This is a genomic window from Nocardia sp. NPDC056564 (genome assembly GCF_042793755.1).
GTDB lineage: Bacteria > Actinomycetota > Actinomycetes > Mycobacteriales > Mycobacteriaceae > Nocardia.
This window is the reverse complement of sequence record NZ_JBHTUR010000008.1, coordinates 226,209-283,879: the sequence shown is the minus strand read 5'-3', so window position 1 is coordinate 283,879 and position 57,671 is coordinate 226,209. Positions and strand designations below refer to the sequence as shown.

The window sequence follows — 57,671 nt, the reverse complement described above, 5'->3', positions numbered from 1 at the left end:
TCCGGCCCAGCCCCAGTGGATGCCGTCGGGGTTCGCGTCGCCGGAGAAGATGTTGTCGCGCACGGCTTCACCGAGGTCGACCAGCGGCACCGAGGTACGCGCTGACCACGCGCGCAGTGCCTGTACCGCGGGCTCACGTCCGGAATGCACGCGCCCGTAGGCCGCGCAGTCGTGCACGGACGGCAGGACCGCGACGAACGGCAGATCGGGTCGCAAGTGCGCCAACGCTTCCCGCGACTGCTCCAGGTAGTCCACGCTGACCTTCGGCGGAAGTGCCACGGGGCGGCCGAGTTTCGACAGCTTGGGCTGCAACCAGGTGTAGGTGGCGCGGACGCCGCGGCGCAGGGCAGGCGGACGCACGTAGCGGATCAGCTCACGCAGCGCGGTCGGCAGCGGGGAGGGCAGCGAATCCATGCCGCCCACCGCGAACACGACAGCGCCGGCGCGCGGCACCGCCGCCCACACCCGGGGGTCACCGATCAACGCCCAGTAGGCATCCCGGCAGGTCCAGCCGATCCGCCCGACCAGCTCGACGTCCCAATCCAGCTCGGCCCCAACCAGGTTCGGCCAGATCCGCGGATGATCCGCGGGCAACCCGCCTTCGGGCCCGAAGTAGGACAGCGAATCCGCGATCACCAGCAGCACGGGCCGGGCAACCGACGGAGAGCCAACGCCGACAGCAGATTCACCATCCGCATCAACGGCGGTGGTCGCACTCCGCCCAGACACCCCAGCCGCGGAGCCGCCTGCAATCCCGGTGGAATCGTGGGGTGCGGCAGAACCGGCGGCGGCAGCAGACGTCTCGCCGACAGCAGGAGCGGACGGCGCAGCAGCGGCAACGGGTTCGGCGGCCGAAGCACCGAAACCAGCCGCCGCGGAATCGGATTCGCCCACAACCGACGCAGACGCAACGCCAACAGCGGATTCGACGACTTCGGCCGACCCGGCACCCGGATCAGCCGAAACAATCACCGCAGCCGCTCGATCGCGCACACCGTCGACGGAACCCGCTGCGACACCGCCCGATTCATCGGGAGGAGGGTCGACCGAACTGGCGGGCACGGAACCCTCGGGTTCCGCCGGCGCCTCTTCCTCCCTCGACCCCGACTCAGCAGTTTCAGGCTCCGCCGCCGGGGGTGCCGGGGGCGGGCCGAACAGCGCGTCCGGGATGGAGCGTTCCGGTTTGGCCGAGGCCTTCCGGAACAGCTCGTCCGGCACCTGCCGAATCGGATCTTCAGAGGACATCCGGGGCCACCTTCGCCGATGCGTTCCACACGTCAAGGCGCCAGCCGGGCTGGTCGATGCTCGGACCGTGACTGCTGAGCTGCACCCAGCTGGTGTTGGCCAGTCCGCCGAGGACGGGCCAGTTCGCTGGAGGCAGGTCGAGCAGCGCGGCCGTGAGGCCGGCGATCAGCCCGCCGTGCGCCACCAGGATGATAGTCCGGCCGGGCCAGTCCTGCCGCTCGACGAGCAGTTCTTGCACCACCGGCAGCGATCGCGCGCCGACCTCGAGTTTGCTCTCCCCGTTGGGCGGCCGGTAGGTGGCGTCGAGCCGCCAGGCCTGGCGCGCGCCGGGGTAGTCGGCGTCGACCTCGAGATGGGTCAGCCCCTCCCAGTCGCCGAGATCGGTTTCGCGCAGCCGCGGATCGGGCACCACCTCGAGTGACGTGTGATCGGCCAGCGCGGAGGCGGTTTCGAAGGCGCGGCGCAGATCCGAGGAGATGATGGCGATCGCGTTACGCGAAACGAGTTCGCGCGCAGCCTCTTTAGCCTGCCGACGGCCGAGCTCGGTGAGATCGGTGTCGATCTGCCCCTGCATCCGGTCGGCGGCGTTCCACTCGGTCTGCCCGTGGCGCAACAGGATCAGGTTGCGCACGTGGGCGTACTTGCTCACGGCCGCGCCTTTCCGAAGCTCGGCTCGCCGATGAATCGCTCGTTCACTCGGTGTCGCTCTCCGCGTCGCCGTTCACCGCCGCGACCCGCGCGTCCGGCCCGCCGATGCCGTCGACCGGCACGACCGGACAGTCCTTCCACAACCGCTCCAGCGCGTAGAAGTTGCGCTCGTCGTTGTGCTGGACGTGCACCACGACGTCGACGTAGTCGAGCAGCGCCCAGCGCCCCTCGCGGGTGCCCTCGCGCCGGACCGGCTTGTGCCCGGCGTCGCGCAGCTTGTCCTCGATGTTGTCGACGATGGCATTGACCTGGCGCTCGTTCGGCGCCGAGGCGATCACGAAGCAGTCGGTGATCACCAGCTGCTCGGACACGTCGAGCACCACCACGTCGAGCGCCAGCTTCTCATCCGCCGCCCTGGCCGCAACCTGCGCCATCTCGACTGCCTCTACCGATGCACTCATGCTTGCCCCCCGCTACGCTCGCTCACTCAGCTACCTTCCGCTCCTGCGGGCACATAGAGGTGCCGCTTGGATATGTACTGCACCACGCCATCGGGGACGAGGTACCACACCGGCCGGTTCTCGGCGGCGCGGCGACGGCATTCGCTCGACGAGATCGCCAGCGCCGGGATTTCGACCATGGTCACCGCATCGGCCGGAAGATCGCGCAGATGTTCCTCGAGATGATCGGTATTCAGCTCGTACCCCGGACGGCTCACCCCGACAAACCTCGCCAGTTCGAACAGTTCGGCCCAATCCTGCCATGTCAGGATGTTGGCCAGCGCATCCGCTCCGGTGATGAAGTACAGCTCGGCGTCCGGATGCCGGTCGCGCATCTCCCGCAGCGTGTCGACGGTGTAGGTGACCTTTTCCCGGTCGATGTCCGCGCGGCTGACCGAGAAGCTGGGGTTGGAGGCGGTCGCGATCACGGTCATGAGGTAGCGATCCTCCGCCGGGCTGACCTGTTTATCGGCCTTCTGCCAGGGCTGACCGGTGGGAACGAAGATCACTTCATCGAGCGCGAACCGATTCGCGACCTCGCTGGCGGCGACCAGGTGACCGTGGTGGATGGGGTCGAAGGTGCCGCCCATCACGCCCAGTTTGCGGCCGCGCCGACCTGTCTCTTGCATGAGTGCCGAGCTTAACGGGTCGGGTTCGCACGGCCAGGAGCGGCAAGCCGGGATGTGGTCGGTGGATCAGGTCGTGGCCGCGGGCGCGCTCGACCGCGCGCACGCCCGCCGCCCGGCTACTCCCCGGCCAGTCCGTACCCGTCCTCCGCGTCCAGCATCTCGCCCAGTTCCCTGCGGGTCTGAGCGAGTTCCTCGGAGACCTCGACGGTCGGTGAGCCGCTCTCGATCAGCTCGGTGATCAACGATCGCATCGCGCTGAGCCATGGGCGGCCGGGCGCGACGTCCGGGCCCCACAGCTGGAGCCAGGCGGCCGACCGTACGCAGCGGGCACGCGACACCACGTTCCCGAGCGCACCGAACAGTTCGGCGGCCCGCTGATACGCCGCCACCGCTGCCGCGTCCTGATCGCAGTACTCGAGCGCGATGGCCGCCGACAGGGCGAGTTCGGCATGCGGTCCGCGCCGGTCGGGATCGTGCTCGATCAACTGGGCCGCCTCGGCGAACTGCCGGGCAGCGTCGTGGTATCGGTGCAGCGCGTTCAACGAGTCACCGAATTCACCCCGGACAGCGGCGAGTTCGGCGGGCGGATAAGGAATTCCGTCCGCCGCCAACGCCTCTTCGAACAGTGCCGCCGCCTCGCCGTGCCGCCGGCCGCGATGGAACGCGCGCGCCGCGATCACGGTGTGGTGCAGCAGATCCGGCTCCGACACCCCCTCCCACCTGGCCGCGGCACGCACCGCCGCGTCGGCCAGATCGAGCTCGCGATCCGGTTGCCCGGAAATCGCGATGACCAGCTGCGAACTGAGCCGCGCCAGATGCTCCGCGGGCAAGATGCCTGTCCCGACCGTCAACGCCTCCCGCAGCCGAGCCTCGGCCTGCTCCGGGGCATCCGCCAGCCGAGCGGCACCGACCTCGGCCAGCCGCTGCACCTCCGCCAGACGTTCATCGTCGGAGACCACACCGTCGGGCCATTCCTCGGGGAACGCGGCCGGCGGCCGAACAACGCCAGTGGTGAGCACCGCCCCGCCCGATGAACCGACACCTACGTCGGCAGCGAAACCCGCCATCGCAACGCCCTCACCTGTTCGAGCGCCACTGCCCAGCCGACCTGCGCCGCTAAATGTTGCCGCGCCACCTACCGAAGGGCTCCCACCAGCAGAACCCGAGCCACCCGCCGGAATGAAACCACCCGCAAGCACAGCCCCCTCCCCCGAGGCCACACCGCCAGACCCACCCGCCAGAGCAGCCCCGACACCCGAAACCGCGCCGCCCGCAGTGGCACCATCTGTTGGCGCGGCACCGCCCGTCGAGCGCGCGTTTCCCACAGGATTGGCACCGCCTGTCGAGCCGGCCGCTTCCACCGGAGCTACACCTCCGGCAAAACGTGTTCCACCTGCCAGCACGCCGACGCTCGCAGCGGAAGTATCCACACCCCCCGGAGAATCCGAGCCACCAGCAGCCGCCGCGCCGCCCTCAGTGCTAGTGCCGTCGGTCGGGGTAACACCGCCTGAGCTGGTCCCCTCTGCGGGAACCACCGGCCTTGTTCCGCCGGCCAGCGCGTCAACGCCTTTACCAGGAGCATCGGTGGAAGCCGCACGCCTAGGGGACACCGAACCACTGGCAGAAACCGGTTCCCCGGGTACGGCACCGCGCTTAGGGTCAGCGCCACTGGTTGAGCCCGAACCACCCGAAGAGATAGGCGCATCCACAGCATCGGCGCTGCCATCCGAACCAGCACCACCGGTCGAGAACCCGTCGCCGGTAAACGCATCGGGCCCGATCGAGACGCCACCGGAGAGAGCTGCATCGTTCGCTGGAGCGACGTCGCCGGCCGACGTAGAGGTTTCGCCCGTACGCGCGGCGGCATCCCCGGCAGAAATCACAACGTCCAAGGAAGTCGTACCGCCCGAGCGAGGTTCGCCAGTTGTCGCCGAAGAACCCGACGCAACTCCATCGGCGGCACCGCCCGCCGCGCCGGGAGCGGAGCTATCCCCAGGAGCTGTATTGCCACCGTCCACCGAGGTCGAACCGTTGGCGGCCGATACGTCTGCCACACCATCGCACGCGGTCGGCGCGCCCTTCCCCTCCGGCAGCCGGCTCCGCAGACCGAGCGGAAGGCGTTCCAGCAGTGGCTGTCTCGCGAGGCGGGTCGCGACGAACGTGCTGACCGCGGAATTTCCGTTGCGGAGGTCGTACCGAGCGCACAGACCGGCGATCTCCGTATCGAGTTCTGCCAGTAGGGAATCGACGGTTCCACCCGCCACCTGTACGTAGCCGAGGCCGAGTGTCACCAGTCTGCGCAACAGCACGCAGACGCCGGTGAGGAACGCGAGACGGGCGCCGGCGTCGGCGCCCGGGTCGGTCAGCCAGCGTGCGTGTTCGGCCAGTATCTCGAGCCCACGGCCCTCGTTGCCGGTCAGCGCGCAGAACTCGATGTGCAACGCGACCGAGGGGCGCAGGCTGTCGTTGTGCCGGACCAGCGGGTATCCGGTCAGATGCGCCCCACGCGCGTCGGCGATACGACCGGTCCGCATCAACGGAAGCAGCGCTTGCCCGAGCACCCGATGCGGCTCTTCCGCACAGGTGCGGTCACCATCGATGACGGCCTGCCAGTGCGCGAGCGCGCCGGCGTCATCCCCCAACGCCGCTCTGCCGGTCCCCCATTCGTTGCGCTCACACGCGTCGCAGTCCGACATCCCGTCGCGCGGCGCCGCCTGCGCCGCTTCGTGCAACCGCGCCCCCTCCTCGGCGTCCCCCAGCTTCCGCGCCAACTCCCCGCGCAGCGCGAGCACCGGCCGCAGGCTGTAACCTCGCTGCCGGTAACGGTTTTCGAGCTCGTCGAACCAGCGGTAGACCGTCGACACCGGTATCGCGGGATTATCGATCAACCCCCAGGTCATCCACTTGAGATACCAGTGCACCGAATGCGTCAGCGGACCGAGTTCGACCGGGTGCTCGTCGTAGATCCGCAGCAGCCTGCCGTAGGCGACCGGCGCCAGATCACGTTCACTCGCATAGGTATACGACTCGGCCAGCTCCAGCAGCACCCGGCCTTCCAGATGCCGGTCGGATTCCGACTTCGCCGCGGCGGCAAGCAGTTCCAGCCGCTCGACGCGTAGTCGTCCGTGCGGCAACGAATAGGCCTGCGCCAACGCCTCATTGATCTCGGCGGTGTCCACGTTCACTCCGTCTCTTCGCCGGTGCCCGCGGCGCGCTGCGTCGCCCAGCTGAGGAATTCGCCGAAGGCACGGTTGAGCAGCGCGGTGTCGGCGGCGCGCAGCGGTCGGTGGGTCATCAGCAGGGCCTGCCCGTACAGCGATTCGACGGCCGTCCCGAGGAAGTCCGGGTCGCCGATGCGGGCGAGCCTGCGCACGACCGGGCTGTGGTAGTTCAGCACGAGCTGCGCGCGCGGCGCGGCGGCGTCGAGCGCACCGAGTATCTCACTCCAGAGTTCGCCGGCGCCGAGTGCGGTTTCGGCCCTGGTGCGTTCATTGCGCGCGCCGCGTCCGTCCAGATACAGCGCGGGCACCGACACCGGGTGGAACGCACGCACGATCACGTCACAGGACAGCGGATCCAGCACCGCACGGGCGATGGACAGCACCGGCGTCAACGCCAGCTCCTCGGCCGGGTCGACCGGATCCAGTGCGGCCGTGATGGCGTCGGTGTCGAGATCGATCACCTCGACGCCGGGCAGCAGCCGCGGCAGCGACGCCACCAGTTCCCGGTCGTAGGCATAGCCGCCGTTGACGATGCCGATCCCCTGCGCCGACGCGGTCGACGCCACCTGACGGAACTCTTCGACCGACGAGGTCACCCGGATGACCGGGTGTTTACGCGCGAACTCGGTCAGCGACACCCGGCCATCGGTGGTCTCGAAGCTCAAGTGCGGCAGCATGATCCGGAACAGGTCCGGTGAATGGGTGGACATCGCCTTGACCCCGAGCGAGTGCACGGCGAGGAACGCGGCCAGTCGCTGCGGCTGCTCGGCGGCGATCTCGGTGAGCCAGTCGCGGACCCGGTCGCCGAGCACCTCGCGGATGATGGCGAGCCGCTCGTCCTCGTAGAGCCCCTCGCGCGAGGCGGTGGGCCGCAACGAGTCCGTGTCGATCACGCAGCGCACGAAGAACGCCCAGTCCGGCAGCAGCCCGCGCACGGCGTCGCCGAGCAGCATGCCCTTCAGGTACACCCGGTGCGCGCTGCTCTCGGCCGGATTGCCAGGCTGGGCGAGCACATACGCGACGCCGCTCACCCCGGCCAGGTCCGCGTCCAGGTCGATGACGTCGAGCGGATCGAATCCCAGTGTGCGCTCGCCGAATTCGAGCAGCGCCTCGCGACGTTCCAGGGCGGAGGGATAGTCGCGGTGCCACACGGGCGGGCCGTCGGTGACCGGCACGATGAGACCGTCGGATTCGACCGTCACGGCGTAGGGCAGCAATGAACCGTATTCGCGGGCGAGCTCGATCACCCGGCGCGGCCCGAACCACGACTCCGCACCGACCCGAGGGGTCAGGTGCACCGTGGTGCCGGGCTCCGGGTACTCCTCCGGCTGCAGCAGCCGCACCGAGTAGGTGCCGTCCGCGGCGGCCAGCCATTCGACCGGCGCGGCCGCCCGATCGTCGGCGGACCGGGTGACCACGCGGATCCGCTCGGCCACGGTGAAGCAGGCAAGCAGCCCGATACCGAACTGCCCGAGGAATTCTCGCCGCGCCCCCTCGATGTCGTCCCGCTTGGACGAGCGGCCGATGGTCGCCAGGAACCGATGCACGTCCGCCTCGGTCAGCCCCACCCCCGGGTCGCTGATCCGCAGGCCGGTCTCGTCGATGACGATCCGAATCGCGGTAGGCGCCAACCGATCTCGCTGCGCCCGCGCCGTGACGGCGTCGACCGCGTTCTGCAATAACTCGCGCAGATACACCCGTGGGCTGGAATACAGGTGGTGGGAGAGTAAGTCGACGATCCCCCGCAGATCCACCTGGAACGTAAAGCTGTCCTCCACCGCCGCCGCACCGTTGGGCGTTCTCTCCACCATGGTGGGCAATCCTTGCGGCATCGCCCAATGGTTCGCTTAACGAACGCTGATGATGCGCTTGCTAGGCACTCGGCCGCTTGGATTTCGGTAGCTTGGCGACAATCGCCGCATAGGACTGATCGACGAGTTCCCGCAACTCATCGTCCGGCACCGCGCCGTCGAGCCGGATCACATTCCACCCGTATCGCCCGATATACGCCGAGGGCGACACGTCGTCCGGGTAGACCTGGGTCAGCTCGTCGGCTTCCTCCCTGGTCCGGCCGCACTTGAGGCCGACCGAGGTTTCGCCGAGAAAGGCGAAGATCTTGTCGCCGACCTTCGCGACCACATCGCCCTCCCACGGCTCGTCCTCCCGGGCACCGGGTTTCGCCAGGCAGTACTTCAGCAGTCGCGGGTAATCCACGTCAGCTCCTCACACCGGCAGCAGCATCGATACGACGGCCGTCAGCTGGTTGGCCGAGCGGCATTCGTGCATCTCGATCACCTGCCGGTACTTGTCCGCGGCGGAATCGCCGGAACCCCAGTTGGTTTGCATCTCCGGGTTGAGCCAGTGCGCGTGCTTGGCGGTGCGGACCAGCCCGCGCAGCGTCTCCAGTTCGGGGTCACGGTAATTGGTGCGCGCGTCGCCGAGGATCAGCAGCGAGCTGCGCGCGGTCACGGCATCCGGGAAGTCCCTGGCGAATCCGGCCAGTGCGTTGCCGTAGTCGGAGTGCCCGTCCATCCCGACGACCCTGGCCTCGGTGAAGATCCGGTTCATCGCCTTGTCCAGCTGCGTGCGCGGATCGAAGAACTGGGTTACCTCGTCGGTCTGATCGACGAACGCGAAAATCCGTACCCGGGAGAACTGTTCGCGCAACGCGCTGACCAACAGCAGGGTGAAGTTGCTGAACCCGGCCACCGAGCCGGACACGTCGCACAGCAGCACCAGCTCCGGCCGGCCGGGTCGCGGCTTGCGGTTCACCAGGTCGATGGGTACCCCACCGGTCGACATCGACTTACGCAGCGTCTTGCGCAGATCGATCTCCCCGCGCCGAGAATGCCTGCGCCGCACCGCGAGTCGCGAAGCGAGAATGCGCGCGAGTCGCTGGGTGCTGCGGCGCATCTCGACCAGCTCGGATTCCGACGCGCGCAGGAAGTCCACGTCCTCGGATTGGCGCGGCACACCGTAGCTGGCGACCCGCTCGCGCCCGATCCGTTCGGCCACCCGCCGCCGCGTCTCCGCCTCCACGGCGGCGCGGAACGCGTCGATCCGTCCGCGCGCGGCCCGCCGGGCGATCTCGGTGTCGAACGCACTGGCATCCGGCCCGGCCGCCAGTCCGGCCAGGATCTTGGCCAGCAAGGTCTGCGGCTGAACATCTTTCAACGCTTGATAGGCCGAGAACGACGATCCGTTCGCGGACTGATACTGCCCGAGCTGCTCGACCAACTGCGCGGCCAGCGCATCCAGCCGCGGGTCGCCCGCCTCCTGGGCCAACATCTCCGCCAGCATTTCCCGCAGCGCCGCGATGTCCACCTCACCGGTCGGCGTCCGCGGAATCTCGACCTCGTCGCGGGCGCCGCTGCGCTCCCCGATCGCGATCGGGAACCACAGATCGAAGAGCCGGTCGAACGTCGCGCGATGCGTCGTCCGGCGCAGCAGCGAACAGGCCAGCCCCTCGCGCAACACATCCCGATCGAGCAGATCGAGCACGGTCACCACCCGGCCCGCGTCCACGGTCTCCGAGGGGCCCACCGGAATCCCGCGCTCCCGCAGCGCTTCGACGAATCCGACGAGATGACCGGGCAGCCCGTGCGGCGCGGTCAGTTCCGCATCGGGTGCGGGCTGCGATCGCGCGGACATCGGTTCAGGCCAGCTTCAGCTCGGCCAGCGCGCGCTGGTGATCGCTCTGATGCTTGAGCACGACGCCGAGCGTGGCTCGCACCGCCGAGTCGTCCAGATCGTGCATGCCGAGCGCGAGCAGCGTGCGACCCCAGTCGATCGACTCGGCCACCGACGGCAGCTTCTTCAGCTGCATGCCGCGCAACACGTGCACGATCCGCACCAGCTGGGCCGCCACCGCGGCGGACAGCTCCGGCACCCGGCTGGCCAGGATGCGCCGCTCGAGGTCCTCGTCCGGGAAGTCCAGGTGCAGGTAGAGGCAGCGCCGCTTGAGCGCCTCGGACAGCTCGCGGGTGGCATTGGAGGTCAGCACCACGAAGGGCTTGCGGGTGGCGACGATGGTGCCCAGCTCGGGCACGGTCACCGCGAAATCGCTGAGCACCTCGAGCAGCAGGCCCTCGATCTCGACGTCGGCCTTGTCCGTCTCGTCGATCAGCAGCACCGTCGGATCGCTGCGCCGGATCGCGGTCAGCAGCGGGCGGGAGAGCAGGAATTCCTCGGTGAAGACGTCGGCTTTCGTTTCTTCCCAGTCACTCTTCGACGTATCGCGGCCGCTGGAGGCCTGAATACGCAGGATCTGCTTGGCGTGGTTCCACTCGTAGAGCGCGCGGGCCTCGTCGACACCCTCGTAGCACTGCAACCGGACCAGCTCGGCGCCGGAGGTCTGCGCGACCGCCCTGGCCAGCTCGGTCTTGCCGACTCCGGCCGGACCCTCGATGAGCAGCGGCTTGCCGAGCCGGTCGGCCAGGAACACCGAGGTGGCGGTGGCCTTGTCGGCGAGGTAGCCGGTGGTCGCCAGCTGATCGATCACATCGTCGACCGAGCTGAAGATCGGCTCCTGGGTCGTCTCGGAGGTGGGGGCCACGTGCAGTCCTTCCTTGGGAACGAGCGACGCTCGCTCCCCTATACCTATACCGGCCGGATCTGGCCGTCGCCCCACACGATCCACTTGGTGGAGGTCAGCTCCGGTAGCGCCATGGGTCCGCGGGCGTGCAGCTTCTGCGTGGAAATGCCGATCTCGGCGCCGAAGCCGAATTGCTCACCGTCGGTGAACGCGGTTGAAGCATTCACCATGACGGCCGCGGCGTCGACCCGGCCGGTGAATTCGCGGGCCGCGGCCAGCTCACCGGTCACGATGGCCTCGGTGTGCCCGGTGCCCCAGGTGTTGATGTGTTCGATGGCGGCGTCCAGGCCGTCGACCACCTTGAGCGCGATGTCGAGGGTGAGGTACTCCTCGCCCCAGTCCTTGTCGTTCGCCGGCACCAGGCCGGGCAGGTCGCCGTGCACGGTGACGCCGTGCCGTTCCAGCGCCTCGATCAGCCTGGGCACCGCGACGGTGGCGATCGCGTCATCGATGAGCACCGTCTCGGCGGCGTTGCAGACGCTGGGACGGCGGGTCTTGGCATTGATCAGGATCTGCTCGGCCATGTCCAGATCGGCGGCCGCGTGCACGTAGACGTGGCAGTTGCCGGTGCCGGTCTCGATGGTCGGCACGGTGGCGTCGCGGACGACGGCGCTGATCAGGCCGGCGCCACCGCGCGGGATGACCACGTCGACCAGGCCGCGGGCCTGGATCAGGTGGGTGACGCTGGATCGGTCCGCGCTGGGCAGCAGCTGCCCCGCGTCGGCCGGAAGACCCTGCGCGACAAGGGATTCCCGCAGCACCGCGACCAGTGCGGCATTGGAGTTCGCGGCCGAGGAGGAGCCGCGCAGCAGCACGGCGTTGCCGGACTTCAAGGTGAGCCCGAACGCGTCGACGGTGACGTTCGGCCTGGCCTCGTAGACCATGCCGATGACCCCGAGCGGCACCCGGACCTGGCGGGTTTCCAGGCCGTTCGGCAGCACCGAGCCGCGCACGACCGCACCGATCGGGTCGGGCAGCGTGGCCACCTGGCGCAGGCCGGAGGCGATGCCGTCGATCCGGGACTTGGTCAGCCGCAACCGGTCGATCAGCGACTCCTCGACGTTCGCCGCTTGCGCCGCGCGGACGTCCTCGCCGTTGGCGTCGAGCACCGCGTCGGCCGCGGCCAGCAGGGCGTCGGCGGCGGCGTGCAAGGCCTCGTTCTTCTGCGCCGTGGTCAGCTGCGCCAGCACACGCGACGCGACCCGAGCCTTGCGTGCGGCCTCGTGCACCACCTCGCGGATATCCGGCTCGGTCGTCGTTCCTACCGTCATGGGTACAGCCTACTGACCCGGTCCAATGCCTTATCCACCGCTGCACCTCGCCCTACTAGCCTGTGACGCCATGGCCGAAAAGACGGATGTTGCCTCGATCGCGGTGCTCGGCAGTATCAACATGGACCTGGTCACGACCACCGATCGGCGGCCGGTGCCCGGCGAGACGGTGCTCGGCACCGGGTTCGCGATGGTGCCCGGCGGAAAGGGCTCGAATCAGGCGATCGCCGCGCAGCGGGCCGGTGGGGCGGTGCGGTTTCTCGGGGCGGTCGGCGACGACGTGTTCGCGGACGAACTGCGGCGAGTGCTGACCGATTCGGGGGTGAACGTGGAGCGCCTGCGGACCGTGGACGGGCCGAGCGGTGTGGCCGCGATCGTGGTGGACGGCGGCGGGGAGAACAGCATCATCGTGGTCGGCGGCGCGAACGCGCGGATGACCGAGCTCACCGACGCGGACCTCGAGGTGATCGCCGGCGCCGATATTCTGCTGTGCCAGTTGGAGATCCCGATCGATACGGTGGCGGCGGCCGCGCGGCACGCGCGCGCGAACGGCACGACGGTGGTGCTCAATCCGTCGCCCACCCAAGACCTTCCCGCCGCTCTGTGGGCGAATATCGATGTGGCGGTGGTTAATTCGGGTGAGGCCGAGCAGCTCGGCAGCGCGCTCGACCCGGTCGCGCACGTGGTCGTCACCCGGGGCGCGGACGGCGCGACCTATCGCGGCCCGGACGGCAGCGAACTGAGCCAGCCGAGCCCCCGGGTCGAGGTCATCGACACCACCGGCGCGGGCGACACCTTCACCGGCGCCCTGGCCGCCGCCTGGCACCACGGCCCCGAATACGCCTTGAACTGGGCCGGAACCGCGGGCGCCCTCGCCACCACCACCCTCGGCGCCAGCAGCTCCATCCCCACCGCAGACCAGATCCGCGCCGCCCTCCCCACACCCTGACCTCACGACCACGGACACCGACAGCCGCACCCTCGCCGAGGATCCGCATCGCGTCCAACGGCCGCTATCGGGTGCAGATCCCGAGTGAGAGTGCGGATCTCGACACGGCGGGGCCGACGAGGCCGGTGTCGTGTGGGCGGTTCGGCGGCTATCGTTGACGTTCATGCCCACCATGCCGGAGCGCATACCGTCCGATGACGACAACAACGCTGTGATCGGCAGGTTGGATGCCGACATGGTCGCGCTGACGTTCATCGACAATGCCGGGATCACGCGGGTGAAGACGGTGCCGATGCGGCGGCTGGCGCAGGCGGCGCGGCACGGGGTCGGGGTGTCACCGTGCTTCGAGACGTTCTCCTTCGACGACCTGATGACGACCGGCAAGTATCTCGGCGGTCCGGACGGCGATCTGCGGCTGGTCCCCGACCTGTCGGCACTGACCGAGCTCGCCTGCCAACCCGGCTGGGCGTGGGCGCCGACCAACAAGTACACGCAGGACGGAACGCCCTTCGCGGCCTGTCAGCGCGGCTTCGCGACCAGGCAGGCCGAGGCGGCGCGCCAGGCCGGGCTTCAACTCTCGATGACATTCGAGACCGAATGGTCTGTGGCGCAGGACGTCGCGGAGGACTTCACCCCGGCCGCGCACGGACCCGCCTACAGCCTGGTGCGATTGGGACAGGTCGCCGACTACGCGCGGGAACTGGTCGCGATATTGGACCGGCAAGGCATCCTGGTCGACCAGTTCCATCCGGAGTACTCGCCGGGTCAGCTGGAATTGTCCGTGCAACCATCCGATCCGGTCGGTGCCGCCGACGACGCGGTGCTGGTACGGCACACGATCCGGCAGGTGAGTCTGCAGTACGGCTGGCGCGCTGCGCTCGGCCCGTGCCTCGAACCCGGCGGCACCGGTTCCGGTGCGCACCTGCACTTCTCGGCCAAGGACGACCGAGGGCCGATCTTCGCCACCGGCGACGGTCCCTATGGGATGCGCACCACCGGCGAGGCCTTCCTGGCCGGAGTGCTGCGCGAGCTGCCCGCCCTCGTCGCGGTCGGGGCGGGCAATCCGGCGAGCTTCCTGCGGCTCGTACCTTCCCGATGGGCAGGCGTCTGGCAGTGCTGGGGCCGGGAAACCCGCGAATCGGCCATACGATTCATCACCGGAGTGCGCGGCACCGAGGAGTGGGCGGCCAACGCCGAGGTCAAATGCTTTGACGCGACCGGCAATCCGTACCTGATCGTGGGTTCGGTGATCGCCGCCGGACTGGCAGGCATCGCCGAAGAACTGCGCCTGCCCGCCGAAATCACCGGCGACCCGGTCACCTTCGATGCCGAACAGCTGATGTTCTCCGGCGTGCGCAGGCTGCCGACCACCCCGGCCGAGGCCGCCGACCGGCTCGCGGACTCCGCGGTGCTGGCCGAGGCGATGGGCCCCGAACTGCACGACGCCCTGCTCACCGTGCGCCGCGCCGAGTCCGACCGGTATCGGGATGCCTCCCCCGAAGAGCTTGTCGCGCTCACCCGTTGGCGGTTCTGACGTGCTGACGGACGGCCTGACCCTGACCGATCACCACTGCCACGGCGTCGTCCCCCACGATCTGGATCGTCCCGGCTTCGAGCGACTACTCAGCGAAGGCCCCACCGGCACCTTCGATTCCGCGATCGGGCTCGCGGTCCGCCGCTGGTGCGCACCGGCCCTCGACCTCCCGCCGCACGTCGGCCCGGATGCCTACCTGACCCATCGAGCCGAGCTCGGCTGGCGCGAGGTCGCGACCCGCCTACTGGACGCCACCGGAACGACCAGCTGGTTCATCGACACCGGATTCGGCGGCGGCACAGCGGAATTCGGCGAACTCACCGATGGTGAAGTGCGCGAGGTGGTGCGCATCGAACAGGTCGCCGAGCAGGTCATCGCCGAGGTGGGCGCGGGCAGGACGGTGTTCGACCGGATCGAGGCGCGGCTGCGCGAGCGCGTCCGCAACGCCGTCGGGCTCAAGACGATCGTCGCCTACCGCTGTGGCCTGGATTTCCCGCTGCGCGATCGACCGCCGAAAGCCGTGTTTCCCGAGCATCGCCTCACCGACCCGGATCTGCTCGGCTGGCTGGTCGGACTCGGTGCCCGCATCGGCGCCGAATTCGGGCTGCCGCTGCAATTCCACACCGGATTCGGCGATACCGACCTACGCCTGCATCGTGCGGATCCGTTGCTGCTCACCGACTTTCTCCGGAAAACCGCGAACACCGGCGTGACCGTAATGCTGCTGCACTGCTGGCCATTTCATCGCAATGCGGCCTACCTGGCCCACGCCTTCGCGCATGTCCGGATGGATATCGGGCTCACCGTCCCCTACGTCGGGCAGCGCACCCAGGCCGTCCTCGCCGAAACGCTGGAACTCGCCCCGTTCCGTTCGCTGTGCTACTCGTCGGACGGTTACGGCCTGCCGGAACTGCATTTTCTCGGCGCGTTCTGGTGGCGCCGCGGGCTCGGCCGATTGCTCGACGAATGGATCGCCGAGGACCTGATCACCACCGCCGACGCCGAACGGCTGGCCACCGGCATCGCCCACATCAACGCCGAGGACGCCTACCCCGGCGCCCGCTGATCCCACGGGCAAATACTCGAGCGGCCCGGGTAGTTATTCGAGTGCGCTTATTCGCGTCGATCTTTACCGTTGACCAGGAAAACCAACGAAAGGATCGAACAATGTTTCCCGTCGAGCTGCGCGGCACCCGCGCGCAGACGCTTATGTGGGCCGAAGAGCACGCGATCGAGCAGGCCGCGTTGCAGCAGCTGCGGAATATCGCCGCGCTGAAATGGGTCCACGGCGTCCGCGTGATGCCGGACGTGCACCTCGGCAAGGGTGCGACGGTCGGCTCCGTGATCGCGATGCGGGACGCGGTGTGCCCGGCCGCCGTCGGCGTGGACATCGGCTGCGGCATGGAGAGCGTCAAGACCGACCTCACCGCCGCGGACCTGCCCGACGACCTGCGCTCGCTGCGGTCCCGGATCGAGGCGGCGGTCCCGGTCGGTTTCTCCGCGCACGACAGCTCGGTCAACGTGACCAAGCTGGGCGGCGAGGTCTCCGCGCTGGGCGCGAGCACCGCGACGCTGCGGGCGGGCTGGGAGAACTTCTGGCGTTCGTTCGCCGCGCTCGACGAGGGTGTGCAGACGCGAGAGGCCAAGGCGCACAAGCAGATGGGCACCCTCGGCGGCGGTAACCACTTCATCGAGGTCTGCCTGGATCAGGACGACGCGGTGTGGATTCTGCTGCATTCGGGCAGCCGCAATATCGGCAAGGAACTCGCCGAGCGGCACATGGCCGTGGCACGGACGCTGCCGCACAATGCCGATGCGCCCGACCGCGATCTCGCCGTATTCCTCTCCGGGACAACGGAAATGGACGCCTACCGGCGCGACCTCAGCTGGGCGCAGGAGTACGCCGCGCGCAACCGCGCGGTGATGCTCGCCCTGGTGTGCCGGGCGGTGCGCGACGAATTCGCCGAGCGCACGGTGCGTTTCGAGCAGCCGATCTCGTGCCACCACAACTATGTGGCCGAGGAGCTCATCGACGGTATCCCGATGCTGGTGACTCGCAAGGGCGCGGTCCGGGCCGGCGCGGGCGATCTCGCGCTGATTCCGGGCTCGATGGGCACCCGGTCATATGTGGTGCGCGGCAAGGGAAATCCGGCCTCGTTCCAGTCGGCCTCACATGGCGCGGGACGGCGGATGAGCCGCAATGCGGCGAAGCGGCAGTTCACCGTCGCCGATCTGGTCGCACAGACCGAGGGCGTCGAGTCGCGCAAGGACGCGGGCGTGGTCGACGAGATCCCGGCCGCGTACAAGGACATCGACGAGGTCATCGCCGCGCAGCGCGACCTGGTCGACGTCGTCGCGACGCTGCGCCAGGTGCTCTGCGTCAAGGGCTGAATTCGGGCCGCGCCCACCGCACGTGGGCGCGGCCCCGATTCACTTGCGCCGCAACGTGGCCGCGAACGCCGCGCCGATCAGGAACACCCCGGTGAGCAGCGCGAAGCCGTTCAATATCCAATTGTGCAGCGCCAGATGGAAATCGTCGGACAGCGCGGGCAGCTTCTCCACCTGCCGGTAGGTGTCGTCCGGGAAGAGAATGTGCAGGATCCCGGGGATCAGGCCCCACACCAGACCCGCGATCGCGGTACCCACCGGGGAGAACGCGGCCAGCGCCGCGACCAGGAACAGCAGCACCGCGCCACCGATGATCTGGAAGTTCGAACCCCAGCGATCCGCCGAGCTGCCCAGGATCACCCACTGCCTGGTGTCCAGCGCGCCGTGCGCGGATAGCCCGATCCCGATCGGCGTGATCACCAACGAGATCAGCGTGCCGGCCAGGGTCCGGCCGAAGCCGCTGCGACTCTGGAACTGGGTGCCCGGCGGTGACCAGCCCGCCGGCGGCTGGTATTGGCTCGACATGGTTGCCCTCCTGCGTGGACCCCGGTGGCGGGGGACCTCTGCGCCTTATTCTCCGCCGATCATGGTCATTTCGCGCCGAATGCCGCGCCGTCACCCGGCTGGTTACCATCGGGTATGCGCCAGCAGCAACGGGATTCCGGTCCGGCCTTCGCGGCGGCGGAAGCTCCCCCGGCGATTCCAGGGGTTCGCCGATCCTTCGTCACCGCACGCGGTGTGCGGTTCCATGTGACCGAGGGCGGGCCGACGGACGGTCGGCCGGTGCTGCTGCTGCACGGGTGGCCGCAACATCATTACGCGTACCGCCACCTACTGGCCGATCCGCCCGCAGGCTTGCGGATCATCGTGCCGGATCTGCCGGGTTACGGCTGGTCCGGACCGGCGCCGCACCGGTGGGCCAAAGAAGATGTGGCCTCCGATGTGCTGGCGCTGATCGACGAACTCGGGCTCGATCGGGTCCTGCTCGTCGGTCACGACTGGGGCGGCTACATCGGCCACCTCATGGTGTTGCGGGAGCCCGCGCGCTTCGACGGCTACCTGCCGCTGAACATCGCGCATCCATGGCAGACGACGCGCGGTTTCCTGCCGCATCTGTGGCGGTTCCTGCTCTACCAACCGGTCGTCGCCGCGTTCGGGAAAGTCCTGCACACGCGCACCAGGGTGCTCGACTGGATGCTGAGCAAAGCCGCCGAGAATCCCGCGGAGTTCGGGCCGGAAGTCATTCGCGTCTATACCGATCGGTTCCGCGATCCGCTGGTCGCCGATGCCGCGGTCGACACCTATCGCACGTTCCTGCTGCGTGAGCTGCCCCGCGCCGCCCGGCACGGGGAAACCCGCCGCGCCACCGTTCCGATCCGGGCCCTGTTCGGCATCGACGATGGCGCCGTGCATCATTCGCTGGCCGCCGCCGAGACCGCGCGGGCCGACGACTACACCCTCGAGCGGGTGGCGAACTGCGGGCACTTCATCGCCGAGGAGCGACCCGAACTGGTTCGCGCCCGCTTGATCGCCCTCGCCGAGGAAACCGCGCGCGGCTGAACGCTGGTGCGGCAGCGCCTGTTCCTCACGCCGACCGGGTCACATCGTGCGTGTCGATGCCCTGCAACGCCGTGATGTGCTCGACCACAATGGTATTGCCGCCCCGCTGTTTCGCCTGGTACATCGCACTGTCGGCACACCGGATCAGATCCTGCACCAGCTCCCGGCTGCGGCGGTAACCGTCGGCGCCCGCGTCGGCGACGGCGATGCCGATGCTGGCAGTAACCGAAATCGAGCCGACGGGTTCGGCGACCGCGCCGCGCAATCGCTCGGCGGCATCGATCGCGGTCGGCACGGGCAGGCGCGCGACGATCGCGAACTCCTCGCCGCCGAGCCGGGCGACGATGCTGTGCGCGGGCGCGGCGTGCTGCAGCCGATCGGCGGTGCGCACCAGCACCTTGTCGCCCGCGTGGTGCCCGAAGGTGTCGTTGACGGCTTTGAACCGATCCAGGTCGACCATCATGACGCACACCGGGATCGGACCGGAGCCGCCGACCATCATCGCGGAGTGGTACTCGAATCCGCGCCTGCTCAGCAATGTGGTCAACGGATCGCAGAGCATGTCCGACCGCAGCACCCAATAACAGAATTGCAGCCCTGGCGGCACCACCGTGGCCGCGACCATGCCGAGGATCATGATCACCGCCGAGGCGGCGTCGCCGACCCCGAACAGCGGAATCGACAGCACCACCGCCGAAGCCAGCGACCATCCCGTATGCGCGGCGAGCACCTGCGGGCTGTGGAAGGCGCTGACATAGATGCCGACGATCAACAGCAGCATCATGCCGACCGATCGGACCACATTGCCCGGACTCAGCACGCAGACCACCGTGATGCACACGTCGCCGATCACGAGCAGGCTCAGCGATTCCACCCGGCTCGGCCACGGCAACGCCCACCAGCGCACCACCCACACCACCGACAGTCCCACGATGCACCACAGCACCGTCCGGCCGAGCACGCTCTGCGGACCCGCCGACGACGTCACGGTCAGCACGCTGATCAGCGGCGTCGCCAGCCCGCACAGGCCGATCGCGAACTTCACCACGCCGAGTGCGGAGCGGTCGGCCAGCGCGTTCACCACCCAGCGGTAGTCGACGCCGTCGCGCCACCAGTCCCGCAGCAGCCGCAGGTAGTCGTTCATGACCGCGCCTCGCCGACGCTCGGCGCGGTCCCGCGCGGGGCACGCTGTGACCTGACTCGCTCGCTCATTCGACTCGTCCTCGGCGTCTACGGAAGCCTCGTATCGTCTCGAACCGCACTCACTCGTGGTGAACACCGCCGTGGCCGGGGATTTCGGCCACTCAGCAGCGATGCACGCAGTGTAAGACACCACGCGGCGCTTACCGAGAGTCCGACCGGTATCAATGCACAACATGCACGGCCGGGGCGGGCGCGCGCGACGAGCACGGTTCCTGTCGGTACCGTCGGGCACGATGGAGCGCATGACCACGGCGACCGATGTCCCGGCGATCGACCTCACCGCACCCGACCTTCGCGAGCGCGCGGAACAGCTGCTGCGCGAACTGGCCGGACCCGGCGCTCGGCTACGGGAGGACCAGTGGACCGCGATCGAGGCGCTGGTGGTGCAGCGGCGTCGCGCGCTGGTGGTGCAGCGCACCGGCTGGGGTAAATCGGCCGTCTACTTCATCGCCGCGAAACTACTGCGCGGGGCCGGCCGCGGGCCCACGGTGATCGTCTCGCCGTTGCTCGCGCTGATGCGCAACCAGGTCGCCGCCGCGCAACGGGCGGGTGTGGTTGCCGCGACGATCAATTCGGGCAATGTCACCGAATGGGACGAAATCCACACCCAGGTCGCCTCCGGCGAGGTCGACGTGCTGCTGGTCAGCCCGGAGCGGCTGAACAACCCGGACTTCCGCGATCAGGTGCTGCCGAAACTCGCGGCCGACGCCGGCCTGGTGGTGATCGACGAAGCGCACTGCGTGTCCGACTGGGGTCACGACTTCCGCCCCGACTACCGGCGGATCCGCACGTTGATCGCCGACCTCGGCTCGGATGTGCCGGTGCTGGCCACCACCGCTACCGCGAACGATCGGGTGGTCACCGATGTCGCCACCCAGATCGGCACCGACACCCTGGTGTTGCGCGGCACGCTGGATCGCGAATCACTGCACCTGTCGGTGGTGCGCTTCGACGACGCGGTGGAACGCACCGCCTGGCTCAGCGGGCACCTGCACAACCTCACCGGTTCCGGGATCGTCTACACGCTCACCGTCGCCGCCGCGCACGACCTGGCCGACGTGCTGAACTCGCACGGACACAATGTCGCGGCCTACACCGGGCAGACCGATCCGGCCGAACGGGAGGCGCTGGAGTCGGCGCTGTTGAACAACGAGGTGAAGGCGCTCATCGCCACCTCGGCGCTCGGAATGGGTTTCGACAAGCCCGATCTCGGGTTCGTCGTGCACGTCGGTGCGCCGTCGTCGCCCATCGCCTACTACCAGCAGGTGGGCCGCGCGGGCCGCGCGACCGAGCGCGCCGAGGTGGTGCTGCTGCCCGGACCCGAGGACGCGCGGATCTGGAGTTACTTCGCCTCCGTGGCGTTTCCGCGCGAGCACATCGTGCGCTCGGTGCTCGACGCGCTCGACCCGGACCGGGCGCTGTCCACGGCCGCGCTGGAACCGCTGGTCGAGTTGAACCGCTCGCGGTTGGAGATGGTGCTCAAGGTGCTCGACGTGGACGGGGCGGTGCGCCGGGTGCGCGGCGGCTGGATCTCCACCGGGCAGCCGTGGACCTACGACACCGAGCGGTATGCGCGGCTGTCCGAGGCGCGCGAGGTCGAGCAGCAGGCGATGGTCGATTATCAGTCGACCGGCGAGTGCCGGATGGAGTTCCTGCGGCGACAGCTGGATGACCCGGGTTTGACCGCGGGACAGTCGGATTCGGCCGGTTGCGGCCGGTGCGACAACTGCACGGGCACTCGGCCCGATGTGTCGGTGAACGCCGAGGCGGTCGCGGCCACCCGAGCTCGCCTCGACCGTCCGGGGCTGGACCTGAGTCCGCGCAAGCAGTGGCCGACCGGTATGGCGAAGCTCGGAATTCCGTTGTCCGGCAAGATCACCGGCGGGGCCGAGACCGGTCGCGTGCTCGGCCGGCTGACGGATCTCGGCTGGGGTCAGCGGCTGCGCGCCCTGCTCGACGGCCCCGACGATCCGATCCCCGAGAAGGTTTTCGAGGCCTGCGTCGCGGTGCTGCGCGACTGGAACTGGACCACGCGCCCGACATCGGTGATGGCCCTCGAGTCACACCGCTATCCGGTGCTGACCGCCACGCTCGCAGCGGGTCTCGCCGAGATCGGCCGCCTGCACGACCTGGGCACGCTGCCGACCCGCCCGGACCGCGCTCCGGTGTCCGCCGCGAACTCGGCACATCGTGTCGCCGGCCTGTACGACTCCTGGGACGTCCCCGACCTCACCGACGTCGAGGGCCCGATCCTGCTGGTAGACACCCTCTCCGACACCGGCTGGACCCTCACCCTCGCCGCCCACGCTTTGCGCACCGCAGGCGCCGACGCAGTACTCCCCTTCGCCCTCGCCTCGGTCACATAGGCCGGACCGTCCCCATCGAATCGAGTCAAAGGGTCGCTAGATGATCTTCAACAACGACCTTTTGACTCGACTCGATACGCGAACGACCATCCCCTCTCTTCCCAAGCCTCTCTGAACCGGACCACAAGCCGATGACCACGCTGGAACTCTCGCGTTGCCCATGCCAACTGGGTAAGTAGGTCGGGGACCCCGCCTGACGTGCTCAGCACTATCGATCATCTCTGGGAGCAGGCGCACCTGATTGCCAGGTAGACCCCCGGCATGTCCCAACGCGACCTGACGAGGGAAAGCTGAAGACCTACCCAGGTTTTCACTGGAGTAGTGCTGGGCACGTCGCCTGCCGTACCCGGCTTTAGGCGCATGTCGAGCACGCGGTGTCGAGTTCCAGCGTGGTCATCTGGCTGTGGTTGCGTCACAAACGCTTCGGACAAGAGCGGTCGGTCAGCGGCGGTTTCCGTGGTGGCTCGTAGTGGCACCCGCGGGCGGGCGCAGCTCAGGTGCGGGGGTCGGGGAAGGTGATTGTTTTGGGGTCGGGCTCGATTCGGCGGGTTGCGCTCAGGTGGTCGTCCGGGGGCAGGGGGCGTCGGGGTTCGCGGACGCCTGCGGTGCCGCCACCGCCTTCGCGCCCCGGCGGGCCACCGCCGGTGGTCACCTTGCCGCCCAACCATCTTCGAATCGCTCGCAATAGTTTTCTCATGAGTCCAGTGTGCGCGCCGGACCACCGGTGACAACGGTGTTCGCGGGCGGCGAAGCCGCTGGTTACAGGCTGAGGGTCGCGCGCAATCTGGCGTCGAGCGATTCCGATTCGCTGGTCGTCAGTTCGCCGAGTTGCTCGGTGAGCCACGGGCGGTAGGCGCGGTGTAGTTCGAGGGTGTCGGCCCAGCCGTGTTCGGTGTGCGTGGCCAGCACGTGGCCGGGGTCGGCGTCGCGCAGCGGGACCACGTGCAGCCAGCGATAGGGCGAGGTGATCACCGCGGAGTCGGAGACCAGCACCACCGACATGCGCCTGGGCAGCGGGGTGCCGTCGCGCAGTGCCGGGGAGTAACGCCAGACCTCACCCCGTCTCATGCGGCGCCGCGGGCGTCGGTCTCGGCGGCCTCCGTGACGTTCAAGTCGTCGTACGCGGCGGCCTGTTCGGCGGCGTCGTCGACGGACAGCTTGGCCAGGCTGTCGTGCACGAGCGCGGTGCGCAGGGAGGCGTTGATCACCGAGGACAGGCTGCGATTCTGCTGGTCGGCCGCCTGCTTTGCCCATTCGGCCACCTGCGGATCCAGCGTGACGGTCACCCGCGTCGCTTTGCCCATGCCTCCACCTCGCCACCGCTCGGCTCCGGAGCGAGCGAAGCACACCGGGCCGTGATTCGCTCGCGCATACCCTCATGCATACCCGTACGCAGCATATCGCGATGCGCGTTGTCGGACGGCGAACGGTCGGCCGGTTCGGCTATCGTCGGACCCGTGGCCAGTAAGGCTGCGGCGTCGGCGATCGAACTGGATGTCGGCGACCGCACGATCCGCATTTCGAATCCGGACCGGGTGTACTTCCCGGAGACCGGCGCGACGAAGCTCGACCTGGTGCAGTACTACCTGAGCGTCGGCGACGGCATCGTCCGCGCGCTGCGCGACCGGCCGTGCATGCTGCACCGCTTCCCGAAGGGCCTGGCCGGGGACAAGGTGCACCAGAAGCGGCTGCCCGCGGGCGCACCGGACTGGATCAACACGGTGCGCGTCTACTTCCCCCGCTACGGCAGGCATGCCGACGAGCTCTGCGTGCACGAACTGGCGGACGTCATCTGGGCCGTGCAGATGTCCACGGTCGAGTTCCATCCGTGGAACTCCCGCGCGGCCGACACCGAGCGCCCCGACGAGTGGCGCATCGATCTCGATCCGATGCCGGACTGCCCGTGGTCACGGGTGCAGCGGGTGGCCGGGGTCGCACACGAGGTGCTCGACGAGCTCGGCGCGGTCGGCTGGCCGAAGACCTCCGGTGGCAACGGTTTACACATCTACGTCCGCATCGCACCGAACTGGGGGTTCAAGGAGGTACGCCGGGCCGCGCTCGCCTTCGCCCGCGAGGTGGAGCGCCGCGCACCCGAGGACGTGACCACCACCTGGTGGCGCAAGGACCGCGACCCCAGGATGCTGTTCGTCGACTACAACCAGAACGCCCGCGACCACACCATCGCCGCCGCCTATTCGGTCCGCGGCGTCCCAACGGCCACCGTCTCCACCCCGATCCGCTGGGACGAGATCCCCGACGTCGACCCGCGCGACTTCACCATCAAGACCGTCCCCGCCCGCTTCGCCGACCTCGGCGACCTGCACGAGGGCATAGACGACACGGTCTTCGAGATCGACCAGCTGCTGGAATGGGCCGACCGCGACAAGGTCGACACCGACCTCGGCGCGGAAACCGATCTCGACGCCGACTGACCCGTAAACCCCACCGGCCGCGGTGCTAACGTCGCTGCGGCGCTGTCACCAGCGCACCCGCTGTACTGCTCTGAAGGAGGTCTGTCCATGAGCCGATCGGCAGTAGCGATAGCGATCGGGCCGGCCGACCCGCCGCCCGCGTTGCTGGTGAAGGCGGTCGAGGACGGCGGGGCGACGATCGCCGATCTGACCGAGGCGCGCGGGTTGATCTGGGCGGGGACGCCAGGGCAGTTCCCGGATGAGCTGCCGGACACGATCGAGTGGGTGCAGTTGCCCGCCGCCGGTGTCGAGGACTGGTTCACCGCGGGCGTGATCGCCGCCCACCCGAAGGTCCAGTTCACTTCTGCCGCAGGCGCTTTCGCCGCGAGCGTGGCCGAGCACGCGCTGATGCTGTTACTGGCCGGGGTGCGTTATCTGCCCGAGCAGCTGCGCGCGGGCAGCTGGCGGCAGCAGGATTTCTTCCCGCATATCGGTTCGCTGCGCGGCAAGACGGTCACCATCGTCGGCGCGGGCGGCATCGGACGGGCACTGATCCCGATGCTCACCCCGCTCGGCGCGCACGTGATCGCGGTCAACCGGTCCGGCCGTCCGATCACCGGCCCGGGCATCCCCGACACGATCGAGACGATCTCCACCGACCACCTCTCCCGGGTGTGGCCGCGCACCGACCATGTGGTCGTCGCCGCCCCGGCCACCGCGGCGACCCACCATCTCATCGACGCGGACGTGCTCGCCCGGCTGAAGCCGTCGTCCTGGGTCATCAATGTCGCCCGCGGCAGCCTGATCGACACCGATGCCCTGGTCACCGCGCTCGCCTCCGGCGCGATCGCCGGCGCGGGGCTGGACGTCACCGAGCCGGAACCGCTGCCCGACGGTCACCCACTCTGGGTACTGCCGAATGCCATTGTGACACCGCATGATTCGAACCCGCCCCAATTGCGTCTGGCCGCCTTCGCCGACCACGCGGGCGCGAACGTCGAACGCTTCGTCACCGGCAAAGACCTCCTGGCACCGATAGATCCCGACCGAGGCTACTAACCTCCCGCGCCGACGGGACATGGCCGCGGCAAGGTGCGAGTGAGCACGCCACCATGTCCCGTTGACCACGGTCGACCGGCGATGTACGTATACCTCGCCGAAAAGTACTTATAGATGACTGATTCGGGGCATCCCCCTGCGGCCATAACGTAGTTCCTGTCAGCGGGAACGACAACGAAACCGCAGCTCAGAGCCCCGAAGGAGCCATCATGAACACCATCGTCGCCCAGTACCTGGAAGCCTGGAACACCACCGACGCCGCCGACCGCAAGGCCGCCGTCGCCCGGGTCTTCACCGAGAACGCCGGCTACACCGATCCGCTGATGGCGGTCGCCGGCCACGACGCCATCGACGCCGGAATCGCCGCCGCGCAAGCACAATTCCCCGGCTGGACGTTCCGCCTGGCCGGCCCGGTGGACGCGCACCACGACCAGGTCCGCTTCACCTGGGAGCTCGGCCCGGCCGATGCCCCCGCGGTGGTCGTCGGCTTCGACGTCGCCGTGCTCGAGGACGGCCGCATCGCCAACGTGTACGGCTTCCTGGACAAGGTGCCCGCCGCAGCCTGAACCCGTTCCGCCCCAGCTTGATTCACTGAAGGAAACGCAACCATGACCACCACCGCCCCGTCCTACCTGTCCTCCGTCCTGGCCCCCGGCCCGCAGTTGCTCCGCCTCTCGCTCCGCCTGGATGCCGTGGTCACCGGCGTCAACGGCCTGGCCTACCTCGCCCTGGCCAAGCCACTGGAGTCACTGCTCGGCCTGGACACCGAGATCGGCATTCCGATCGGGATCTTCCTGACGCTGTACGGCGTGGCGGTGGCGATCATCGGCGCCAGGCAGACGATCAGCACCAATGCCACCCGCGTGGTGATCGCCGGCAACGCCGCCTGGGTCGTGGTCAGCCTCGCCGCCCTGATCGAAGGCGCGCTCGACCTGAATACGGTTGGTTCCCTCTGGACGGTCATGCAGGCGGCCACCGTCGGTGGCTTCGCCGCCCTGCAATCCCTGGGCCTGCGCAAAGCGCGCTGACCGCCGAACCGACCGACGACCGCGGTACCAGCAGACCTGCTGGTACCGCGGTCGTTTTCGCAGGTCAACACCGATCGCGATCAGCCTGCAATGAATGTGCCATTGACAACTGGCACATCCATGGATGATTCTGAGCGCATGACAAGGTCAACGAAGACCTCGATCCCCAGGGTGCCCGCTAGAGCCTCTGCGCGGGCCACGCTGGCCGCGACGGCCACCCAGATCGGGTTACGCCCGCTGAACAACGCGGTGCCGATGAATGCCCCCGGCGTCTGGTTCGCCCGCAAGCTGGTCGCCACCTTCATGGCGATCGGCGGCCCGGTCCCCCGCGGCACCACCATCACCCCGGTGCGCTCCGGGCCGGTGCGCGGCGAATGGGTCCGTGCGGCCGGAGTCTCCTTCGGCCGGCGCGCCGTCTATTACATCCACGGCAGCGCCTATGTCATCTGCTCGGCGCGCACCCATCGCGGGCTGGCCGCGCAGTTGTCGCGCAAGACCGGACTCCCGGTCTTCGTCGTCGACTACCGCCTCGCCCCGGAATATCGCTTCCCGGCAGCCGCCGACGATATCGAGGCTGGTTACCGCTGGTTGCTCGACCGCGGCTATGCCGCGAACGACCTGGTGATCGCCGGCGATTCGGCCGGCGGGCACCTGGCGCTCGACCTGCTCATCGAGAACAACCGGCAGCACATCCCCCAGCCGGCGGCGGTGGCGATGTTCTCGCCGCTGTTCGATCTCACCCTGAGGCTGGCCGCCGAACAGGAACGGCAGCAACGAGATCCGCTCATTTCCGCCGCGGCGGCAAGCCGGATGCCGCGCGAGTACACGAAGGGTCTGCCCGACGACCTGCCCCGGCTGCGGCTGACCGTGCCGGAGGGTATGCCCCTGCCGCCCATGCTCGTTCAGGTCGGCGGCGCGGAAATGCTCAGGGCCGACGCGCGCGCACTGTGCGCGACGGTGCGCGGCGCGGGCGGTAGCTGCGAACTAGAGATCTGGCCGGGTCAGGTGCACGTCTTCCAGGCGCTGCCGACGCTGGTGCCCGAAGCCGATCAGGCCCTGACCCGCGCGGCCGAGTTCCTGCGCGCGGCGCTGGCCGACCGCACTGTCTCCGAGAAGGTGAGCTGACTATGTTCGGACTGGAAAAGCTGCTGCCGCTTGGCAATCGGCCACGGCGCACGTACGGCGCGCGAGCGGTGGTGACCGGCGCGGGCAGCGGTATCGGCCGGGCCTTCGCACTGGAGCTCGCCGACCGCGGCGGGCAGGTGATCTGCGCCGACATCGACGAGGCCCGCGCCGATCAGACCGTCGCGCTGATCGAGCGCAAGCATCCCGGCACCGCGCACGCGTTCCGCTGCGATGTGGCCCAGCGCGAGGACGTGGAAAATCTTGCGCGCTTCGCCGAATCGCTGTTCGAACGCCCGGTCAGCCTGGTGATCAACAACGCGGGCGTCGGCATCGGCGGAAAGCGGGTCGGCCAGGTCGGTTTCACGGACTGGGAGTGGGCGCTCGGCATCAACCTGTGGGGTGTGGTGCACGGGTGTGAGGTATTCACGCCGCAGCTGCGCGCCGCGCGCCGGGGCGGGATCATCAATGTCGCCTCGGCCGCCGGGTTCGCCGCCGCGCCGTCGATGGCCGTCTACAACGTGTCCAAGGCGGGCGTGATGTCGCTGTCGGAGACGATGGCGGCCGAGCTGAGCGGCACCGGCGTCGCGGTCACCGTGCTGTGCCCCACGTTCGTGAAAACCAATGTGGCCAAGGACGGCCGGATCACCCAGCAGTCGGCCGGCCTGGCCGACACCCTCATGCGCTGGACCGGCTTCTCCCCCGAATACGTCGCCCGCAGCACCCTCGACGCGCACGACCGCGGGCAGCTGTATGTGCTGCCGCAGCTGGACGCCCACGTCGTCTGGCGGCTCAAGCGCTACTTCCCCGCCCAGTACACCTATGTCCTCGGCCTCCTGGACCGGGTTCTGCCCCAGGACAACTCGCCTTCCACCGACCGCACGTCGGTCACCGACAAGACAGGAGTCTGACATGGCCATCACGATGGACTTCGACGACATGCTCGCCAAGATCAAAGACCGGCAGTGGGCGCTGGCCGACATCGATTGGGACGCACCGGGTGCCGAGACGATCACGCCCGAGCTGCACGCCAAGCTCAAGCCGTTCATGGCCGATCTGATGTGGATCGAGAACGTCGGCGCGCGCGGCTTCGCCGCCATGGCGAAGAAGGCGCCCACCGAGACGCTGCGCGAGATCTACCGCTACTTCCACGCCGAAGAGCAGCGGCACGCCAATGCCGAACTGGCACTGATGCGGCGCTGGGGCATGCTCGACGGCGACGAGATCCCGCAGCCGAACGTGAACGTCAAGCTGGTGATCGACTTCCTGGACAAGTACGCCGACGGCATGTCGCTGTCGTTCCTTGGCACCGTCATCCCGATGCTCGAGGTCGCGCTGGACGGCGCGCTGGTCAAGTTCATCATGGACGAGATCCACGACCCGGTCTGCCAGGACGTCTTCAAGAAGATCAACAACGACGAATCCCGGCACCTGGCCGTCGATTTCGCGGTGATGGACGTGCTCGGTCACGCACAGATCCGCAAGCTCGCCACCGATCTCATCGGCGGCTGGCTGAAGCCGTCGCTGATCATCGGCGTGCTGAGCTATGTGCCGCTGCTGAACAAGATGCGCGACAACATCGTCGAAATGGGCGTCGACGAGGAGAAGCTGTACTCGGCGCTCAAGCGCTACGCCAACGTCGGTGAGCGCAGCGAGTTCGCGCGCAGGCTGCCGATGTATCAGCTGGTGAAGCTGCAGGGCGGCTGGGTGATCGACCGCGGGCACCCGTACCACCTGTTCGCCGACGCGCTGGTGAAGATCACCGCCAGGGTGCCGAAGGCACTGCTGCGCAGGGACCCGACCTGGGTCAAGGAAGTCACCTACGAGCCGGCGGCATAGGGCAGATGAGTAATCAGACATTGGACATCGCCATCATCGGCGGCGGGTTCGCCGGTATCGGCGCCGCGATTCGCCTGAAACAGAAGGGAATCGACGGGTTCGCCATCTTCGAACGCGGCGACGCGATCGGCGGCACCTGGCGCGACAACACCTATCCCGGTGCGGCGTGTGACATTCCGTCGCGGCTGTACTCCTACAGCTTCGCGCCGAATCCGGACTGGTCGCACACCTACTCGGGCAGCAACGAGATCCTCGGCTACATCGAGTCGATGGCCGCCGAGTTCGGGCTCGGACCGCATTTCCGGTTCGGCAGCAACGTGTCCGGCCTCGTCTTCGACGAGGAGGCCGGGCAGTGGGAGATCAGCATCGACGGCCAGGACACGGTGCGGGCCCGCGCGGTCGTGCTCGCCTCGGGACCGTTGGCCAATGCCAGCTTTCCGAACATCCGCGGGATAGACGACTACGCGGGGCACAAGATCCACAGTGCCCGTTGGGATCACGACTACGACTTCACCGGTAAGAAGGTCGCCGTCGTCGGCACCGGTGCGAGCGCGGTGCAGATCATTCCCGAGCTGGTCGACAAAGCGGCCTCGGTCAAGGTCTTTCAGCGGACACCGGGTTGGGTGCTGCCCCGGGTCAACCGGCGCACCAACGCGGTGACCAAGGAGATCTATCGCCGAGTGCCCGCCGCCGAGCAGCTGGCGCGGCAGGCCTGGTTCTACGGGCACGAGTCGGTCGCCCTGGGCGTCGTCTGGAACACGCCGCTGACCAGGGTCGTCGAACTGGTCGGCAAGGCCCAATTGCGCAGGCAGGTCAAGGATCCCTGGCTGCGCCGCCAGCTGACGCCGGACTTCCGGGCGGGCTGCAAGCGGCTGCTGATGACCGACGACTACTACCCGGCGCTGCAACGGGACAACTGCAAGCTGATCACCTGGCCCATCGCCAAGCTCTCCGAGCGCGGCATCCGGACCGCGGAAGGCGTTGAGCACCAGGCCGATTGCATCGTCTTCGCGACCGGCTTCGATGTGTCCAAGACCGGCACCCCGGTTCCGGTCGTCGGCCGCGACGGCCGGGTGCTGGCCGACGAATGGTCGGGCGGCGCGTACGCCTACAAGAGCGTCGCGGTGTCGGGTTACCCGAACCTGTTCCTCACCTTCGGGCCGAACTCGGGGCCGGGTCACAACTCCGCGCTGGTGTACATGGAGGCGCAGATCGACTACCTGGTGAGTGCCATCGGCACCATCCTGGAGCAGGATCTGCGCGTCCTCGACGTCCGCAAGGACCGGCAGGACCGCTACAACGCGGGCATGCAGCGCAGGCTGACCGCCACCACCTGGAACTCGGGCTGCCGCAGCTGGTACCTGACCGAGGACGGGTTCAACGCGACCATGTATCCGGGGTTCGCCACGCAGTACGTCAACCAGCTGCGGACCGTGGACCTCGCCGACTACACGGTGGTCGCCGCGGATCGCAGTTCACGCAGGCCCCGGATCGCGGCGGTTTCCTAGATGACGGGCGCCGGCGACCTTGGCGATAGACTCGGTCGATCACGCGGCGTGAGCGACGGCCCCGGAGGCGGTGGCTCGCGTGCCCACGGAGGTTCCGTGGACCCCGCGATCGAATATTGACCGGGCTGTTCGGTCGCCGGCACACCGGCGTCGTGGTGGGCGAGGAGGTGGAATCGATGGAGTACCGGATCGATGACCTCGCGCGCGCCGCGGGCACCACCACCCGCAATGTGCGTGCGTATCAGGAACGTGGACTGCTGCCCCCGCCGGTCGGCAAGGACGGCCGGGCCAGCATCTACGACAACTCACACCTGGAACGACTGCGGCTGATCGACGCGCTGCTCCAGCGCGGCTTCACCACCTCGCACATCGGCGACTTCATCACCAGCTGGGAAACCGGCAAGGACCTCACCGAGGTGCTCGGCCTGCAACACGCGGTGACCGCGTCCTGGGCCAAGGACGAGACATTCGAGGTGCCGCGCGAGCTGATCGGCACCATCCTCGGCGCCGAGGCCGACGAGCTGGTCGACCGGCTGCGCGAGATGAAGCTGGTCCGGCTGGAGGGTGACACCGTCGTGTTCACCGAAACCCAGCTGCTCACCTCGTTCGCCGAGTTGCACGAGTACGGCCTGGAACTGCGCACGCTCATCGAGATCTACGCCAAGGTCGCCGACCGCATCGACGACATCACGCACATCATGATCACCGCCGCCAAGCAGCACATCATCGATGAGCACGGCCCCGGCTGGCTCCCCGACACCAGCAGCGAGATCGCCGACACCACAACAATGTTGAGCAAGATGCGCGAACTCGCCGTCGCCTCGGTGCACTCCACCCTGGCCCGCTCGCTCGACGTCACCCTGCGCCACGAGCTCGGCGACTACCTCGCCACCGCCGCCGAACGCGAACGCGCGCGATCGGATTCGCGCCCCGACACTTCGGCCTAGCGATCTCAGTTCCGTGACTTACGGGCGAAGATCATTGCGGCGCAGATATATCCGATGATCGCCAGACCGACCGACCAGAGCACGGCCAGTAGCGCGCTGCCCGCCACACCACCGGTGAGCAAATTTCGGAGCGTATCGATCACCGGGGTCGCGGGCTGGTTTTCGGCGAACCCGCGGAGCCAGGTCGGCATGGAGCCGGTGGGCACGAAGGCGCTGCTGATGTACGGGATGAACATGATCGCGTAGGTGAACCCGCCTGCCGCCTCGGGGTTTTGCGCCAGCAGGCCCAATGCCACCGCGATCCAGGTGATCGCGTGCACGAAGAGCAGGATTATCGCGAGTGCGCCCAGCCACGCGAAAAAGCCGGTGTCCGAGCGGAATCCCAGGATCGTGCCGACCACCAGCACGATGACGACGGCGATCAGGTTGCGCACGACGCCTTCGCCCACGTGCCCGGCGAGCAGTGCCTGCCGGAAGATGGGCAAGGTCCGGAATCGGTCCACCGCGCCGGTGCGCAGATCGGTGGCCACCGCGGTCGCGGTGATCGAGGCGCCGAATCCGGTGCACAGCAGGATGATTCCGGGGATCACGTAATCGATGTACGGGCCGTCCACCTGGATCGCGCCGCCGAACACATAGACGAACAGCAGCATGATCAGCACCGGCAGCAGCAGCGAGATCAGCAGCGTGTCCCGGCTGCGCAGGGTATGCCGCACCGCGCGCCGGAACATGACGGCGGAATCGGTGACGGCCGTTACCGGCGCGCTCATGCCGCCGCCGCGGTCCTGCTCACCCGGCGGCCGCTTCGACGATATCGGCGGTTCGGGGAGTCGCATCGGCGTGCGATTGCAGCTCACCGGCGAGGGCTTTCGCCCGCTGCGCGGTGCCCTGTTCCAGCAGCGTCCGCACCCCCGCCGCCAGCCGATCGCGGTCGAGTTTGCGGAAACTCAGGTGGGCGCCGACGCCGAGCCGTTCGACCTGCCCACCCCACATCGGCTGGTCGAACGACACCGAACAGACCAGCGTCGGCAGCCCGGCCCGCAGGCTCTCGAAGGTGGTGCCGATGCCGCCGTGATGCACCGCGGCGGCGCACACCGGAAAGATGATGTCGTGCGCGACCGGGCCGACCACCTTGACCCGGGCACTGGTCTGCGCGTCGGCGGCGGCCAGATCGCTCCAGCCCGCACTCACCAGGCCACGGATGCCGAGGCTGGCGCACACCTCCTCGACCAGGGCCAGCACGGCGTGGGTGTCGCGGATGGGCATGCTGCCGAAGCCGAAGTACACCGGCGGCTCGCCCTCGGCGATCCAGGCGATCACCTCGCCGTGATCGGCGGCGAGCTCGCCGAGTGCTTCGCGCGCGGTCCGCTCCAGCGGCAGGAAGCCGACCAGCGGCCTGCGCGCGCCCCACTCCTCGGCCAGGCCGGGGACCAGCGCGGGGTCGTAGATCTGGACCTCGGGCACCCCGTCGCGTTCGAGCACGGCCGCCGGACTGGCGGTCGAGCGCGGCAGGCCGAGTTCCCGGCGCAGCTGGTTCAGGTACTTCATGAAGACGACGCGGCGCAGATTCTCGGCGAGCAGCCAGGTGGCTCGGTTGACCACCCCCGGCGGCTGCCAGTCCGCCGGCAGCGCACCGGGGAACGGGTACGCGGCGTTCGTGCGGCACGGGAAGCCGTGCAGCGAGACCAGCGGCACCCGCATCGCCTCGGCGACCGACGCGGCGCGGTCCTCGGTGAGCATCGTGGCGACGATGATGTCCGCGCCGGCGCAGACGTCGATCACCTCGCGGTTCATCTGCTCGGCGTAGTCGGCCATCTGCTTGCCGACGAGTTGCATGAGCCGGAAGCTGCTGCCCGCGGCGAGCGCCTTCTGGCCTTCGTCGGAGGCGTAGAGCTGCTGCACGTCCGGCCCGCAGCTGACCGCGGACAGGCCGGTGCGGGTGGCGAAGTCGACCAGGTTGGGCGGCGCGCCGAGCAGCACGTCGTGGCCGCGTCTGCGCAGCTCGAGACCGAGCGCCACCGCGGGTTGGACATCGCCGCGGGTGCCCGTCAACGGAATCGCCACTCTCATGCCAGCTCCTGTACTCGGCGGGCGCCCCCGCAGTCGTCGGGCCGCGGGTCGGCGACTCGTCGTTCATCCAGCATGCGCATGGTGCACATGTCCGTACCGTGGTCGCATGCACGTCGCGCTGTTCACGGACTTTCATCCCGCGACCCTCGGCGGGATCCAGACCTCGGTACACGCCCAGCGTCGCGGGCTCGAGCGGCTCGGCCACCGCGTCACCGTGTTCACCGCGCCCACGCCGGAATCTACCGAATCGGAGCAGGACATTGTGGTCCTTTCCGCACTCGGCGGGGTTGTGGTCAACGGTTTCGCCATGGTGTTGCCCACTCCGGCGAACAACCGGTTGATCGACGCGGTCTTCGCCGAACGCGGGCCGATCGACGTCGTGCACACCCAGACCACCTATGGCGTGGCCATCGCCGGGCTGCGGGCGGCGCGGCGGCACGGGATTCCGGTGGTGCACACGGTGCACAGTCGCGATGATGTGTTCATCGCCAACACCTCCCCCGTGCCGTACCTGTCCGCGCTCACCATGCGCGCGCTGCACGGGCGTTTCGTCTCGCATCGCGGGAAGATGCCGCGCAACAACGAGTCCCGCGCGGCGCGGCATGCCTGGCGGACGATGGTCGCGCAGGCGCAGGCCGCCGATCGGGTGATCGTGCCGACCGCGCATTTCGCCACGCGCATTCTGGCGCACGGGCTCGATCGGCCGATTCGGGTGATCTCCAACGGAATCGATGACGAGTTGCTCGACGAGGCACGGACTCTCGAGCCCGAAGCCGGGAACGGTCCACTGCGAATCCTGTGGTGTGCCAGGCTGTCCGGGGAGAAGCGGCTACTCGAAGCCATCGAGGCGGTGCGGCGCGTCGAGAACTGCACGTTCGACATCTACGGCTCGGGCGAGCTGTACGCGCGGGCGCGGGCGGCGATCGAGAGCGGCGGCCTGGACCACCGCGTGCGGCTGCACGGCGGGGTCAGCCAGGCGGACTGCCTGGCCGCCATGGCGGCGCACGACGTATTGCTCTTTCCCTCATCGGGTTTCGATACCCAGGGCATGGCCCTGCTGGAGGCGGTGACGATGCGGCTGCCCGTCGTCTACTGCGATCCGGATCTGGCCGAGACGGTGCCCGAGGGCGGCGGGGTCTGCACGCGCGACCCATCCGTGGCGGCGCTCGCCGATTCGCTGCGCGAACTCGCCGAGCACCCGGAACACTTGGCGCCGATGCGCAAGGTCCTCACCGATCACGCCGACGACGCCCGGCAGTCCCGTCTCACCGAGGCCGTCCTGTCGATCTACACCGACCTGGCCAGAGGTACGAAAACCGCTATGCCACAGATCATTCCGAATGTGCCCACCGCCCCTGGCCGACTCCCCCTGCTCGGCCACAGCGTAGCGGCATTGCGCGACGGGCTGAAGTTCGTCACGTCGCTGGCCGGCGTCGGCCCGATCGTCCGGATCTATCTCGGGCCGCGACCCGCCTACGTGCTCACCACCCCCAAGCTCATTCGCGAGGTGAGCTTCGGTGCGGCGGGCGAATTCCACCGCGAGGAGCTGCGGGACGCGATCCAGGAGGTGATCCGCGGCGCGTCCAATGTGCTCAGCGGCAAGCCGCACGAGCTGCGCCGCCGGATGATCGCGCCCGCGCTGCGGCAGCGCCGGCTGGCCGAATATGCCGTGGTCGTCGCCGATTTGGCGAACACCTGGTCGGCATCGTTACGGCCGGGCCGGCAACTGAATCTGGTCGACGAGGCACACCGGCTCGTCCTCGACACCATCTCCTCGACCCTGTTCACCGCCGAGTTCGGCGCGGACGCGAAACGGGAAGTGCAGCAGACCATTCCGTGGCTGCTCGGCCAGGTGATCCAGCGCGCGGCGTTGCCGCCGCCGGTGCGCCGCCTGCGCGTCGTGGCCAACCGCCGGTTCACCGCCAAGTCGCATCGGCTGCGCGCCGAGATCGGCGCCGTGGTCGCCGAATACCGCCGCGCCGACCGGGATTTCCACGATGTGCTGTCCGCGCTGGTGCGGCACAGCGACCCGGAGACCGGTACCCGGCTGTCGGACGAGGAGATCATCGACGAGCTGCTGCTCATGCTCGCGGCCGGCGTCGGCTCGACCGCGTCCATCCTCGGCTGGGTCTGGCACGAGGTCATGCGCAATCCGGACATCGCCGCCGAATTGCGCCGCGAGCTGGACGATTTCGTCGGCGACGGGCCGGTCCCGCCCGACCGCGTCGCCGAGCTGCCCTACCTGCGGCTGGTGGTGCTGGAGACCCTGCGGTTCTGGGGGCCGTGGGTCAGCACGCACACCGCGGACGGTCCGGTCACGCTCGGCGGCACCACGCTGCCCGACGGCGCCATGGTGGTGTACAGCCCGTACATGATCCATCACAACGCGCACTACTACCCGGACCCGGAAACCTTCGACCCCGATCGCTGGTTCCCCGGCCGGGTCGAGGAGATCGACAAGCAGGCGATCCTGCCGTTCGGGGTGGGCAACCGGCACTGCCCGGGCAACAACTTCGCGCTGATGACGATCACGCTCGCGACCGCCGCCCTGTTCGCTCGGTGGGAGCCGGTCGCCGACCCCGGCTACCAGGTGAAGCCGTCGAATCGTGACTTCGTCGCCGCCCCGTCCCGGCTGCCGGTGGTGCTGCGGGCCCGCCCATGACCGGCCGCGGGTGCGTCCGGCGCCGATGAGTTCCGCGCCGTCGTATCGTCAGCACAGTATGGACACCACCAACCTCGCCGACCTCTACTCGTTGCCGGAGCTGGACTGGGCGAACATCGAATCGAAGCTCGACGCGAACATCCCGCAGGCCCCGGACACCGGCGGCCCGAACCGGCACACCTACTGGTTGAGCACGATCAACCCGGACGGCAGCCCACACGTGACCGCGCTCGGCGCGCTCTGGCTCGACGGCGCGTTCTGGTTCACCACCGGCACGCGAACCCGCAAGGGGCGCAACCTCGCCCGCGATCCGCGCTGCACGATCAGCATCGCCCTGCACGACTTCGACCTCACCGTCGACGGCACGGCCGCGCTGGTCACCGACCCGGCGGCGGTCGCCGAGATCGCCGCGCGCTATGCCGCGGACGGCTGGCCGGCCACGGTCGACGAGAGCGGCCAGGCGCTCACCGCCGAGTACAGCGCGCCGTCGGCCGGCCCGCCGCCCTGGCACGTCTACCGCATCACCGCGACCACGGCGACGGCGCTCGGCACGGTCGAGCCCGGCGGCGCGACGCGCTGGCGTTTCTGAGCGGTTCCGCTTTCATCGACCGGTGTCCGGCGCACGGCGCCGCGGCGGCCCGTACCCTGCTGGTTGGCGCAAAGCGCTGACCGTCGAGCGGATGGGAGTCGCCCCGTGGCATCCGACCAGCCGAGAATGCCGCCGCCAGGGCTGGTTCGCGCGGTCGAGTTGGTGCGCAACGGACTTTCGGTCGCCTACCGCAAGCTGGTGCCCGGTCAGGTCGCCGTGATGGAGATGCTGGCCGCCGGGTGGTTGACGCAGGCGATTCATGCCGCCGCCGAGCTCGGGGTCGCCGACGCGCTGGCCGACGGGCCGCGCGACGGCGCCGAGCTGGCGAAGCTGGTCGGGGCCGATGAGGATGCGCTGCACCGGTTGCTGCGGCTGCTGATCGGTCACGGGATCTTCACCCGGCGACGGGACGGCCGGTACGCGCTGACGCCGATGGCGCGGGCACTGCGCCGGGATGCCGGCGTTTCGTTGCGAGACGCCGCACTGTTCTTCGGCTGCTCGATCCATCGGGAGAACTGGTCGCACCTCGTCGACGCGGTGCGCACCGGGCAGCCGGTCGGCCGGGCGCTGCACGGCATGTCGTTCTTCGAGCACGTGCGCGCCGATCGGGAGCTGGGCGCGCTGTTCGACAACGCGATGACCAGCATCGGCAGCCTGGGGCTTGCTCCGCTGCTCGCGGCCTACGACTTCGCGCAGTTCGAGACGCTGGTCGACGTCGCCGGTGGCGAGGGCACGATGCTCGCCGAAATCCTGTGCCGGGCGCCACGATCCAGGGGTGTTCTGTTCGAGCTGCCGGAGGTGGCCGAGTCGGCGAGCAGGCGGCTGGACGAACTCGGGCTGGCCGACCGGTGCACGGTCGAGCGCGGATCGTTCTTCGACGCGGTTCCGCAGGGCGGTGATGCCTACATCCTCAAGCACATCCTGCACGACTGGCCCGAGGACGACGCGGGACGGATCCTGAAGACCGTTCGTGCGGCGATGAAACCCGATGCGCGCCTGTTGATCATCGAGCTGGTGGTTCCGGAGAACACTCGACCGCATCCGGGTAAGTACATCGATCTCGAAATGCTGGTGCACACGGGCGGTCGTGAGCGCAGCGCCGAGGAGTATCGGAAGTTCTTGGCGCGCTTCGGATTCACGCTCAGCCGGATCGTGCCGACGGTTTCGCCGGACAACGTGCTCGAGGCCGTGCCCGGCTAGGGGGTGAGCACGCCGGCGATGACCGTGTTCACCACCCGGCCAACTGCTTCAGGCTCCGGCGGGGCGCCCTTGCGGTCGGCGAACAGGAGATGCCCGGCGCCGATCAGCGTGGGGGCCAGTACTTCTACGTCGGCCGTCACCGCGATGCGGCCCTGGTCGCGCTCCGCCCCCAGGTAGTCCGCGATCATCGCCGTCGCCTCCGCCAGCAGCGGAACGCCTGTCGGCCTGGTCCGGCGGAGCCTGGCGCGCAACTCGTCCCGGAAGGTGACCAGGCTGACGATGGCCACCGCGACCGTTCCGAAGACCTCGGTCAACGCGTCGCCGAGATTGCCGACCACCGTGCCGGTGCCCGCGGCCGCGCGCAACGCGGCGCTCTGCTGGTCGATGCGTGCGATGCGGTCGAGCACGAGTTCGGCGAGGAAGTCGTCGAAGTCGGCGAAGTGCCGGTGCAGCACGCCCTTGGCGCAGGCCGCCTCGGTGGTGACCGCGCGGCTGGTCAGCGCGCTCGGGCCGGCCTGAATCAGGATGCGTTCGGCGGCGTCGAACAGTTGCTCGCGCACGTCGCGCATGGCCACTCCGGTCGGCACTGTGTGCTTCTCCTTTCGTCGAACGGTTGAAGAGTGGGCATGTGCCCACTTATAGTGGGCGCATGCCCACTATACCTTCGGGGGCGTCGCCCCTTCCCCAGCAAGAATCGCATCAGGCTCGCGAGATCGCCGAGTCGTTCGGCATCGACGCCGAGCGCTACGACCGCTCCCGGCCCCGGTATCCCGACGCGATGGTGCAGGCGATCATCGCCGCAGGCCCGGGACGCGACGTACTGGACGTCGGCATCGGCACCGGCATCGTCGCGCGGCAGTTCCGCGCGGCGGGCTGTCACGTCTTCGGCGTCGAACCCGACGAGCGCATGGCCGAATTCGCGCGCCGCGGCGGGACCGAGGTCGAGGTGTCCACCTTCGAGGCCTGGGATCCCGCGGGCCGGACCTTCGACCTCGTCGTCGCCGGCCAGGCCTGGCACTGGGTGGACACCGTCGCCGGCGCGGCCAAAGCGGCCGAGGTGCTGCGACCGGGCGGAGTGCTGGCCCCGTTCTGGAACGTGAGCCAGCCGCCGCCGGACCTCGAGCGCGACTTCGCCGATGTCTTCCGCCGACTGGTCCCCGACTCCCCGGTCGGCCAGGTCCCCACCGGCTCCGCGTTGCAGCTCTACGCGTCGATGTGCGACAAAACCTCCGACGGCATCCGCCGATCGGGAGCCTTCGGCGAGCCGCAGCAACAGCAATTCGAGTGGGAACAGCGGTACACCCGCGACGAATGGCTCGAATACTCCGCCACCACCGGCGCCACCACCCGCCTCCCCCAACCGCTGCTCGACCAGGTACTGGCCGGCCTCGGCGCGGTCATCGACGCCGCCGGCGGCAGCTTCACCGTGCACTACACGGCGGCAATGGTCACCGCCGTCCGAAAAGTCGGCTGACCCGCCACCGCCGACCTACACCCTCCCCGCAGTCGACCCCATCCAAGACTTCATCCGCCTCTACGGCTAACCGCGCTCAGCGACCTGCGTCGATCTCAGTTGTCGGTGCTGGAGGCTAAAGTCCGCGGCATGGATGCAGTCGACGCAGGCAGCAGCACCATCGAAGGTCCCGCGCAGATCCTGAAGCCGCACCGCCATCGTGCCGAGAACAGCGACGGCACGGTGCTCAACGCCGAATTCTCTGTGGGCGCCGACGGCGACGCGTTCTCGTTGATCATCGAAAGCGCCGGCGGCAAAGTGGTCGGCAGCCCGCTGCCTCGCAACAGCGACTATGTTCCGTTACTGGAACTGCTGCTCGCCCGGCTGCGTGAACTCGACGCGACAATCGTTGGGGCCGAGGTCGTCTCGGCAAACGCAACGAGACTTGCCGCCAATGACCGACAGCTGCTGACCGACCCGATCACGATGTCGACCATCTCCGATATTCCCCAATGCCGTCTCGATCTGACCCGGGCACAGGGGCGCGTCGGCCTGTCATCGACATCGCAGAAAGAAGGCAACAACCGCAAGCGGCTGCTCCTGCGAATCATCGTTCCCGATTACGAGCCCGCGGACGCCGAGCAACTGGCACAAGACCTCTCCCGCAGCGCAGTCACGATCGAGGCCGGAGATCCGATCGTCGGTGAGACGGACGGCCTGCGCCCAGCCAAGATCCGGCGTGAGCAATCACGACTACGTCGAATCCTGGTCGGATCAGGTGCGACCGGTACCTGTGCAGTATGTGGAAACGAGTTCCCCGTAAGTCTGCTCGTTGCTGCCCACATCAAGAGGCGCGAGCATTGCACCGAGGACGAGCGCCGCGACCTGTTCAACGTGGCCATGCTGGCCTGCACCTTCGGCTGTGACGCCTTGTACGAGGACGGCTGGATCTCCGTCGATCACACCGGCCGACTCTGTATCGCCGATGAAACAGCCACACCCGCGGTCCAGGACCGCCTCGCTGCTCTCGCGGGCCGGAGGTGTGAGGCGCACAAGCCCGGTTCAGCGGCCTACTTTGATTGGCATTACACCGCCGCCTTTCGGGGCAGATCGTCAGCGGTGGTCGGAGAGCGGTTGATCGGGTTCCATCGACCTGGGGTCTGCTGAGTTGAGTGGGCGGTGGGGGAACTGTGGCTCAGGCGGGTGAGACGAAGGCGCGGGTGGTGATGCCGAGGGCGGTGGGGGTCACGCAGGAGGCGCGCATCGACTGGCCGGCGGCGGCCGCGGGGGAATCGGCGCCGGGGTAGGGGCCGAAGATGGGGCTGTCGGGGGTGGCGGGGACGCTGATGCCGAGGCATTCGACCTCGAGCACGGTGGACCCATACCCCTCGTGGCAGAGGGCGACGGCGTCGGTGAGGCCGCGGTCGACGTAGCAACCGCCGGGGTCGGCGGCCGCCCGGTCGGCTCTGGCAATCACGGTGCCGCAGACGAGCACGAACAAGCAGCCACCTCCGACGATTCGTCGCACGGTGCTCACAGTGAATCCCTTTCTCGGCGCGATGGTGCACTCCAGCCGGAATCGGTCCGGTCACCGCATCTTGATCAAGCGTTCCCCCTTGATCAACCCCCGGCCATTCCACCAGACCCGAGCCTCGCCGGTGCGGGACACGACGGAGCACCGGCGGCGAGATCCGCTACGGCAGGGTCAGGGCTTGGGCGATCAGGGTGAGGTAGAGAGCGAGGATGAAGAGGACGGCGGGGGCGGGTGGGTAGTCCGTGCGGTCGCCGCGCAGGAACTTCAGTGCGCCGAGGGCGGGGATCAGTAGCAACAGGATGGGCAGCCAGGCGACGAGGGACGACGGCGGCGGATAGTCCCACGGGCGGACGAGCAGCAGGTCGACCAGGACCGCGGCCGCCGCGCAGAGCAGCGACGCCGCGGTACTTCCCTTGGCGCCCAGCGCATTCGAATACCACAGCGCACCCGGACGACGCTCGCGCGAGGTCTTTCTGGCGAACTCGAATTGAAGGAACGCGCCGGCGAAGACACCGGCAACCGCCGCGGCCTGCCAGTGCGCGCGCACCGCACCGGTGTCGATCGCCGAGACCACGATGTAGCCCGTGACGAGCAGCTGCACCGGATAGGTCACGATCAGGTTCAACAAGATATCGGCGCGCACGGTAGCGAACAGCCGCTCCAGTCCCCACAGCACCAATCCGTAAGCCATTGCGACAGCGATCATCACGGCGGAGCCGACGGACAGCGCGAGACTGCCGGAGATGGCGCCGACCGCGATGAGCCCCATGGCGACTCGCAGTTCGACCGCGCTCACCGCCCCGGTCACCAGCGGCCGGTCCGGGTTGTGCACGCGGTCGTATTCGAGATCCTTCTGTTCGTCGACCATTCGCAGATACAGCAGCACGAACGCGACCACGACGATCCGGACCACGGTCGCCCCGGTCGGCCGCCATGCCGAATCCGGCTGCGTCACCAGCGAAGCGGTGCCCTCCAGGGCGAGCACCCACAGCACCCCGTACAGCAAGTAGTGCGGTTTGTACATCACCGCGGTGAACCGGGCGATACGCACCACGGACACCAGCGGATTCGTCACGCGGACTCCGGTTCCCCGGCGTCGAAACCCAGTTCGTCGTCGGCGAATTCGAGATCGAGTTCGGCGGCGACCGCGTCGGCCTGCCGGATCTCGCAGTGGATCACGGTCCGGTCGGCCTGCTGGCCGGTGATCTCCGCGACGCACTCGGCGGGGCGATCCAGCTCCACGAATCGCTCGAAAGCGCTTCCGACGCATTCCAATCGGGGCGCCCGGTGCAGCACCATGGCCAACGCGGTCTGCCTGCACGCCTCGATCAGCAGGCTGCCCGGAACGTGGTCGAGTTGATGATCGAACAGGAACGGATGACCCAGGTCGGGAACCAGCGCCGCCCGCGCGGTGTTCCCCGCCAACTCCGGCGCGGCGATCACGACATTGCGCCAGTTCTCCCGCCCCACCTCGGCCGCGACCGCGCGATCGGCGAGCGCCGAAGCGCCGACGAACGCCCCGAGGCCGAGGCTCTTCCGGAACGCCCCGCGCAGCCCGGCCCATTGCCGCGGCGTCATCCAGGAGAACGAGCCGTCGACGGTCATCATCGACTCGTCGCCGCAATCGATTTCGAGCACCATGTCCAGGCCCTGCACCGTCTCACCGCGCACGTGCCGCCGGGGCACCCGTGCGCGCATCACCAGATCGGCCGGGGCGGAGCCGACCTCCCAGGCCGGGGTGTCCGCGCCGGTGCCGTTGAAGGTGCGCACGATGAACGCCATGTCCGAAGGCACACCGTAGAACTCGTGACTGAGCGCGATCGCGGCCTGCCGGGCGGCCTCCATCACCAGCAGCGGGTCGTGGCGCAGGCCGAGCGAGCCGAGATGGTCACCGTAATAGGCGTGCATCCTGGGTAACTGGGCGCCGACCACGAACTCGTCCTCGGTCACGGCGTCCATCGAGGTGACGAACACCTCCGACACCGCGCACCGGTGCGCCAGCTCGCGCGAGATGGTGCGTAGATGGGTCGCGGTCTTCACCGTTTCCACGTTTGCCGTCACGGTCGTTCCTCCAGCCAGTCTTTCGCGGTCACCGGGCGCAGCGTTTGCGGCCGCGTCCCGACCCGCATCGGGAGTACATAGGACCCGAGCACGATCACCGACCACGGATCGAGTTCCCGCCCCTCGGCCCACGCGGAATACAGCAGCTGCGCGCAGTCCGCGTCCGTCCGATCCGCGAAAGCCGGTGCGGCACCGGCTTTCTCCAGGTCACGCAGAATCCGGCCGAGCGCGTCGGCACGGTCGAAGCTGCGCGCGGGCGCCTGCGTGTAGAGGTCGTGCGCGATCGCGATGGCCTCGGACGAGCGGTCGGCCCCGTCACCGGCCTGCGCGATCACCTTCGCCCGGCGGTCCTCGTCCAGATAGATGGCGAGCTCCCGCAGCACGTCGGCGGGATCGTCGGGCGAATGCACCAGATTCAGCAGATAGCTGTGCCGGCCGAGCAGGTGGCGCAGCTCGCCGGGTTGACGCTTACCCGGATCGGTCGGCCCCTTGGCCTCGGTAAGGCGTACGGGGACAGGCAGTTCCGCGTCCTCGCCGCGGACGACGAGCACCAGGACATCCGAGATGCCGACCAGGAGATCGGCCAGGCGCCTGCGTTCGGGCGAGGCGATGTTCCAGGCGAAGTACCACAGCGCCCGCGCGAAGTGCCGGTCGACCGCGACACGGAAGGCGGAGACAACTCGGAAGCCGTTGTCCGTCAACCAGTTCAGCGTCGGCTCGACCGATCTGGCGACGATGGCGTCCGGCTTGAGCAGCAGCATCGAGTGCGCTCTGGCGAACTTCGCGGCGTCGACGCCGAGGCGGTCGAGTTGCTCGACGGTCTCTTGCAGGTAGGTGTCGTCGGCGTAGGCCGTCACCTTCTCCGGCTGCGGGGTCAGCGCGGCGAGCAGCTCGCGCAGCGGCGCGGTCACCGGCCCGCCCCACCGGAGTCATTGCCTGCCAATATGTCTTCGATCGACGGCAACGGCACACCGAGATAGCCGGATTCCAGGCAGTGATCCAGCAGCACGCGCAGGTACTCCTTGCCGGTGGATGGTGCTGGTTTGCCGAGCAGCACTTCGGCATTCGCGGTGGCGAAGCTCAGTCGCCGCTCGAAGTAGCTGGTGTAGAGCGAGCCGATGCGCCGGTAGTACTCGCGTTCGACGGCGCCGAGGTCGTCTTCGCGGAAGGTGGCCGCGGGCACGAACGTCGCAACCTCGAACGACGGGTATTCGGCGAGCACATCGGATACCTCGCGCAGCGACAGCGTGTCCCGGCCGACCGCATGGAAGGTGCGCCGATGGGCCGAGTCGAAATCCAATACGGCGGCGGCGATCACCTCGGCGACATGATCGACCGGTGCCAGCGAGAGCGTCGCGTCGTAGCGGCCGGGCAGCGAGCGCAGCTTGCCCTCGACCATCAGCTTGACCACGGTGTAGAGATTCTTGTATTCGCGGATGGCACCGGTGCCGAGGGCGCCGGTGACGATGCCGGGCCGCACGATCGCCCAGCGCAGGCCGTGTCCGCCCGCCGCGCGGACCAGGTGCTCGGCATGAAACTTGCTTTCCTCGTATCGGTTTCCGAAGGTCTGGCCCGCGTCGAGTTCGTTCTCCTCGATCACGCCGCTTCGGTTGCCGCACACGTAGGCGGTGCTGACGTAGACCAGCTGGACGTCCCAGGCCTTGGCCAGCGCCACCGCATTCGCGGTGCCGCGCACATTGAGTTCGTGATAGTCGGTCGCGTCGGCGTCGAACGCGGTGGTGGCCGCGCAGTGGACGATCGTGCCGACCCGTTCGGACAGGTCCGCGGAATCCCGCGGGGACAGACCGAATCCCGGCATCCGGATGTCGCCCGCGACCGGACTGCCCGCACCGAGTGCGGTGCCGTCGTTGCGGACGATGCGCGCGTTGTTGTGCAGCACCGCGGCGACCGGACGGCTCGCCGCGGCCAGGCGCGCCACCACCTCGGAGCCGACCAGCCCGCTCGCGCCGGTGACCAATACCGTGTCGCGCCTGCCCATTCCGTCGTCGTGCTGCCGCTCGGCGCCGACGTGGCCGAGCAGGCGGCTGCGATCCTTCGCCGCCGGCCTGCCGTGCTCGTCGCCGACCCCCGCGGCGAGGCCCGTCGTGACCAGCGTGACGACGTCGCCGACCCGGCGGATGCCGGCCAACCGCTCCGGCCGATGGCGCGGGAGACCGAAGGTGCGCTCGAGCGCGACGGTCAGCTCCATCAATCGCAGCGACTCGAAACCCAGGTCCTCGACCAGCCTTCGGTCGTCGGCGGCGAGCGCGCGCGGGTCCGGGGCCATGGCCTGGACCAGCTTGCGCACCCGCTCGGCGACCGCGGCATCGGCGACGGCGGTCATGGCTGCGGCATTCCTTCCACGCGGAGGTGCGGCTGCTGCCCACCGGAGGCCAGCAGGTCGCGGGCCTCGTCCAGGGGCAGGTCGGTGTCGAGATAGCCGGCGACGCGCAGCCAGTCGTAGCCGATGGCGAGCGTGCGCCGCCATTGCTCGCGCGAATCGAACGAGGCCGGAAAGGCGGTGACGGCCGGGTCCGCGGCGACGGAGCGGACGAGGGTGACGAAGTCGTCGAGGACGGCGAGACCGATGACGGCATCCCCGGATTCCGAGAACCGAACCTGCCGAGCCGATTCCAGCCGCGCCACCAGCTCGTCCCGGTGCTCGGCGTGCGGCGGGAGGAGGCGGCGCAGGGTCGATGGCGGTGCGACGTCGGCGGGCAATGGATGAATGCCGAAGGCGGACAGCGTCACTCGGACCGCCATCGCGATCATCCGGTGTGCGGCGAGGTCGGCGACGGCGCCCTGACCGTTCTTGATCGCGCCCGCCAGATCCTCGCGGGCGTTCTCCAACACGATGTTCGACCACACCAGGTTCATCGCGCACTCGGTGAACCGATGCGCGGGCAGCGGTGAGAGGGTCGCGATCAGGTCTGCGCGCGCGGCCCCGGTGACGCCGAGCGCGGGGGCCGCCGCGGACGGCACCGGCGTGTAAGGCCGCACCGGTTTGCACATGGCCAGCGCGGGTGTCAGGACTTCGCCACAGCGCCACTGCAATCCGACGAAGCCGAGCCGGAGGAACTCGGCGAGTTCAGCGGTGATGTCGTGCGGCGCGCGGGACAGCACGGCGGCGAGCGAATGCCGGAAGACCACCGAACGCCAGGCGCGAGCCCCGCTGTCCGAGAGGACGAAAACGTCGCTGTCACCGCGAATGACGTGCACGCGCTGACCGATGTTCCACGTGGTGACCTTGGGTCTCCTGACGAACAGGATCTGGTCGGGATCGTCGGTGACGCCCTCGACGCCCAGTTCCGCGGCGAGTTCGAGAACCTGGGTCCACGTTGCCTGCTCGGACAGCGCCCGCGCCTGCGCATCGCCGAGTACGCCGGGCAGTGCGTCGCCGTAGCTCCGCTCCGGGTCGTCACCCGCCCACGCGCGCGGATCGCCGAGATCGCGGTAGCGATCGATGACTTCGTCGTCGCCGATCCGATCGAGTTGCCGCGGAAGCCATTTGGTTTCCAGATAACTTTCGCCCCGGCGCGCGGCCCAGCCCTTGATCGCCTGGAGCAAGCCGTCACGCGCCCAGTCGATCGCCTCGTCGCGCGCCCGCAGCGAGCGCAGTGCGATGGCGTAGCGCAGGGCCTGCTGCGCTCGAGCGGTCCACCAGTCCGCGATCAACCTCATGAAGGTGGAATGCGGCAGTAGCGAACGCAACTCGTCGACCTCGACGGCTCCCGCGCGGACAACCGTCGCGCGCAGGAACCGTTGACATCGGTTGAGCAGATCCTCGTCCAGCTGGGCAACGGTCGCGGCGTCGGCCACCTGTGCGAGCTGCCGCCGCATCTGGGACTCCGAGCGCGTGCGTACCTCCACCCGGCGTCCGTCGACGAACAGCACGGTCGGCAGCGTGGGCAGTTCCTCGTCGCCGGGGGCGAGCACCAGGAAGTCCACGTCGGACCCCTCGTTGCCGAAGCCCTCGGCAAGTGAACCCTCGAACAGGACGGTCGAATCCGCGGGAATCGCCACGCTTTCCAACGCACTGTCGAGCAACTGGCCGACCCGTTCGGCGGCCAGCGCAGGCACGGGCACGGCGACCGGATCCCGGCGTTCACCGGGAGATCCGAGTGTCTCAGTGGACGTGGCTTCTGCCTCGTGCACGACCGCGTCCGCCAGCGCCCCGCCGCGGAACTGGTCCCACATGTATCGCCTGCGCGGCTTGCCACTCGACGTGCGCCGGATGATCCCGCGCGGACCGGTGACGATGGTGACCGTCTGCGCGGGCCCCAGCTCGCCACGAATGATCTTGCGCGCCGCGCTAATCCAGTCGCCCGGCGCCGACTCCGCGAACAGCGCGATGCCTTGCCCACCTGGCTCGGTGATCGCTACGGCGGCGAGTTTGCCCTTGGTGATCCCGGTTTCCTGGGCAACGCGCGATTCGATGTCCTCCATGAACACCGAACGCCCACGCACCTTCAGGCTCGACCCCATCCGGCCGATCACGAATACCTCACCGCGATGCAGGAATCCGGCATCGCCGGAGTACAGCGCGCCGTCCACGATCCTGGTGGACGCGCCATCGGATTCGTCCGAGTAGCCCAGCGCCACCGAGTCGCCGACCACCACCATCTCGCCGAGCGTTCCGTCGGGCAACGGGCTGCCGTTCTCGTCGACCACCGTGACGGTCGATTCGGGGGTCGAGTAACCGAGTCCGGTGATCCAGCCCGCGCCGTCGACCCGATGCGTGTCGTCGAGCAGTTCCCGGTCGAGGATGGTGACGGGCTCACCGAAGCGCAGGGTCGGGGTGTCGATGCGCAGCGCGGTGATCGGACGATGCCGCGCCGAAGAGGTCACCATCAGCGTCGACTCCGCCAGACCGTAGGCCAGCGTGTACGCACTCATCGAAAAGCCGAGCGGCCCGGTGAGATTCGCGAACGACTGCAGGTCGGCCACCTCGACCGGCTCGGAACCGACGGCGAGCGTGCGCCAGCCGGACAGGTCCAGATCGGCGATCTCCTCGGGCGAAACCCGGTGCGCCACATAGCCGAGCGCGAACGACGGCGACGGCGAGTGCTGGGCGTGCGCCATCGCCCGCAGCCAGCGCGCGGGATCGCGGACGAACTGATCCGGGCGCATCAGCCACAGCTCACCCTGATTGGTCACGGTGGTGAGGAACGCGCCGACCAGCCCCATGTCGTGATACAGCGGCAGCCACGACACCATCGCCTCGCCGGCGCGCCACTCGACCAGCTCGGAGATCATCGCGATGTTGTTGGCCAGGTTGTGCCAGCTCACCCGCACGCCGCGCGGGGCGGCGGTGGAGCCGGAGGTGAATTGCAGCAGCGCGCACTCGTCCGGCTCGCCGAACACGCGCTCAGCGGGCGGGCACGGTCGCAGTGTGGCCGCGTCGATCACCAGTGGCTCGTCACTCCGTCCGGCCACCGTCGCCGCCTGCCGGACGAGCTGCTCGAATTCGGTCGAGGTGACCACCAGCCGGGGCTCGGCCTGCACCAGGATCCCGGCGATGTGCGCGATGATCTGGTCGAGATCGCCGAACATCGGCGGCGCGACCGGCGTGAACACCCCGCCGCACGCCCAGACCGCGTAGAACGCGGCGATACAGGGGAATCCGGTCGGCATGATCACGCAGGCGCCGTCGCCGCTGCCCATGCCGTGCCCGCGCATGAGCGCGGCGATCGACCAGGTCTGCTCGGCCAGTTCGGGATAGCTCCGGTAGTCCCAGCCGCCGGCCTCGTCGGCCAGCCGAATCCCGGCCGCCCCGGCCGGGTCGGCTAGCCAATCACGAACGGCCGCAACGTCTTTGTCATGCTTCATCGCGGACATCTCCTTCGGCCAGCACAGTAACGGTTCCGTTCGTGCCATCGACCCGAATCCGCATGCCGGTCCGTACCTTTTTGGTCACGTCCTTGACCTGGACCACCGTCGGCACCCCGAGTTCACGGGCCACGATCGCGACATGGGTGAGCGGGCTACCGCGCTCGATGACCAGCGCCGACGCCGAGGGCAGGGCGGCCACCCAGCCGGGATCGGTCCGATACGCCACCAGAATGCCACCGGCGACATCGCGCGGCTCGTCGACGACCACCGCGGTTCCCGCCACGATGCCGGAGGCCGACGGGGTGCCGGTGAGCACCGTGCCCGCCGCGGCCGCCGGGGTGTCGGTGATCGGCACCCAGCCCTGCGCCGCCAGTTCGGCGCGGCCGAAGGTCGATCCGGTGGTGACGAACCTGGCCGGAGCCACGAGCCCGGCGTCCTTGGCACGCTGCGCTTTTCGCGCGCCGACGAGGTCGCGCAGGCCGGCGGTATCGGCCCCGTCGTAGCTGCCGCGCAACTCCTGCACGGTCAGATAGAACACATCGGAGAACTCATCGATGACTCCGCGCTCGGCCAGATCCCGGCCCATCACCCGGATCATCCGCTTGACCATGCCGAAGGCCCTGGTCCGGCAGAACCGCAGGCGCTCTCGGTGGGCGGCGCAGCGGGAGACCTTGCCGCGCAACCGTTCATAGATCCGGCGGCGGACGCCGTGCAGATGGGCGTCGAGGTACTCCTCGGCCTCGTCGCGGTGGCCGAGCGGCGCGTCGGGTAATGCGCTGCGCAGCATGATGAACAGGCTCGCCGGATCTTCGCGCAGGTCCGGGGTCTCCAGCTTGAGCTCGTCCAGGCTGCGGTAGCCGTAGCTGTCGATGTAGGCGTCGACCCGCGCGCGGAAGTCCGGCCGGTCCGCCAGCGCGGCGTAAACCTGTTCCGGCGCCGCCGAATTCACCAGGGCGGTGAGTTCGGGATCGGCACGGACGGTGTCGGCGAGGGCCTTCATCGCGCGGGCCGGTTCGGCGGATTCGACGTCGGCGCCGGGGCCGACCACCGCGTAGAGGAACCACTCCGGGGCCTTGGGCAGCAGCAGTTTGGTCAGCAGGAACATCAATCCGGTGCAGGTCAGCAGGATCGCGTCGAGGACCATCAGCGGGCCCCAGCGTTCCACCAGGTCGCGGTCGACCCTGCGATAGGCGGCGTCGGCTTCGGCGCCGGAGAGGGCGGTGTAGTCGATGGCGTCGTATTCGTCGTAGACGCGGTAGAAGTCGGTCATGAACTGTTCGACGACCGCGTCGATGCCGAACAACCGGCGCACGTACGTCGCCGTGGTCACCGCCCGCGACCGGAGGCGGCGCAGCGGATTGCCGAAGGTGAACGGGCGCAACGTCTTCGCGATGTCGTCGGCGAGCGGCTCGGCCACGCCGAGCGCCGCCTCCAGCACCTTGCGGTTCAGCGGATAGCCCGGTGCGATGCCGACCATGCGATACCAGTGCAGCAGGTTGTAGTACACGCGGCCGTGAAAGTAGCCGAGCAGCACCGGAGTCCAGCGTTCGGTCTGGCGCAGCTGCGCCTCGGGCACCCGGAGGGACTTCGCGTAACCGTGGTAGACGCGGCCGTAGATGTCGGCGGCGGTGGTGTAGGTCAGCGGGGAGGTGAGGCCGTTGAAGCTCTCGATGATGTTGGAGTTGTCCCAGATTCGTTGTTCGCCGTCCGGAACCGCCTCGCCGGCACCGCGAATGATCGCGCCGGGGTGCGTCCCGAGGGTCGTGGTGATCGGGCGGGACTGGAGGAACCAGAGGCCGTCGTCGTCGATCGCCCATTCCACATCCTGCGGGGCGTCGAACTCGGCCTCCACCTTGCGGCCCAGTTCGGCCAGCTCGGCGATCTCGGCGTCGGTCAGGGCGGGCAGCTCGCGCCGCGCCGGGTCGATCTCGCTGATCGTGTAGCCCTGCGCGCCGCCGGCCACATACGACCGGTCCTTGTCCCCCAGCACGGTTTCCAGCACGGCGCCGGAGGACTTGTCGACCACGACCGAGTCGGCGTCCAGCGCGCCCGACACCAGGCCCTCGCCGAGCCCGTAGACCGCGCTGACGACCAGCTCGTCGCGGGCGCCGCTGATCGGGTTCGCGGTGAACATCACGCCGCTGGACCTGGCCGCGATCAAGCGTTGCAGCACAACGGCGACCGCGCCCGCGCGCGGCTGCTCGTTGGCGAAGGCGTAGCGCAGCGAGCGCTCGGAGAAGGCCGACGCCCAGCAGTCGCGGACCCGAGCCAGCACGGCGTCGAGGCCGTTGACGTTCAGGAAGGAGTCGAACTGCCCCGCGTACGAGTGTTCCGGCCCGTCCTCGGCGACCACCGACGAGCGCACCGCGATCGGACCGCCCAGCCGCGCGTAGGCGTCGGCGATCACGGCGCGGATCTCGGCGGGCAGCGAGGTCGAGACGATGTCGGCCCGCAGGGCGGCACCCGCGACGAGTGCGGCGTCCAGGTCACCCAGTAGTGTGACCTCGGTCACTTTCCGGAGCAGGTCGGTCTCCGCGGTGAACTGGGCGAAGACGTCCGTGCCGAGCACGATCCAGTCCGGGACCCGAAATCCGCACTGGCGCAGGCGGTGCAGCCCGCGCGCTTTACCGCCGCCGACGGCGGCGATCGTCGCGATGTCGGTCCACGGTCCAAGCACCTGCACGGCATGCTCCCATCACCCCTGTTTTTCGTGCCGGAGCACCACGCACCGGCCGACCCGGGCCGCGCAAAACTCACATGGGGGTTGTATGGATATATCCGAGAATTCACCGCAGTGTTAGCCCACAATCCTAGGTGCTCGGTGCGGCAACCACCCGCGCGCGCCACGACCGTTAAGCTACAAACCAGTTTCGGTGTGTTCGGTGAGGATGTGATTCGGGCGGTGAGTTGGACCTTCACTCCGGACGAGTTCGCCCACCTGTGGCGCGAAACCGACCTGGATCGGCACCCGTATCCGCTGCGCATCCTGGAGACCCCGCGCACCGAGGACGAGGCCGATCGGCTGCGCGCGACGCTGAACGAACGGCTGCCGCTGCGCGCCGACCCCGATCTGAGCGCCTGCCTGCGGATTCTCGCCGCACCCCAGACCAGGATCGTCGCGATCGGCGGCACGCACACGCCGGGTAGCGAGATCCGGCTGCTGGCCGCGGCGATCTTCGACCGGGCCGTGCTCGCCGTGCAGGAACCCGGATCGACGCCGGACTTCGGCGGGCGCGTCCGGCTCTCGATCGGGCACAGCGGCAAGCTCGGCACCCGGATCGCCGGGCTGCTGCCCGCCGCGCCACCCGGGCGGGAACCGGCCAGGGTCGCGCCGACGGACGCGGTGCGCGACGAGGAGACGGTGGTCGCGCAGCAGCCGACGGCGCCGCGGATTCGCCGGCTGCTGCTCAAACCGCACAGCGCGGAAGGACATATCCGGATCGAGGCCGCGCTGGACCAGCCGACGCCGGCGCCGCCGATCCACTACACCTGGTTCGACGTCAAGGGCGACGGGCGTTACCTGATCAGGGCGGGCAAGGAAGTGCACATCACGCCCGCCTCCGCCGAGCAGATCGGCGCGCAACTGCAGAAACGCATCCAGTCGTGAGCCCGGCCGCCGATGCCGACAGATAACCACTGCTGCCGGTCGACGCGGCCACGAGCTAGTCTGAGGCGGACCGACCATCTCAGGGGTGTGCGATGACGATCGAGACCAGCCGAGCCGATATCGTCCGGTTCAAGCAAGCGGCCCAGGCAGGCGGCGTCCAGTTCGATCCGGCTGCCGCGCGGCGCTGCGCCGAGATGTACGACCAGCAAGCCGAACGGTTGATCCACCTCCAGCAGCGCCTCGAAACCGCCGCGGAACTGGGCGGATTCGGCGGATTCGTGTCCGCGCAGCAGTTACAGGCCGGGTTCAACCACAAAGCGCGCGATGCCGCCACGCTGCTGGACAGCTACATCGAGGCCGCATACCGGATGAAGGAAGCCTTCTTGATCAGCGGCGGATTACTCGAAGAAGCCGATGCCGCCAACGCCGCCGCCCTGCGCGCCGTCGCCTCGAGGCTGCCGCGATGACCGGCACCGATCCCGACTACATCAGCTCGATGGAGCACTTCGAGTCGATGCGGCACGAGGAGATCTACGCCAAGGCCCAGCAGATCGACGCCGCCGAGGTGCTGCGCGCGTCGGTCGCGTGGCTGGAAGTCGCAGGCACGCTGAGCACTTCCTTCCCGCTCACCCGCGGCAGCGTCGACCGGGTGATGAACTCGATGGAGTGGAAGGGCGCCGCGGCCGACGCCGCGTTCGCCAGCATCCGCAGCTTCGCGGCCTCCGCGGACGAACTCGCGGCGGTGCTGGGGCAGGTCGGCGCCCGGCTGGGCGGCGTGGCCGCGGCGGCCGAGGCGGTCAAGATCGCGGTCGCGCCGCCCGGTTCGTCCGGGCCGATCGGCGCGGTCGCGCGGCTGCTCGAGGCCGCGCACGTCATCGACGCGAAGATGGCCGAGGAGGCGCTGCGCCAGGAGGCCGTCCTGGCGATGAACATGGTGTATAAGCCGGCCTACGGGATGGCGGGCAAGGCCGTTCCGGCGCTGCCCTCGCCGCCGCAGTTGCCCGCCGACAGCAAGCCCGCACCCGCCGCGCCACCGCAGCGTCGGCCCGCGCCGCCGAGCGAACAGCCGGAATACACTCCGCCGCAACAGATCCCGCAGGACAGCCAGCCGAACGGCCGTCCGTCGGCGCCCGCCCCGGCCCCCTCGGTCCCGGAATCCCAAGCGCCCCCGAGCACTACGACTCCGCCGCGCCCGGTCCCCGACCCGCAGCCGACGCCGCCACCGACCACCCAGGCGCCGCCGACCACCCCGCACCCGCCGACCCCGGACGCGCCGCCCTCGACGCAACCGGCACCGTCGACCCAGCAGGCACCCCCACCCGCCCCGGCTCCGTCGACTCAGCAGGCACCCCCGCCGGCTCCGCAGCAGGCGCCGCCGCCCCCGACCACCGAGCAGGCACCCCCACCCCTGCCCTCCCCACCCCCGGCACCGCCGGTCCCCGCCCCCGCGCAACCCCCTGTCCCCCTGCCGGATCCAGGCGGCCAACCAGGCGTCACCGGCCCGATCCCCGACGAAAATCAACAGCAGCAACCACCGTCGACCACCAACCAACCCGGCGTGGTGCCCTCGCAGAAGTAGCCGCTGGCGGCCGCACTCGGCAGACGGCGAACCGAACCGGCTGCACGCCTGAGGGATTCGACCTGGTGAGTAGCCGACTTACCTGCGTCTCGATGCAGGATGACGCACAGCTTTTGATTTCCCGCATAGGGAGTCGCATGCCATTACGTATGCGGGGAATCAGGGGGTGTGCGGCTGGCGGGCTGCGTGGACGGGGCTAGACCTTGACCAGGTCGTCGGCGTGGATTACGGGGCGTTGCATGGTGTCTGGGAGTTCGGTGGTGGAGTGGCCGAGCATGCCGGTTAGTTCGGTGCTGTCGTAGGCGACTACGCCGCGGGCCACCAGGCGATCGCCGGTGGAGATCAGGTCTACGACGTCGCCACCGTAGAAGCGGCCGCGCAGGGCGGTGATGCCGGCGGCAAGCAGGGAGCGGCGGTCTTCGACGGCGCGGGCGGCGCCGTCGTCGATGAGCAGGGCGCCGCGACTGTCGGCGGCGTGGCGGACCCAGAACTTGCGGGCGGACAGGCGAGTCGGGCGGGCCGCGAAGGCGGTGCCGACCTTGCCGGTGGTCAGGGCCAGGTCGGCGGCGGCCGCGGCGGCAAGCAGAACGGGGACGCCTGCGTCGGCGGCCAGGCGGGCGGCGGAGAGCTTGGAGGCCATGCCGCCGGTGCCGAGCGCGCCACCGCTGCCGGCGATCACGCCGTCGAGGTCGGCGCTGCTGCGCACCTCGGGGATGAAGCTGGCGGCGCCCTTGCGCGGATCGCCGTCGTAGAGGCCCTCGACGTCGGAGAGCAGCACCAGCGCGTCGGCGCCGACCAGGTGGGCGACCAGCGCGGCGAGCCGGTCGTTGTCGCCGAAGCGGATCTCTTCCGTTGCGACGGTGTCGTTTTCGTTGACCACGGCGATCGCGCCGAGCGAACGCAGCCGGTCCAGGGTGCGCTGCGCGTTGCGGTGGTGCTCACGGCGCGCGAAATCGTCGGCGCTCAACAGGACTTGGCCGACGGTGCGGCCGTAACGGGCGAAGGAGGTGCCCCAGGCGTGGGCGAGGGCCAGCTGACCGACGCTGGCCGCGGCCTGCTTCGTCGCCAGGTCACGAGGCCGGGTGCTCAGTCCGAGCGGTGCGAGCCCCGCACCGATGGCGCCCGAAGACACCACCACCACATCGGATCCCGCGCGCATCCGCGCCTCCACCGCGTCGGCGAGGCGATCCAGGCGCGCGGTGTCCAGCCCACCCGCGAGGCTGGTCAGCGCCGACGAACCGATCTTCACCACGACCCGGCGGGCCGACGCGATCGCCAGCCGGGCCTCGCTCAGCTCCGAATCCGCCTCGGTAGCATCCGAACTCACTGTCATCGCAATCGAACTCCCTGCGCAGCAATAGAACTCGCCGACACCGAACCTACCGCAGCCGGCTCGGCCGAGGCCGAGCCCGCGCGTCTACTCTTCGTCGTCCTTGACCAGACCACGCCGCACCCGCGACGCGTGCTTACGCTCGGCGGCGCTGATCCGGTCGTCCTGCTCCAGTCGAATGTCGGTGCCGCGACCGGTCGGCACCATGTCGATGCCCGCCGAGATCTGCGGCTCCCATTCGAAGGTCACGTTGCCGATGGTCACCGGGGCTCCCGGCTCGGCGCCCTGCTTGACCAGCTCGTCCTCGACGCCGAGGCGAGCCAGCCGGTCGGCGAGGTAACCGACGGCCTCGTCGTTGTCGAACTGCGTCTGCACGACCCAGCGCTCGGGCTGCGAGCCACGCACGATGAAGCCGCCCGGCTCCTGCGGGTCCGCGATCACGCTGAAGCCGGTCTGGTTGACCGCGATCGGCCGGATCACCGGACGCGCGGGCGCCGCCTTCGGATGCGCCTCGCGATACTTCAGCACCAGATCGGCGAGCGCGAAGGTCAAGGGCCGCAAGCCTTCCCGGCTGACCGCCGAGATCTCGAAGACCGGCCAGCCACGGGCGGTGAACTCGGGCGTGACCATCTCGGCCAGCTCGGCGGCGTCCGGCACGTCGATCTTGTTCAGGATGACCACGCGCGGCCGGTCGGCCAGGTCGCCGAGGTCGGCGTCGGCGTTCAGCGCGGGCTTGTAGGCGGCGAGTTCGGCTTCCAGCGCGTCCACGTCGGAGACCGGGTCGCGGCCCGGTTCGAGGGTGGCGCAGTCGACGACGTGCGCGAGGACCGCGCAGCGCTCGAGGTGCCGGAGGAAGTCGAGGCCGAGGCCGCGGCCTTCGCTGGCGCCGGGAATCAGGCCGGGCACGTCGGCGACGGTGAAGGTGGTGTCGCCGCTGAGGACCACGCCGAGGTTGGGCACCAGGGTGGTGAACGGGTAGTCGGCGATCTTCGGCTTGGCCGCCGACAGCACCGAGACCAGCGAGGACTTGCCCGCGGACGGGAAGCCGACCAGGCCGACGTCGGCGACCGACTTCAGCTCGAGGACCAGGTCCATCTCTTCGCCGTCCTCGCCGAGCAGCGCGAAGCCCGGGGCCTTGCGCGCCTTCGAGGCGAGTGCGGCGTTGCCGAGTCCGCCGCGTCCGCCGCGGGCGGCGATGAACTGGTTGCCCGCGCCGACCAGGTCCATCAGGACCTTGCCGTCGCTGTCCAGCACCATGGTGCCGTCGGGCACCTTGAGCAGCAGGTCGACGCCCTGCTTGCCGTCACGATTGCTGCCCTCGCCGGGCTTGCCGTTGCCGGCCTTGGCGTGCGGGTGGAAGTGGAAGTCGAGCAGCGTGTGCACGTTGGGGTCGACCTCGAGGATCACATTGCCCCCGTTGCCGCCGTTGCCGCCGTTGGGGCCGCCGAGCGGCATGAACTTCTCGCGGAGTACCGAGGCACAGCCGTGTCCGCCCTTGCCGGCACGCACGTGCAGTACGACACGGTCGATGAACTTGGACATTTCCGAATCATCCTCCTTCAGGACTGGTCGATCGCAGTGGTGCGCAGGAAACGCGCGGTGTTCTGAAACGCGCTGAGTCTTGAAAACGCGAAAACGGGCCAGGGTTTGCGACCCTGACCCGCTCGGCTGTTGTCTGGAGAGGTAAGGCCTAGGCCTCGACCGGCTCCGGGACGACGATGTTGACGGTCTT

General features: G+C 69.0%; 50 protein-coding genes (2 of these 50 cut by a window edge). 23 read left to right on the top strand and 27 right to left on the bottom strand.

The window, feature by feature from the left end; translation table 11 throughout:
- The 10 genes from octT to ACFQ9K_RS22060 form a co-directional block, all read right to left on the bottom strand.
- On the bottom strand, positions 1-636 hold the 5' portion of the coding sequence (octT, locus tag ACFQ9K_RS22105; protein ID WP_378718888.1) for a diglucosylglycerate octanoyltransferase. 51 nt of this gene lie to the left of the window's left edge; the window shows 636 of its 687 coding nt (coding positions 1-636); the start codon lies at positions 634-636; its stop codon lies beyond the left edge, outside the window.
- Between the two features lie 598 nt (positions 637-1,234).
- On the bottom strand, positions 1,235-1,894 hold the full coding sequence (locus ACFQ9K_RS22100; RefSeq protein ID WP_378724180.1) for a histidine phosphatase family protein: 660 nt from the start codon (positions 1,892-1,894) through the stop codon (positions 1,235-1,237).
- A gap of 43 nt (positions 1,895-1,937) precedes the next feature.
- Entirely contained in the window at positions 1,938-2,354 is a 417-nt protein-coding gene (gene rsfS, locus ACFQ9K_RS22095; RefSeq protein WP_150403062.1) for a ribosome silencing factor, read from the bottom strand.
- 26 nt (positions 2,355-2,380) lie between these two features.
- Positions 2,381-3,022 carry a nicotinate-nucleotide adenylyltransferase gene (gene nadD / locus ACFQ9K_RS22090; protein ID WP_150403063.1) on the bottom strand — a complete coding sequence of 214 codons (642 nt, stop codon included), beginning with the start codon at positions 3,020-3,022 and terminating at the stop codon, positions 2,381-2,383.
- Between the two features lie 116 nt (positions 3,023-3,138).
- Positions 3,139-6,201, bottom strand: a complete 3,063-nt coding sequence (locus ACFQ9K_RS22085; protein WP_378983484.1) for a hypothetical protein — start codon at positions 6,199-6,201, stop codon at positions 3,139-3,141.
- A gap of 2 nt (positions 6,202-6,203) precedes the next feature.
- A complete protein-coding gene (locus tag ACFQ9K_RS22080) occupies positions 6,204-8,054 on the bottom strand; it encodes an HSP90 family protein (protein WP_378724185.1) in 1,851 nt (616 codons plus the stop codon).
- A 61-nt stretch (positions 8,055-8,115) separates the two neighbouring features.
- Positions 8,116-8,457, bottom strand: a complete 342-nt coding sequence (locus ACFQ9K_RS22075) for an MmcQ/YjbR family DNA-binding protein (protein WP_378724187.1) — start codon at positions 8,455-8,457, stop codon at positions 8,116-8,118.
- Between the two features lie 9 nt (positions 8,458-8,466).
- Positions 8,467-9,894, bottom strand: a complete 1,428-nt coding sequence (locus ACFQ9K_RS22070; RefSeq protein ID WP_378724189.1) for a VWA domain-containing protein — start codon at positions 9,892-9,894, stop codon at positions 8,467-8,469.
- Positions 9,895-9,898: 4 nt separating this feature from the next.
- Entirely contained in the window at positions 9,899-10,798 is a 900-nt protein-coding gene (locus ACFQ9K_RS22065) for an AAA family ATPase (protein WP_378724191.1), read from the bottom strand.
- Between the two features lie 44 nt (positions 10,799-10,842).
- Positions 10,843-12,108, bottom strand: a complete 1,266-nt coding sequence (locus ACFQ9K_RS22060; RefSeq protein WP_378724194.1) for a glutamate-5-semialdehyde dehydrogenase — start codon at positions 12,106-12,108, stop codon at positions 10,843-10,845.
- A 70-nt stretch (positions 12,109-12,178) separates the two neighbouring features.
- On the opposite strand from ACFQ9K_RS22060, the gene ACFQ9K_RS22055 reads away from it, so the two are divergent.
- From ACFQ9K_RS22055 to ACFQ9K_RS22040, 4 genes are all read left to right on the top strand, one after another.
- Positions 12,179-13,057: a ribokinase gene (locus ACFQ9K_RS22055; RefSeq protein ID WP_378724196.1), complete on the top strand. Its 879-nt coding sequence runs from the start codon at positions 12,179-12,181 to the stop codon at positions 13,055-13,057.
- A gap of 163 nt (positions 13,058-13,220) precedes the next feature.
- On the top strand, positions 13,221-14,591 hold the full coding sequence (locus tag ACFQ9K_RS22050) for a glutamine synthetase (protein ID WP_378724198.1): 1,371 nt from the start codon (positions 13,221-13,223) through the stop codon (positions 14,589-14,591).
- Between the two features lies 1 nt (position 14,592).
- The gene (locus ACFQ9K_RS22045) at positions 14,593-15,657 is read left to right on the top strand and encodes an amidohydrolase family protein (RefSeq protein WP_378724200.1); all 1,065 of its coding nucleotides are present in this window, start codon (positions 14,593-14,595) and stop codon (positions 15,655-15,657) included.
- A gap of 101 nt (positions 15,658-15,758) precedes the next feature.
- Positions 15,759-16,982, top strand: a complete 1,224-nt coding sequence (locus tag ACFQ9K_RS22040; protein WP_378724203.1) for an RtcB family protein — start codon at positions 15,759-15,761, stop codon at positions 16,980-16,982.
- A gap of 39 nt (positions 16,983-17,021) precedes the next feature.
- On the opposite strand, the gene ACFQ9K_RS22035 is transcribed toward ACFQ9K_RS22040, so the two are convergent.
- Complete coding sequence (locus ACFQ9K_RS22035) at positions 17,022-17,504, bottom strand: hypothetical protein (protein ID WP_378725897.1); 483 nt, start codon at positions 17,502-17,504, stop codon at positions 17,022-17,024.
- Positions 17,505-17,618: 114 nt separating this feature from the next.
- Between ACFQ9K_RS22035 and ACFQ9K_RS22030 the strand changes: the two genes are divergently transcribed.
- A complete protein-coding gene (locus ACFQ9K_RS22030; RefSeq protein ID WP_378725895.1) occupies positions 17,619-18,539 on the top strand; it encodes an alpha/beta fold hydrolase in 921 nt (306 codons plus the stop codon).
- A 25-nt stretch (positions 18,540-18,564) separates the two neighbouring features.
- On the opposite strand, the gene ACFQ9K_RS22025 is transcribed toward ACFQ9K_RS22030, so the two are convergent.
- Positions 18,565-19,683, bottom strand: coding sequence for a GGDEF domain-containing protein (locus ACFQ9K_RS22025; RefSeq protein ID WP_378725893.1), 1,119 nt, complete (start codon positions 19,681-19,683; stop codon positions 18,565-18,567).
- Between the two features lie 301 nt (positions 19,684-19,984).
- Between ACFQ9K_RS22025 and ACFQ9K_RS22020 the strand changes: the two genes are divergently transcribed.
- A complete protein-coding gene (locus ACFQ9K_RS22020; RefSeq protein ID WP_378725891.1) occupies positions 19,985-22,108 on the top strand; it encodes a RecQ family ATP-dependent DNA helicase in 2,124 nt (707 codons plus the stop codon).
- 759 nt (positions 22,109-22,867) lie between these two features.
- Here the strand turns inward: ACFQ9K_RS22020 and ACFQ9K_RS22015 are convergent.
- Positions 22,868-23,176 (bottom strand): hypothetical protein, encoded by a 309-nt coding sequence (locus ACFQ9K_RS22015; protein ID WP_223885149.1) that lies wholly within the window; start codon positions 23,174-23,176, stop codon positions 22,868-22,870.
- Positions 23,173-23,412, bottom strand: coding sequence for a DUF6364 family protein (locus ACFQ9K_RS22010; protein ID WP_378725889.1), 240 nt, complete (start codon positions 23,410-23,412; stop codon positions 23,173-23,175). Before ACFQ9K_RS22010 ends, ACFQ9K_RS22015 begins: the two co-directional genes overlap by 4 nt.
- Positions 23,413-23,565: 153 nt before the next feature.
- Here ACFQ9K_RS22010 and ligD point away from each other — a divergent pair, with 153 nt between their 5' ends.
- From ligD to ACFQ9K_RS21965, 9 genes are all read left to right on the top strand, one after another.
- Complete coding sequence (gene ligD / locus ACFQ9K_RS22005) at positions 23,566-24,540, top strand: non-homologous end-joining DNA ligase (protein ID WP_378725887.1); 975 nt, start codon at positions 23,566-23,568, stop codon at positions 24,538-24,540.
- 87 nt (positions 24,541-24,627) lie between these two features.
- Positions 24,628-25,578, top strand: a complete 951-nt coding sequence (locus ACFQ9K_RS22000; RefSeq protein WP_378725885.1) for a D-isomer specific 2-hydroxyacid dehydrogenase family protein — start codon at positions 24,628-24,630, stop codon at positions 25,576-25,578.
- A gap of 209 nt (positions 25,579-25,787) precedes the next feature.
- Positions 25,788-26,144, top strand: a complete 357-nt coding sequence (locus ACFQ9K_RS21995; protein ID WP_378725883.1) for a nuclear transport factor 2 family protein — start codon at positions 25,788-25,790, stop codon at positions 26,142-26,144.
- Between the two features lie 42 nt (positions 26,145-26,186).
- Entirely contained in the window at positions 26,187-26,606 is a 420-nt protein-coding gene (locus ACFQ9K_RS21990; protein WP_378725881.1) for a hypothetical protein, read from the top strand.
- Positions 26,607-26,744: 138 nt separating this feature from the next.
- The gene (locus tag ACFQ9K_RS21985) at positions 26,745-27,731 is read left to right on the top strand and encodes an alpha/beta hydrolase (RefSeq protein ID WP_378725192.1); all 987 of its coding nucleotides are present in this window, start codon (positions 26,745-26,747) and stop codon (positions 27,729-27,731) included.
- Positions 27,732-27,733: 2 nt separating this feature from the next.
- Positions 27,734-28,639 carry an SDR family NAD(P)-dependent oxidoreductase gene (locus ACFQ9K_RS21980; RefSeq protein WP_378725194.1) on the top strand — a complete coding sequence of 302 codons (906 nt, stop codon included), beginning with the start codon at positions 27,734-27,736 and terminating at the stop codon, positions 28,637-28,639.
- A 7-nt stretch (positions 28,640-28,646) separates the two neighbouring features.
- On the top strand, positions 28,647-29,567 hold the full coding sequence (locus tag ACFQ9K_RS21975; protein ID WP_378725213.1) for a ferritin-like domain-containing protein: 921 nt from the start codon (positions 28,647-28,649) through the stop codon (positions 29,565-29,567).
- A gap of 5 nt (positions 29,568-29,572) precedes the next feature.
- On the top strand, positions 29,573-31,075 hold the full coding sequence (locus ACFQ9K_RS21970; protein WP_378725196.1) for a flavin-containing monooxygenase: 1,503 nt from the start codon (positions 29,573-29,575) through the stop codon (positions 31,073-31,075).
- Between the two features lie 116 nt (positions 31,076-31,191).
- A complete protein-coding gene (locus ACFQ9K_RS21965) occupies positions 31,192-32,022 on the top strand; it encodes a MerR family transcriptional regulator (RefSeq protein WP_378725198.1) in 831 nt (276 codons plus the stop codon).
- A 5-nt stretch (positions 32,023-32,027) separates the two neighbouring features.
- On the opposite strand, the gene ACFQ9K_RS21960 is transcribed toward ACFQ9K_RS21965, so the two are convergent.
- Together ACFQ9K_RS21960 and ACFQ9K_RS21955 are read right to left on the bottom strand one after the other, a co-directional pair.
- Positions 32,028-32,792 carry an ABC transporter permease gene (locus ACFQ9K_RS21960; RefSeq protein WP_378725201.1) on the bottom strand — a complete coding sequence of 255 codons (765 nt, stop codon included), beginning with the start codon at positions 32,790-32,792 and terminating at the stop codon, positions 32,028-32,030.
- Positions 32,793-32,811: 19 nt separating this feature from the next.
- A complete protein-coding gene (locus ACFQ9K_RS21955) occupies positions 32,812-34,092 on the bottom strand; it encodes a glycosyltransferase (protein ID WP_378725203.1) in 1,281 nt (426 codons plus the stop codon).
- 106 nt (positions 34,093-34,198) lie between these two features.
- Here ACFQ9K_RS21955 and ACFQ9K_RS21950 point away from each other — a divergent pair, with 106 nt between their 5' ends.
- From ACFQ9K_RS21950 to ACFQ9K_RS21940, 3 genes are all read left to right on the top strand, one after another.
- Complete coding sequence (locus ACFQ9K_RS21950) at positions 34,199-36,754, top strand: cytochrome P450 (protein ID WP_378725205.1); 2,556 nt, start codon at positions 34,199-34,201, stop codon at positions 36,752-36,754.
- 58 nt (positions 36,755-36,812) lie between these two features.
- Entirely contained in the window at positions 36,813-37,343 is a 531-nt protein-coding gene (locus ACFQ9K_RS21945) for a pyridoxamine 5'-phosphate oxidase family protein (protein ID WP_378725207.1), read from the top strand.
- A 105-nt stretch (positions 37,344-37,448) separates the two neighbouring features.
- Positions 37,449-38,543, top strand: a complete 1,095-nt coding sequence (locus ACFQ9K_RS21940; RefSeq protein ID WP_378725209.1) for a methyltransferase — start codon at positions 37,449-37,451, stop codon at positions 38,541-38,543.
- On the opposite strand, the gene ACFQ9K_RS21935 is transcribed toward ACFQ9K_RS21940, so the two are convergent.
- On the bottom strand, positions 38,540-39,130 hold the full coding sequence (locus tag ACFQ9K_RS21935) for a TetR/AcrR family transcriptional regulator (protein WP_378725211.1): 591 nt from the start codon (positions 39,128-39,130) through the stop codon (positions 38,540-38,542). The two genes, ACFQ9K_RS21940 and ACFQ9K_RS21935, sit on opposite strands and share 4 nt — an antisense overlap.
- 62 nt (positions 39,131-39,192) lie before the next feature.
- Here ACFQ9K_RS21935 and ACFQ9K_RS21930 point away from each other — a divergent pair, with 62 nt between their 5' ends.
- Together ACFQ9K_RS21930 and ACFQ9K_RS21925 are read left to right on the top strand one after the other, a co-directional pair.
- Positions 39,193-40,017, top strand: a complete 825-nt coding sequence (locus tag ACFQ9K_RS21930; RefSeq protein WP_378722930.1) for a class I SAM-dependent methyltransferase — start codon at positions 39,193-39,195, stop codon at positions 40,015-40,017.
- A gap of 129 nt (positions 40,018-40,146) precedes the next feature.
- Positions 40,147-41,163, top strand: coding sequence for a hypothetical protein (locus ACFQ9K_RS21925; protein ID WP_378722931.1), 1,017 nt, complete (start codon positions 40,147-40,149; stop codon positions 41,161-41,163).
- A 28-nt stretch (positions 41,164-41,191) separates the two neighbouring features.
- On the opposite strand, the gene ACFQ9K_RS21920 is transcribed toward ACFQ9K_RS21925, so the two are convergent.
- The 7 genes from ACFQ9K_RS21920 to ACFQ9K_RS21890 all read right to left on the bottom strand — a co-directional run bounded on the left by ACFQ9K_RS21920 (position 41,192) and on the right by ACFQ9K_RS21890 (position 52,106).
- Entirely contained in the window at positions 41,192-41,533 is a 342-nt protein-coding gene (locus ACFQ9K_RS21920) for a hypothetical protein (RefSeq protein ID WP_378722932.1), read from the bottom strand.
- Positions 41,534-41,690: 157 nt separating this feature from the next.
- On the bottom strand, positions 41,691-42,605 hold the full coding sequence (locus ACFQ9K_RS21915) for a hypothetical protein (protein ID WP_378722933.1): 915 nt from the start codon (positions 42,603-42,605) through the stop codon (positions 41,691-41,693).
- The gene (locus tag ACFQ9K_RS21910; RefSeq protein ID WP_378722934.1) at positions 42,602-43,591 is read right to left on the bottom strand and encodes a ScbA/BarX family gamma-butyrolactone biosynthesis protein; all 990 of its coding nucleotides are present in this window, start codon (positions 43,589-43,591) and stop codon (positions 42,602-42,604) included. The genes ACFQ9K_RS21915 and ACFQ9K_RS21910 overlap by 4 nt, the downstream gene beginning before the upstream one ends.
- Entirely contained in the window at positions 43,588-44,502 is a 915-nt protein-coding gene (locus tag ACFQ9K_RS21905) for a nucleoside-diphosphate kinase (protein WP_378722935.1), read from the bottom strand. Before ACFQ9K_RS21905 ends, ACFQ9K_RS21910 begins: the two co-directional genes overlap by 4 nt.
- Positions 44,499-45,935, bottom strand: a complete 1,437-nt coding sequence (locus tag ACFQ9K_RS21900; protein WP_378722937.1) for an SDR family oxidoreductase — start codon at positions 45,933-45,935, stop codon at positions 44,499-44,501. Before ACFQ9K_RS21900 ends, ACFQ9K_RS21905 begins: the two co-directional genes overlap by 4 nt.
- Complete coding sequence (locus ACFQ9K_RS21895) at positions 45,932-49,420, bottom strand: AMP-binding protein (protein ID WP_378722938.1); 3,489 nt, start codon at positions 49,418-49,420, stop codon at positions 45,932-45,934. The genes ACFQ9K_RS21900 and ACFQ9K_RS21895 overlap by 4 nt, the downstream gene beginning before the upstream one ends.
- The gene (locus ACFQ9K_RS21890; protein ID WP_378722939.1) at positions 49,410-52,106 is read right to left on the bottom strand and encodes a phosphoenolpyruvate synthase; all 2,697 of its coding nucleotides are present in this window, start codon (positions 52,104-52,106) and stop codon (positions 49,410-49,412) included. The genes ACFQ9K_RS21895 and ACFQ9K_RS21890 overlap by 11 nt, the downstream gene beginning before the upstream one ends.
- A 219-nt stretch (positions 52,107-52,325) precedes the next feature.
- On the opposite strand from ACFQ9K_RS21890, the gene ACFQ9K_RS21885 reads away from it, so the two are divergent.
- The 3 genes from ACFQ9K_RS21885 to ACFQ9K_RS21875 all read left to right on the top strand — a co-directional run bounded on the left by ACFQ9K_RS21885 (position 52,326) and on the right by ACFQ9K_RS21875 (position 54,609).
- Positions 52,326-53,030 carry an ESX secretion-associated protein EspG gene (locus ACFQ9K_RS21885; protein WP_378722940.1) on the top strand — a complete coding sequence of 235 codons (705 nt, stop codon included), beginning with the start codon at positions 52,326-52,328 and terminating at the stop codon, positions 53,028-53,030.
- A gap of 92 nt (positions 53,031-53,122) precedes the next feature.
- Complete coding sequence (locus ACFQ9K_RS21880; RefSeq protein ID WP_378722942.1) at positions 53,123-53,497, top strand: hypothetical protein; 375 nt, start codon at positions 53,123-53,125, stop codon at positions 53,495-53,497.
- Positions 53,494-54,609 (top strand): hypothetical protein, encoded by a 1,116-nt coding sequence (locus ACFQ9K_RS21875; protein WP_378722943.1) that lies wholly within the window; start codon positions 53,494-53,496, stop codon positions 54,607-54,609. Before ACFQ9K_RS21880 ends, ACFQ9K_RS21875 begins: the two co-directional genes overlap by 4 nt.
- Positions 54,610-54,805: 196 nt before the next feature.
- Here ACFQ9K_RS21875 and proB read toward each other — a convergent pair whose 3' ends face one another.
- The 3 genes from proB to rpmA form a co-directional block, all read right to left on the bottom strand.
- Positions 54,806-55,942, bottom strand: coding sequence for a glutamate 5-kinase (gene proB / locus ACFQ9K_RS21870; protein ID WP_378722944.1), 1,137 nt, complete (start codon positions 55,940-55,942; stop codon positions 54,806-54,808).
- Between the two features lie 84 nt (positions 55,943-56,026).
- The gene (gene obgE, locus ACFQ9K_RS21865) at positions 56,027-57,481 is read right to left on the bottom strand and encodes a GTPase ObgE (protein WP_378722946.1); all 1,455 of its coding nucleotides are present in this window, start codon (positions 57,479-57,481) and stop codon (positions 56,027-56,029) included.
- Positions 57,482-57,629: 148 nt separating this feature from the next.
- Positions 57,630-57,671: the 3' portion of a 50S ribosomal protein L27 gene (gene rpmA, locus ACFQ9K_RS21860; protein ID WP_040732806.1), read on the bottom strand. The gene runs 225 nt beyond the window's last position; 42 of the gene's 267 nt are visible here — the last part of the coding sequence; its start codon lies beyond the right edge, outside the window — the gene reads right to left on this strand; the stop codon is at positions 57,630-57,632.

Bases quoted from the DNA above. Each gene is read 5' to 3' on its own strand.
- rsfS (WP_150403062.1), bottom strand. From the start codon at position 2,354: ATGAGTGCATCGGTAGAGGCAGTCGAGATGGCGCAGGTTGCGGCCAGG.
- nadD (WP_150403063.1), bottom strand. From the start codon at position 3,022: ATGCAAGAGACAGGTCGGCGCGGCCGCAAACTGGGCGTGATGGGCGGC.
- ACFQ9K_RS22080 (WP_378724185.1), bottom strand. From the start codon at position 8,054: ATGGTGGAGAGAACGCCCAACGGTGCGGCGGCGGTGGAGGACAGCTTT.
- ACFQ9K_RS22070 (WP_378724189.1), bottom strand. From the start codon at position 9,894: ATGTCCGCGCGATCGCAGCCCGCACCCGATGCGGAACTGACCGCGCCG.
- ACFQ9K_RS22060 (WP_378724194.1), bottom strand. From the start codon at position 12,108: ATGACGGTAGGAACGACGACCGAGCCGGATATCCGCGAGGTGGTGCAC.
- ACFQ9K_RS22055 (WP_378724196.1), top strand. From the start codon at position 12,179: ATGGCCGAAAAGACGGATGTTGCCTCGATCGCGGTGCTCGGCAGTATC.
- ACFQ9K_RS22050 (WP_378724198.1), top strand. From the start codon at position 13,221: ATGCCCACCATGCCGGAGCGCATACCGTCCGATGACGACAACAACGCT.
- ACFQ9K_RS22040 (WP_378724203.1), top strand. From the start codon at position 15,759: ATGTTTCCCGTCGAGCTGCGCGGCACCCGCGCGCAGACGCTTATGTGG.
- ACFQ9K_RS22035 (WP_378725897.1), bottom strand. From the start codon at position 17,504: ATGTCGAGCCAATACCAGCCGCCGGCGGGCTGGTCACCGCCGGGCACC.
- ACFQ9K_RS22030 (WP_378725895.1), top strand. From the start codon at position 17,619: ATGCGCCAGCAGCAACGGGATTCCGGTCCGGCCTTCGCGGCGGCGGAA.
- ACFQ9K_RS22025 (WP_378725893.1), bottom strand. From the start codon at position 19,683: ATGAACGACTACCTGCGGCTGCTGCGGGACTGGTGGCGCGACGGCGTC.
- ACFQ9K_RS22020 (WP_378725891.1), top strand. From the start codon at position 19,985: ATGACCACGGCGACCGATGTCCCGGCGATCGACCTCACCGCACCCGAC.
- ACFQ9K_RS22015 (WP_223885149.1), bottom strand. From the start codon at position 23,176: ATGAGACGGGGTGAGGTCTGGCGTTACTCCCCGGCACTGCGCGACGGC.
- ACFQ9K_RS22010 (WP_378725889.1), bottom strand. From the start codon at position 23,412: ATGGGCAAAGCGACGCGGGTGACCGTCACGCTGGATCCGCAGGTGGCC.
- ACFQ9K_RS22000 (WP_378725885.1), top strand. From the start codon at position 24,628: ATGAGCCGATCGGCAGTAGCGATAGCGATCGGGCCGGCCGACCCGCCG.
- ACFQ9K_RS21995 (WP_378725883.1), top strand. From the start codon at position 25,788: ATGAACACCATCGTCGCCCAGTACCTGGAAGCCTGGAACACCACCGAC.
- ACFQ9K_RS21990 (WP_378725881.1), top strand. From the start codon at position 26,187: ATGACCACCACCGCCCCGTCCTACCTGTCCTCCGTCCTGGCCCCCGGC.
- ACFQ9K_RS21985 (WP_378725192.1), top strand. From the start codon at position 26,745: ATGACAAGGTCAACGAAGACCTCGATCCCCAGGGTGCCCGCTAGAGCC.
- ACFQ9K_RS21980 (WP_378725194.1), top strand. From the start codon at position 27,734: ATGTTCGGACTGGAAAAGCTGCTGCCGCTTGGCAATCGGCCACGGCGC.
- ACFQ9K_RS21970 (WP_378725196.1), top strand. From the start codon at position 29,573: ATGAGTAATCAGACATTGGACATCGCCATCATCGGCGGCGGGTTCGCC.
- ACFQ9K_RS21960 (WP_378725201.1), bottom strand. From the start codon at position 32,792: ATGAGCGCGCCGGTAACGGCCGTCACCGATTCCGCCGTCATGTTCCGG.
- ACFQ9K_RS21955 (WP_378725203.1), bottom strand. From the start codon at position 34,092: ATGAGAGTGGCGATTCCGTTGACGGGCACCCGCGGCGATGTCCAACCC.
- ACFQ9K_RS21950 (WP_378725205.1), top strand. From the start codon at position 34,199: ATGCACGTCGCGCTGTTCACGGACTTTCATCCCGCGACCCTCGGCGGG.
- ACFQ9K_RS21945 (WP_378725207.1), top strand. From the start codon at position 36,813: ATGGACACCACCAACCTCGCCGACCTCTACTCGTTGCCGGAGCTGGAC.
- ACFQ9K_RS21930 (WP_378722930.1), top strand. From the start codon at position 39,193: ATGCCCACTATACCTTCGGGGGCGTCGCCCCTTCCCCAGCAAGAATCG.
- ACFQ9K_RS21925 (WP_378722931.1), top strand. From the start codon at position 40,147: ATGGATGCAGTCGACGCAGGCAGCAGCACCATCGAAGGTCCCGCGCAG.
- ACFQ9K_RS21900 (WP_378722937.1), bottom strand. From the start codon at position 45,935: ATGACCGCCGTCGCCGATGCCGCGGTCGCCGAGCGGGTGCGCAAGCTG.
- ACFQ9K_RS21895 (WP_378722938.1), bottom strand. From the start codon at position 49,420: ATGAAGCATGACAAAGACGTTGCGGCCGTTCGTGATTGGCTAGCCGAC.
- ACFQ9K_RS21880 (WP_378722942.1), top strand. From the start codon at position 53,123: ATGACGATCGAGACCAGCCGAGCCGATATCGTCCGGTTCAAGCAAGCG.
- ACFQ9K_RS21875 (WP_378722943.1), top strand. From the start codon at position 53,494: ATGACCGGCACCGATCCCGACTACATCAGCTCGATGGAGCACTTCGAG.
- proB (WP_378722944.1), bottom strand. From the start codon at position 55,942: ATGACAGTGAGTTCGGATGCTACCGAGGCGGATTCGGAGCTGAGCGAG.
- obgE (WP_378722946.1), bottom strand. From the start codon at position 57,481: ATGTCCAAGTTCATCGACCGTGTCGTACTGCACGTGCGTGCCGGCAAG.